The organism is Streptomyces sp. NPDC055287, assembly GCF_053646035.1.
This window is the reverse complement of sequence record NZ_JBSHNE010000001.1, coordinates 177,334-235,004: the sequence shown is the minus strand read 5'-3', so window position 1 is coordinate 235,004 and position 57,671 is coordinate 177,334. Positions and strand designations below refer to the sequence as shown.

The window sequence follows — 57,671 nt, the reverse complement described above, 5'->3', positions numbered from 1 at the left end:
GGCACGTACTTCGGCGCGCTGTACGCGACCCTCTTCCCGTCGCACGTGCGCCGCATGGTCTTCGACTCGGCGGTCAACCCCGATCCCGAGCAGATCTGGTACCGCAACAACCTCGACCAGTCGCTCGCCTTCGAGGGCCGCTGGAAGGACTTCCGCACCTGGGTCGCCAAGCACGACAAGACGTACCGCCTGGGCACCACGCCCGACGGGGTCCTCGCCAGCTACGAGAAGGTGCGCGCCGGGCTCTCCCGGAAACCGGCGGGCGGCAAGGTCGGTCCCGGCCAGCTCCAGTCGGCGCTGCTGAGCGCCGGTTACTACGACGACTACTGGGCGATGCGCGCCACGGCGCTCTCGGAGTACCTGAAGGGCAACCCGAAGCCGCTGATCGAGCAGGCGTCGCCGCGGCCCCAGTCGGCGCGGGCCGACGAGAACAGCAAGGCCGTCTACACCGCCGTCGAGTGCAACGACGCGCCCTGGCCGACCGAGTGGTGGGTGTGGGACCACGACAACAGCCTGCTCGCGGCTCGCGCGCCCTTCGAGACATGGGACAACGCGTGGATGAACCTGCCCTGCGCGTACTGGAGCGCTCCGCGCCAGGAGCCCCTGGACGTCGGCACGGAGCCCGGTGAGCTGCCCCCGACGCTGATCCTGGCCGCCGAGCGGGACGCGGCGACGCCGTACCCGGGCGCGCTGGAGCTGCAGCGGCGGCTGGCCGGGGCCGCGCTGGTCACGGAGCGGGACGCGGGCACGCACGGTATCGGCGGTGGCGGGAACGCGTGCGTCAACGGTCATCTGGAGAGGTATCTCCTGACCGGTCGGACGCCGGTGCGGCGCGCGGAGTGCGCGCCGCACCGGGAGCCGAACCCGGTGTCGCTGGACGAGCGGGCAGTGGCGAAGGAGCCGGCGCCCGCCGTCTGATCTTCCGGGTCGGGGGTGGTGGGCCGCCGCTCAGGGCGAGGCCCGCCACCAGGTCTGCGACCGGCTCGCGCCGGCCGGTGCCGTGTCTCCCGGGGATTCGCACCCCCGGGACCCCCGGCCGGGGGTGTCAGGCGAGGCCGGCGACCAGGTCGGCGACCGACTTGCGCCGGCCGGTGTAGAACGGCACCTCTTCGCGCACGTGCATGCGGGCCTCGGAGGCGCGCAGGTGACGCATGAGGTCGACGATGCGGTAGAGCTCGTCGGCCTCGAAGGCCAGCAGCCACTCGTAGTCGCCGAGCGAGAACGAGGCGACCGTGTTGGCGCGCACGTCCGGGTAGCCACGCGCCATCTTGCCGTGGTCGGCGAGCATGCGGCGACGGTCCTCGTCGGGCAGCAGGTACCAGTCGTACGAGCGCACGAAGGGGTAGACGGAGACGTAGTTGCGCGGCGTCTCGTCGGCCAGGAAGGCCGGGATGTGCGACTTGTTGAACTCGGCGGGGCGATGCAGCGCCATGTTCGACCAGACCGGCTCCAGCGCGCGGCCCAGCTTGGTGCGACGGAAGAGGTTGTACGCCTCCTGGAGCTGGTCCGCGGTCTCCGCGTGCCACCAGATCATGACGTCAGCGTCGGCGCGCAGTCCCGACACGTCGTACGTGCCGCGCACGGTGACGTCCTTGGCGGCGAGCTGGTCGAACAGCTCCTGGACCTCGTCGGCGAAGCCGGCACGGTCCTCGGGGAGGACGTCCCGCAGCTTGAAGACGGACCACAGGGTGTAGCGGATGACGTCGTTGAGGTCCTTGGCCTTCTTGCCGGCGTTCGGGCCTCTGGGGGATGTCACAGTCTCCGGAGCATCAGTCATGTCCCTATTCTCCCGCGCCCGGATCCGTGCCCCGCGCCGGGTCGGGGGTGAGCATGATCTCGTCGGCGGCGCGGTGTCCGCTCGCGACGCAGGCCGGAATGCCGACCCCGTCGTACGCCGCCCCGCAGACCCGCAGCCCGGGCAGCTTCGCGACCTCGTCCCGCACCCGCGCGACCCGGCCGGGGTGACCGACCGGGTACTGCGGCAGGCCGCCGATCCAACGGGTGACCTCGGTGGCGACCGGCCGGGCGGCGAGGCCGGTGGCCGCCCCCAGGTCGCGCAGGGACACCTCCACCAGCTCGTCGTCCTCGCGGTGCAGGTGCTCCTCCTCGCCGTAGCGCCCGATGGAGGTCCGCAGGACGAACAGGTCGGGGGCGGCGGCGTCCACCCACCCCCACTTGCGCGTCGAGAAGGTCGACGCCTTGATGGTGCGCCCGTCGACGGGCGGCACCAGGAACCCCGAGCCCTCCGGCAGCGCCGCCACGTCCCGGCGCCGGAAGGCCATGGTCACCAGGGCCATCGACGCGTACTCGACGGCGGCCAGCTCGGCGGCCGCGGCCGGTGACTCGGCGGCGAGCAGCGCGGAGGCGGCCCAGGCAGGGGCCGCGAGGACAACGGCGTCCGCGGCGATCACCCGATCGTCCGTACGCACCTGCCAGCCGCCGGCGCCGCGCGTCAGGCCGATCACCGGCGTGCGGAGCAGGATCTCGCCGCCCCCGGCGCGCACGGCGCCGGCGACGGCGTCGGGGAGCGTGCCGATGCCGCCTTCGATCCCCATGAAGACGGGGCCGGTCTGCTGGTTCGCGGCGGCCCTGCGCTGGATTTCCCGCACGCCGTCGAGGAGCGAGTCGTACGTCCGCGCCGCCTCGAAGAGCTGCGGTACGGCGGCGCGCATCGACGTCCGGTACACATCGCCGGCGTACACGCCTCCCAGCAGCGGTTCCACCAGCCGGTCGACGACCTCGCGGCCGAGACGGGCCGCGACGTACTCGCCGAGCGCGATGTCCTCGCCGACCTCGGTGCGCGCCAGCTCGTGGTCGCGGCGCATCCGCGCGAGGCCGTCGGCGGACAGGACTCCGCCGAGCACCGCCGGGTCACCGGGTACGCCCATCACGTGCCCCTTGGGCATCGGGGTGAGCGCGCCCCGGTTCCACAGCGACGCGGCGGCGGTGGCAGGCGGCTGGAGCCGGTCGCCGAGCCCCACCTCGCGCGCCAGGGCGACCGCCTCGGGCCGCCGGGCCAGCATCGACTCGGCGCCGAGGTCGACGGGCACGCCCGCGATCTCGCCCGCCAGGAGCTTGCCGCCGAGCGTGTCCGTCGCCTCCAGCAGGGTCACGCGCGCACCGGCGCCGACCAGCCGGTGAGCGGCGGCGAGCCCGGAGATTCCGCCGCCGATGACCACGACACGGCCCGTACGAGATTCCACGTTCATGGGGTCCACTCTCTCAAACCCGGAACGAGTCCTGACCGTGACCGCTTCGGGACCGGAAAAGGGCAACCCCCTCCCCCGCCCCGTACGTCGAACCGGCAACACTCACAACGACGTTCGGGGGGAACCGACATGCGTGCAGTACGTAGGTCCGGGCACCGGTCTCTCAAGGTCCTCGCGGCCGCTCTGCTCACCGCCTCGCTGGTGGTCACCGGCTGCGGGGCCAATGACGACAGCGGGGCCGACAGCCAGAAGGGCGTCAGCGCGGCCGACGCCAAGGGCGGGCAGGCGGAGCGGGCGGCCGGCAGCGGCGCGGACGCCGATGCCGGGGCCGGTGCGCAGAAACCTGCGGATGCCGCCGGGGCGAAGAAGCCACCGCTCGCGAAGACGCACGTCATCCGTACCGCGACACTCTCCGTCGAGGTCGAGAGCGCCACGAAGGCGCTCGCCACGGCCCGTACTGCGGCCGAGAACGCCGGGGGCATCGTCGGCAACGAGACCACCGAGCGGATCGACGACAGCCATGTCTACTCCCGCATCGTGCTGCGCGTCCCGCAGGAGGAGTACGACGGCGTGCTGAAGGAGCTCGCCGGCACCGGAAAGCTCCTCAGCCGCAAGGCCGGCGCCAAGGACGTCACCGAGCAGGTGGTGGACGTCGAGAGCCGCATCAAGTCGCAGCGGACCAGCGTCGCCCGGGTGCGGGACATGATGGACCGGGCCACCAAGATCAGTGATGTGGTCATGCTGGAGGGCGAGCTGAACACGCGTCAGACGGAGCTGGAGGCGCTGCTCGCCCAGCAGGCGTCGCTGAAGGACCGTACGACCATGGCGACGATCACCCTCGAACTCTCCGAGCCCGAGGCGCAGGAGGCCGCCAAGGAGGACGACGACCCCGGCTTCCTGGACGCGCTCGGGGGCGGCTGGGACGCGTTCGTCACGACTCTGAAGTGGGTGGCGATGGCGCTCGGCGCGGTGGCCCCGTTCGCTGCCGCGTTCGCCCTGCTGTACGTCCTGTGGCGGCTGCTGCGGGGCCGCCTGCCGCAGCGGCGGACGCCGGAGGCCGCGCCCGCCACCGGTATGGGCGCCACGTCCGCGCCGTTCCCGTCCGCCAGGCCCGCGGCGCCGTCCGGGGAGCCGCGGGAGAAGTCCCAGCCGCAGGAGTGACCCGTAACGCTTAGCGTGTCCCCTCGGAAGTACGGACCGACCGAGGGGACACGCATGACAGCGGCGGAGCGACTGGTGGTCATCGGCGGCGATGCGGCGGGCATGTCCGCGGCGTCGCAGGCGCGCAGGCTCAAGGGTCCGGACGAGCTGGAGATCATCGCTTTCGAACGCGGCCACTTCTCGTCGTACTCGGCCTGCGGCATCCCGTACTGGGTCGGGGGAGCCGTCGCCGACCGGGACGACCTCATCGCCCGTACGCCCGAGGAGCACCGGGCGCGCGACATCGGCCTGCGCGTCCGCACCGAGGTCATCGGCATCGACGTGGCGGGGGGCCGGGTCCGGTCCCGCGACCTCGAATCGGGCGCCGAGTCGTGGACCGGCTACGACAAGCTGGTCGTGGCGACCGGCGCCCGGCCCGTACGCCCGCGTCTGCCCGGGATCGACGCGCCGGGCGTGCACGGCGTGCAGACCCTCGACGACGGCCAGGCGCTGATCGAGACGCTGGAGCGGACGAAGGGGCGGCGCGCGGTCGTCGTCGGGGCGGGGTACATCGGCGTCGAGATGGCGGAGGCGCTGGTCGCCCGCGGGTACGAGGTGACCGTCCTGAACCGGGGCGAGCAGCCGATGTCCACCCTGGACCCGGACATGGGTCGGCTCGTCCACGACGCGATGAACGCCATGGGCATCACGACCGTCTCCGGCGCCGAGGTCACCAAGGTCCTCACCGGCGACGACGGCCGCGTCCGGGCGGTCGCCACGGTCGAGGAGACCTACCCGGCGGACGTCGTCGTGCTGGGCATCGGTGTCGAACCGGAGACGGCACTCGCGCGGGACGCGGGGCTGCCGGTCGGTTCGTACGGCGGGCTGGTCACCGACCTGTCGATGCGGGTGGCCGGGCACGAGAACATCTGGGCGGGCGGCGACTGCGTCGAGGTGCTCGACCTCGTCTCGGGCCGCCGCCGGCACATCGCGCTGGGCACGCACGCGAACAAGCACGGCCAGGTGATCGGTTCGAACGTGGGGGGCGGCTACGCGACGTTCCCGGGGGTCGTCGGTACGGCGGTCAGCAAGGTGTGCGACCTGGAGATCGCGCGGACGGGGCTGCGGGAGAAGGACGCGCGGGCGGAGGGCCTGCGGTACGTGACGGCGACGATCGAGTCGACGAGCCGTGCGGGTTACTACCCCGGGGCGTCGCCGATGACGGTGAAGATGACGGCCGAGCGACGGACGGGGCGGCTGCTCGGGGTGCAGATCGTCGGGCGGGAGGGGGCGGGGAAGCGGGTCGACATCGCGGCGGTGGCGCTGACGGCGCGCATGACGGTGGAGCAGATGACGGCGCTGGACCTGGGCTACGCCCCGCCGTTCTCCCCGGTGTGGGATCCGGTCCTGGTGGCGGCGCGGAAGGCGGTGGCGGCCGTACGGGAGGGGGGTGCGTAGAGCGCGCCCTGCGGGGGCTCCCCTACCCGCCCCCTCCCGGACCGGGGCTCCGCTCCGGTTCCCGCTCCGCCGGCCCTTACCGCGCCGCCGTGCGCGTGTGCACGTACTCCGTGAGGCGGGTCAGCGCGTCGGGGTCGGTCGTCGGCAGGACACCGTGACCCAGGTTGAAGATGTGCCCCTCGAGGCCCGCCGCGGCGTCCAGCACCTCGTCCGTCTTCGCCATGACCGCGTCCGGCGTCGAGAAGAGAACGGCGGGGTCGAGGTTGCCCTGGAGCGCCTTGCCGGGGCCGACGCGCCGGGCCGCCTCGTCCATCGGCACACGCCAGTCGACGCCGACGACATCCGCGCCGGCCTCGCCCATCAGCCCGAGCAGCTCGCCCGTGCCGACCCCGAAGTGGATGCGCGGTACGCCGTACGACGCCACCGCGTCGAAGACCTTCGCGGAAGCGGGCATCACCGAGCGGGTGTAGTCGGCGGGGGCGATCGCGCCGACCCAGGAGTCGAAGAGCTGCACGGCGGACGCGCCGGCTTCGATCTGGACCTTCAGGAACGCGCCGGTGATCTCGGCGAGCCGGTCGAGGAGGTCGGCCCACAGCTGCGGGTCGCCGTACATGAGCGCCTTGGTGTGCTCGTGGTTGCGGGAGGGGCCGCCCTCCACGAGGTAACTCGCGAGAGTGAAAGGCGCGCCCGCGAATCCGATGAGCGGAGTGGACCCGAGTTCGCCCGTGAGCATCCCGATCGCCTCGGTGACGTAGGTGACGTCCTCCGGCGTGAGGTCCCGCAGCCGGGCGAGATCCGCCCGCGTACGGATCGGCTCGGCGATGACGGGGCCGACGCCGGGCTTGATGTCGAGGTCGATTCCGATCGCCTTCAGCGGCACCACGATGTCGCTGAAGAAGATCGCCGCGTCCACGCCGTGACGCCGCACGGGCTGCAGCGTGATCTCGGTGACCAGCTCGGGCCGCATGCACGACTCGAGCATCGGGATGCCCTCGCGCACCTTCAGGTACTCCGGAAGCGAGCGCCCCGCCTGCCGCATGAACCAGACCGGCGTGTGCGGCACCGGCTCGCGCCTGCACGCCTTGAGGAAGGCCGAGTCGTACGTCTGGCTCTGCGGGCTGCCCACGGGGCGGCGGTCATTGGCACTCACGCCCAAATCTTCGCACGCGGGCCGAAGCGGTTGTCGCGGGGCGGGTGTCCTTCCCTGCGCGAGGCGCACGTTCCGCCTACTCTTCCCCGCATGGCTCCGGCTCAGGGACGACTTTCGAATGATGCTGACGACAGGAGCGGCGCGGAGGAGAACTCCGCCCCGCCCGCGTTCCGTCAGGCGGTCGAGGCCCTGTGCTCGGCGCGCCTGCGTCCCGAGGTGGAGGTGGACCCGACCCGCCCGCCGCAGAGACTGGCGCCGTACGCGTACGCGCTGGAGGCGGCCGTCGTGCACGGCGACGAGGACCTGGCGGACGGGCGGCTGGTGCTGCTGCACGACCCGGCGGGGCACGACGCCTGGCACGGCACCTTCCGGATGGTCACGCTCGTACGGGCGGAACTGGAGCCGGAGATGGCGGCCGATCCGCTGCTTCCCGAGGTGAGCTGGTCCTGGCTGACCGGCGCGCTGGAGGCACGCGGTCTGTCGTACGCGGAGGCGAGCGGCACGGTGACGCGGGCCGGGTCGTACTACTTCGGCGGTCTGGCCGAGCGCAGGCCCGCCACGCAGATCGAGATCAGAGCGTCCTGGACGCCCCGCGAGGGACGCGACGGAGTCCCGGACACGGCGGCGCATCTGGCGGCCTGGTGCGACCTGCTGGCGCAGATCGCCGGGCTGCCCCCGGCGACCTCCCACGGAACGGGTCCGGTGGACGCCGGCGTGGTGTCACTGCCGCAGCGGCGGGGTCCGCAGGCGCCGTAGCAGGCGACACGGGGGCGCGCCTGCGGGGCGCGCCCCCTTTCGTGTTCCCCGGCCCACCGAGTGCCGCGAATTTCTTCACATGATCGATCACGCGTCCGAATTGCCCGAATTGTTACTCACCAAATCGTGATCTTTCCCTAAAGGCGAGCGCCACTGCTGCCGAAGAGGTTGATGACCCTTCAGCACGGTTCCCCCCGGCTTCACCCCGAGCCGGCGAGTCCCGCCACTCCCCAGGAGGCCTGGTGTCCGTTCTCCTCGAGCAGCCCGCAAGCCTGGTCGCCTACCGCCCTAACAAGCCGACGGCCATGGTCGTCGTGGCCGACCCACGCGTCCGCTCCACCGTTACCCGCCACCTGTGGGCCCTTGGAGTACGTGACGTCATCGAGGCGTCGTCCATCGCGGAGGCACGCCCCCGCGTCGGCAGCCCGCGCGACATCTGCGTTGCCGACGTCCATCTGCCCGACGGTTCCGGGCTGACCCTGCTGTCCGAAACCCGCGCTGCGGGCTGGCCCAACGGGCTCGCCCTCTCCGCCGCCGACGACATCGGCGCCGTACGCAATGCCCTCGCGGGCGGCGTCAAGGGCTACGTCGTCACCGGTACGCGCAACAACGTCGGGCACCCCACCCGCCCCGGCGCCGCCCCCATCGGCGCCGCGGCAGCACGAATGCACCGCCGCCCCCCGGGTGCCCCGAGTCACCCGGGCGGCTACCGAGAGCTCTCCGGCCGCGAGGTCGAGGTGCTCAGACTGGTCGCCGAAGGCCAGTCGAACAAGGCGATCGGTGTCTCGATGGGCCTCTCCGCCCTGACGGTCAAGAGCCACCTCGCCCGCATCGCGCGCAAGCTCGGCACGGGCGACCGTGCCGGAATGGTCGCGGTCGCCCTGCGGACCGGAATCATCCACTGACCGGTTCGCAACCCTCGTGCGCCCGCCGACGGAACGTTCCGTCGGCGGGCGCCCTCCATTGCCGCCCGGAAAAGGCACATTCGGGCGGCATCGCGCCGCGACTGGTTTTCGCAGGTCACCCACGCCTTCGAGGACGAGTGCAGGTCAGGCGTTCGCTCGTACAGATACCCTTTACACGTGACCGACGCCCAAGAGACCGCAGCAGAGCCAGACCTGCGAAGCCCCGGGGGCGCTCCCCCGGACGATGACGTCGAGACGGCGCCGATTCCCTTGTTGGAGCCTCGCGAGGGCATTCCGCCGGTGGTGGCGACGCAAGAAGCCCTCGACGAGGTCGTCGCGGCTTTCGCCCGTGGCACCGGCCCCGTGGCCGTCGACGCCGAGCGCGCGTCGGGCTACCGGTACGGGCAGCGGGCCTACCTCGTACAGCTGCGCCGCGAAGGCGCGGGCAGCGCGCTGATCGACCCGGTCGGCTGCCCCGACCTCTCCGGCCTGGGCGAAGCCCTCGCCGGCAGCGAGTGGATCCTCCACGCCGCGACGCAGGATCTTCCGTGCCTGCGCGAAATAGGCATGGTGCCCACGCGGCTCTTCGACACCGAGCTGGCGGGCCGGCTCGCGGGCTTCCCGCGCGTCGGCCTCGGCGCGATGGTCGAGTCCGTCCTCGGCTACGCCCTGGAGAAGGGCCACTCCGCGGTCGACTGGTCCACCCGCCCGCTCCCCGAGCCCTGGCTGCGTTACGCCGCGCTCGACGTGGAGCTGCTCGTCGACCTGCGGGACGCGCTGGAGAAGGAGCTCGACCGGCAGGGGAAGCTCGAGTGGGCCCGTCAGGAGTTCGACGCGATCGCGTCGGCCCCGCCCGCGCCGCCCCGCAAGGACCCGTGGCGCCGTACGTCGGGGATGCACAAGGTGCGCCGCCGGCGGCAGATGGCGATCGTGCGGGAGCTGTGGAACGCCCGGGACCGGATCGCCCAGCGGCGTGACGTGTCGCCCGGCAAGGTGCTGAGCGACACCGCGATCGTCGAAGCGGCGCTGGCCGTGCCGCTGGACGTTCAGGCGCTGTCCGTGCTGCCCGGCTTCGGCCACCGCATGGGGCGCCGGCAGCTGGAGCAGTGGCAGGCGACGGTCGACCGCGCCAAGGCGCTGCCGGACTCGGAGCTTCCGCAGCCCGGAGCGGCCGTGACCGGCCCGCCTCCGCCACGTTCCTGGGCGGACAAGGACCCGGCGGCGGCGGCTCGCCTGTCGGCCGCGCGGGCGGCTGTCTCCGCGCTCGCGGAGGAGCTGAACATGCCCCAGGAGAACCTGATCACGCCGGACACCGTGCGCCGGGTCTGCTGGGAGCCGCCGAAGGACGCGACGCAGGAGGCGGTGGCGGCCGCGCTGGCGTCGTACGGCGCACGTCAGTGGCAGGTGGAGCTGGTCTCGCCGCTGCTGACCAAGGCGCTGACGGTCACCGCCGCGACCTGACCGCGGCCGCCCGGTCCCCTCGGACACAAGCCCCCGGCCGTCTTCGGCCGGGGGCTTCGACGTGTGACGTTCGCCGCTCCCGCCGTGGGGGGTGGGCAGCTTGGTTACCCGCAAGTAGCATGGCAGTACGCAGCACGCCCCCGCGTCGTGCCGCAGGGTGTGTCCGGCCTGTCTCCGCGGACACCGCGGAGGCGAACCGGACACACCCCAAGTGCAGCAGTGCCACCCCGCACCCTGGAGGAGAGCCAATCGTGCCTCGTACCGTCAGGGATGTCGTCTTCGTCGACGGCGTCCGCACCCCGTTCGGCAAGGCGGGCCCGAAGGGCATCTACCACGAGACCCGCGCCGACGATCTCGTCGTGAAGGCCATCCGGGAGCTGCTGCGCCGCAACCCCGGCCTCGACCCCGCGAAGATCGACGAGGTCGCCATCGCCGCGACCACGCAGATCGGTGACCAGGGCCTGACTCTCGGCCGTACGGCCGGCATCCTCGCCGGTCTGCCGCAGTCCGTCCCGGGCTACTCCATCGACCGCATGTGCGCCGGCGCGCTGACCTCCGTCACCTCGCTGGCCGGTTCGATCGCCTTCGGCGCGTACGACGCCGTCATCGCCGGTGGCGTCGAGCACATGGGCCGCCACCCCATGGGCGAGGGCGTCGACCCGAACCCGCGCTTCGTGTCGGAGAAGCTCGTCGACGAGTCCGCCCTGTTCATGGGCATGACCGCCGAGAACCTGCACGACCGCTACCCCAGCATCACCAAGCAGCGCACCGACGAGTACGCCGTGCGCTCGCAGGAGAAGGCCGCCAAGGCGTACGCCGACGGCAAGATCCAGCGCGACCTGGTGCCGGTCTCGGTGCGCCGCACCAACGCCGACGTCGGCGAGACGGGCTGGGGCCTGGTCACGGCGGACGAGCCGATGCGTCCGGGCACCACGCTGGAGTCGCTGGCGAACCTGAAGACGCCGTTCCGCGTCCACGGCAACGTCACCGCCGGTAACGCGGCCGGTCTCAACGACGGCGCCACCGCATCGATCCTCGCCTCCGAGGAGTTCGCCCGCGAGAACGACCTCCCGGTGAAGATGCGCCTCGTCTCGTACGCCTTCGCCGGCGTGGAGCCCGAGGTCATGGGTTACGGCCCGATCCCGGCGACCGAGAAGGCCCTCGCCAAGGCCGGTCTGTCGATCGAGGACATCAACCTCTTCGAGATCAACGAGGCGTTCGCCGTCCAGGTCCTCGCGTTCCTGGAGCACTACGGCATCGCCGACGACGACGCCCGCGTCAACCAGTACGGCGGCGCGATCGCCTACGGTCACCCGCTGGCCTCCTCCGGTGTGCGTCTGATGACGCAGCTGGCCCGCCAGTTCGAGGAGCAGCCGGAGGTCCGCTACGGCCTCACCACGATGTGCGTCGGCTTCGGCATGGGCGCCACCGTGATCTGGGAGAACCCGAACCACAAGGACGCCGGAGGCAGCAAGTGAGCACCACCGAAGAGCTTTTGAAGGGTGCGGCCGAGCTGTTCCCCGACGAGGTCGTCACCAGCGCCCACGTACGGCACTTCGACCTGCCCGCGGCCGCGGGCCGGTTCGCGCTGATCACGCTGGACAACGGCTTCGACCACACCAAGCCGACCACCTTCGGCCCGCAGTCCCTGGCGAACCTGAACACCGCCATCGACCAGGTCGAGAAGGAGGCCGCCGAGGGCTCCATCGTCGGTGTCGGCCTCACCGGCAAGCCGTTCATCTTCGCGGTCGGCGCCGACCTCAAGGGCGTCGAGCTGCTGAAGCGGCACGAGGACGCGCTGGCGATCGGCAAGGGCGGCCACGACGTCTTCCGCCGTCTGTCCGGGCTCGCTGTCCCGACCTTCGCCTACTACAACGGCGCGGCGATGGGCGGCGGCGTGGAGGCCGGCCTGCACTGCACGTACCGCACGGTCTCGGCCGCGCTCCCCGCGTTCTCGCTGCCCGAGGTCTTCCTCGGCCTGGTTCCGGGCTGGGGCGGCTGCGCACTGCTGCCGAACCTGATCGGCGCCGACCGAGCGGTTTCGGTCATCATCGAGAACTCGCTCAACCAGAACAAGCAGCTCAAGGGCAAGCAGGTCTACGAGCTCGGGATCGCCGACGCGATCTTCGAGGGCGCGGACTTCCTGGAGCAGTCGCTGATCTGGACCGCTTCCGTGCTGCGCGGCGAGCTTCAGGTCGTACGGCCGGAGATCGACCGCGGCGAGGCCTGGGACCAGGCCGTCGCGCGCGGCAAGGCTGTCGCGGACTCCAAGGTGCACGGCGCGGCCCCGGCGGCGTACCGCGCGCTGGAGATCATCGCGGCGGCGAAGGACGGCGACCTGAGCGCCGGCTTCGACGCCGAGGACACCGCGCTGGCGGACCTGATCATGGGCGGCGAGCTGCGCAGCGGCATCTACGCCTTCAACCTGGTCCAGAAGCGCGCCAAGCGCCCGGCCGGTGCGCCGGACAAGTCGCTGGCGCGTCCGGTCACCAAGGTGGGCGTCGTCGGCGCCGGCCTGATGGCCTCGCAGCTGGCGCTGCTCTTCCTGCGCCGCCTCGAGGTGCCGGTCGTCCTGACCGACATCGACCAGGAGCGCGTCGACAAGGGTGTGGGCTACGTCCACGCCGAGATCGACAAGCTGCTCGGCAAGCGCCGCATCAACCAGGACAAGGCCAACCGTCTCAAGGGCCTGGTCTCCGGTGTGCTGGACAAGGCCGAGGGCTTCTCCGACGCCGACTTCATCATCGAGGCCGTCTTCGAGGAGATGGGCGTCAAGCAGCAGGTGTTCGCGGAGGTCGAGGCGGTCGCCCCGGCGCACGCGATCCTCGCCACCAACACCTCCTCGCTGTCGGTCTCCGAGATGGCGTCGAAGCTGAAGCACCCCGAGCGGGTCGTCGGCTTCCACTTCTTCAATCCGGTCGCGATCCTCCCGCTCCTGGAGATCGTGCGTGGCGAGCAGACCGACGACGCCTCGCTGGCCACGGCCTTCGGTGTCGCGCGCAAGCTCAAGAAGACCGCTGTGCTCTGCAAGGACGCCCCGGCGTTCGTGGTGAACCGCATCCTCACCCGCTTCATGGGCGAGATCCAGAACACCATCGACGAGGGCACCCCGGTCGAGGTCGCCGAGAAGGCCGTCGAGCCCCTCGGTCTGCCGATGTCCCCGCTGGTGCTGCTCGAGCTGGTCGGCCCGGCCATCGGTCTGCACGTCTCGGAGACCCTGAACCGCGCCTTCCCGGAGCGCTTCACGGTGTCGCCGAACCTGGCGGCCGTGGTGAAGGCCGGCAAGCGCGGCTTCTACGTGTACGACTCGGGCAAGCCCGAGCTGGACCCCGAGGTCGCCGCTCTCCTCAAGCAGGGCGACACCGTCCTGACGGAGGAGCAGGTCCGTACCCGCGTCATGGAGGCCGTGGCGCAGGAGATCGGCCTGATGCTGCAGGAGGGTGTCGTCGCCGAGGCGCAGGACGTCGACCTCTGCCTGATCACCGGCGCCGGCTGGCCCTTCCACCTCGGCGGCATCACGCCGTACCTGGACCGTGAGGGCTACTCGGAGCGCGTGAACGGCAAGAAGTTCCTGGAGCAGGGCGTGGCGAGCGTCCCCGCGTAACCCACTGCCGTACGCAGCCGAGCCCGGTGCACCGAAAGGTGCGCCGGGCTCGGCTCGTCGTGGGGCCGCGGGTCAGGCGCGGGCCCAGGCCGCCAGGGCCAGGCCCTCCTCCTCCGGCTTCTGACGGGCCACGTACAGCGCGCCGTCGCGGCCGATGACCGCGAGGACCACGCGGCCCGTCGCGTCGACCGCCAGGGCCGGTGCGCCCACGCATTCCTCACCCGTCGCGGTCCACCACACACCGTCGCCCTCGGCGTGCGTCACGCAGGCCGCCAGCACGGGCCTGCCGTCGCTGCCGCGGTGGGCGAGGACCGTGCAGTCGTGGCCACCGATCCCGCTGCGCAGGGCGGCGACAGGGCTGTCCGCGGGCGTACCGGACAGGGGGATGGTGTCCCCGCCGGGGCGGTGGGCGGTGATGCCCTTGGAGTCGGGCTCGGTCCAGTAGTACGTGACGTCGTCGTCGGCGGTCTCCAGGCCGGTGACGGTGCGGACCGCCGGGGTCAGCGGGATGTCCTCGGCCTGCGTCAGGTCGCCGCCCGGCTTCTCCTGGGTCCAGCGCAGCGTCCTGCCCTCGGCCGGGACCAGCAGCTCCACCGTGCCGGACGACCTGGCCACCGCCGTGGGGCTGTCGTGGGCCTTGCTGCCCTTCAGGTCCTTCCAGCCCTCCCACTTGCCGTTGGCGGCCTGACGGCGCATCTGGATGCCGCGACCCGCGTTGCGTACGAAGACGTGCACCGAGCCCGCCGTGTTGACGGTGGCGGCCGGGATACCGGCCTTGAGGCCGCGCTCGGCCGTCTTGTACGGGTTGCCGAGGGAGTGCCAGGCGGTCAGCGGGCGGCCGCTCTGGTACTGGATCGCGTGCACGTAGTCGACGGCCTCGCCCTTCCTGCGCCGGCCGATGAAGTGGACGTAGCCGTCGGGTCCCTGGGCGAGTGCGAGGTGCTCGATCCCGGGGGCCGGGAAGAACTGCGGGCCCGTCCATCCCGGGCCGCCCGGGGCGGTCTCCGTCCAGCGCAGCAGCCCGCCGTCGGTGGGGGCGTAGGCCGTGAGCCGGTCGTCCTTGCCGCGCAGCAGCCAGCGGCTGGTCGCCGGGCCGGTCGCGGGCGGGGGGCCCGACGGGGACGGGGAAATCCGCTCGGTATTACGCGCGCTCCGCGGCCTCATGGCGTCAGGCCAACCTTCTGTACATCGGCTTTTCAAGTCTCCGGGATATCGAACAAGCATAGCGTTTTGCCTGGTGGCGACTGCCCCGCCGGGTCACGCTCATGCTATGAGGATGGTATGAGAACTCTGGTCGTCGTGGACGCTGCCAATGTCGTCGGATCCGTGCCCGACGGCTGGTGGCGCGACCGTCGCGCTGCCGCGGAACGCCTGCGCGACCACCTCAAGGTGTACGCCGAGAACGGCCTCCCTGGCCACCCCGGTCCCCTCACTGTGGTCCTCGTCGTCGAGGGCGCCGCCCGTGACCTCCCTTCCGTGCCCGGCGTACGGGTCGAGTCCGCGCCCGGCAGCGGCGACGACCGCATCGTCGAGGTGGTCGTCGAGGAGACCGCCGAGGTCGGGAGCATCCTCGTCGTCACCGCCGACCGGGAGCTCAGGCGGCGCGTGGAGGCGTACGGCGCCCGGTGCGCGGGGCCGCGGACGGTCCGGCCTCAGCCGGGCGGCCCGGACGGCGCGGCAGGGGAACGTACGTAGAGCACCGCTCCGTCGACCGTCGTCAGCTCCTCGTACTCGCCGGCCAGCAGTCTGCGCAGCGTAGGCACCCGCTCGGGCGCGAAGGGCTTCCCGCGTGAGTCGTCGACGATCAGGGCTGGGGGGCTTGCCGCCACTTCGGTGCGGAAGACGGGCCAGGCGCCCGCCATCGCGTACTTCTCGCCGACCTGGGGGCCGTTGCGGCCGCCGCTGTAGTTGGTGAGGAGGCCGGCCGTGAGGTAGCGGCTGGCGGGCGCGCGGTCCGCCAGCCAGTACGCCTCGGGGTGTATCCCCCAGACCAGAACGCGGTCCTGAGGTTCCGTCCGTACCTTCACCGCCTTCGCGACCTTCTGCACGTGCGCCAGTTCGGGCCGGGGCGCCAGCAGCCCCCACGACAGGAAAAGCGCGCACGTGCCCGCCGAGGCGAGGAAGGCCCTGGTCGTCCAGCGCGCCGGGAGGATCTGGAGCGCGCCCGTGGCCAGCAGGGCGATGGGCGGCATGAGCTGGAGGTAGTAGTGGCCGAAGAAGTGGAATCCCAGGATCACCGCGACCGCCGCCGTGAGGAGCCACAGCCACAGGTCGGCCGCGCCGGTCCTGGCGACGCGCAGGGCCCGCAGGACTGGGGGAATGAGCCCGGCGCAGGCGAAGGCCAGGATCAGCGTGTTCGCCAAGGCCCGGAAGAGAACGTGCAGTTCGGAGCCGGTGAATGAGGCGTACGCCCCCGAGCCGGTGACCGTCCAGAAGAGGAAGCGGTGCGGCCCGGTGAGCAGCGCGGCGTACAGAACGGGCAGGCAGAAGCCGAAGGCCGTACGGAACAGGGCACTTCGGACCGGGGCGTTCTGCCACAGCAGCCACAGGACCGGGGCGAGGACGGCGCCGCCCGTCTGCTTCGTCAGGAACGCCGCCGCGACCGCCACGCCCGCGCCGCACCACCGGCCACGGTCCGCGCACCAGACCGCCGCCACCGTGAACGGCAGTATGAAGACCTCGAAGGTCGCCGCCTGCGCGTCCTCGGGGTTGAGCCCGATGGAGACGAGCAGGTAGAGCGCTCCCGCCGTGCGGCCCGCCGCGTCGCCCCAGCGACGGCGGGCGACGGAGGCGAGCAGGGCCGCGGTGAGCAGCTGGGCGGCGGCCGCGCAGAGCTGGAGGGGCAGCAGCGATTCGTCGCCGAAGAGCGCGAAGGCGCTCTCGTAGAGCCAGGGCAGCAGCGGCGGTTTGCGGTCCACGACCGTGTCGTAGAGCACTCCCCCGTCGGCCAGCATCCTTGCCTGGACGGCGAGATAGCCCTCGTCCGGGTTCCACAGGGGGTGGCGGAAGGAGGGCAGGCGGGTGAGGAGCGCCAGCAGCGCCAGGGCGGGCAGCAGGCTTCGCCAGTACGGGGGCGCGGCGGGCCGGGCGCCGGTGGCAGGCCTCGGACGGGGCAGCACCGGCGCGGACACGGACGGTGGCAGGATCGGCGGCCGCGTGAGCATGCGTGCCAAGCTATCCGGCTCCGCAGTCCGCACCGAAGCGGGACATACGGAGCCGGGGCCGGGCCTGAGAAACCGGGTTGGCCGAAAGTGGCCGCACCGTTCTCGGTCCGGGGTTCCTAGTACTTGGCGGCGTCGCCGAGGCGGCCGAGGCGGCTGTGGCGGCGGCCGTACACGAAGTACACGACGAAGCCCACCGCCATCCAGATGCCGAACCGCAGCCACGTCTCGGCCGGCAGATTGAGCATCAGCCAGAGCGAGGCGGCCACGGAGAGGATCGGGACCAGCGGCACCCACGGGGTGCGGAAGGCGCGGTGCAGGTCGGGCCGGGTCCGGCGCAGGACGATCACGCCGAGGGCTACGACGACGAACGCGAAGAGCGTGCCGATGTTCACCAGCGTCGCGAGCTCTTCGAGGCTGGTGAACCCTGCGATGATCGCGATGACCACGCCGAGCAGGATGGTCGGGCGGTACGGCGTGCGGAACTTCGGGTGCGTGACGGAGAAGAACCGCGGGAGCAGTCCGTCGCGGCTCATGGCGAAGAACACCCGGGTCTGCCCGAGGAGCAGGATCATGCACACCGTGGTCAGGCCGACCGCGGCGCCGAAGCTGATGGTGCCCGCGTAGAAGGGATGCCCGGTGGCCTTGAAGGCGTCGGCGAGCGGGGCGCTCACCGACAGCTCGCTGTAGTGCTGCATGCCGGTCACCACGAGCGACACGGCGACGTACAGCACGGTGCAGATCAGGAGCGAGCCGAGGATGCCGCGCGGCATGTCCCGCTGCGGGAGTTTGGTCTCCTCGGCCGCGGTGGCCACGACGTCGAAGCCGATGAAGGCGAAGAAGACGACCGAGGCTGCGGTGAAGATGCCCATGACGCCGAAGTTGGTGGGCTCGTAACCGAACAGCAGCTGGACCATCGGCGCGTCCCAGCCCGAGCCGGCGGGCTGCTCCACGGCGTCGGGGATGAAGGGCGAGTAGTTGTCGGCCTTGATGAAGAACGAGCCCGCGATGATCACGATCAGGACCACGGTCACCTTGATGGCGACGACGACCGCGGTGACCCGCGCGGACAGCTTCACGCCGATCACCAGGATGGCCGTGAGCAGCAGCACCAGGACGAAGGCAAGCAGGTCGAAGCCGAAGCCGTCCGTCGCGTCGGGGCCGGAGAGCGCTCCGGGCATGTCCCAGCCGATGTTGCTCATCAGCGAGCGGACGTAGCCGGACCAGCCGACCGCCACCACCGCCGTGCCCAGCGCGAATTCCAGGACCAGGTCCCACCCGATGGTCCAGGCGACCAGCTCGCCGAGGGAGGCGTACGAGAAGGTGTACGCCGAGCCGGCCACCGGGACGGTGGAGGCGAACTCGGCGTAACAGAGGGCCGCCAGGGCGCAGACGACGCCTGCGGCGACGAAGGCGAGGGCGGTGGCGGGGCCCGCCGTCTCCTTGGCCACCTTGCCCGTGAGGACGAAGATGCCGGTGCCGATGATGACACCGACTCCGAAGACCGTCAGATCCAGCGCGGAGAGGGATTTCTTGAGCTCGTGCTCCGGCTCCTCCGTGTCGCGGATCGACTGTTCGACCGTCTTCGTCCGGAACATGCCCTCTTTGACTGGTCCTGGGTCGTGCTGCGTACTCACCGGCGTACCTCCGACTGTCGGCTGTCGCCCAACCTTGAAGTGAGCGAGTTTCAGTCATGATCGTGAGTGAACCGGTCAGTCCCCACGAGGACCGCCGCCCGGTTTCACTCGATGGGAGGCACGGACCGGTATGCGTACTGGCCCTGCGAGTTGACCCTTTTGGCGGAACGAAACGAGGAAGCCCGCCCGGAGCGTGTGCTCCGGGCGGGCTTCCTCTCCGTACGTGGCGGGGCGTCAGTCGCGCGCGGCCTCGGCCGGCGCGTCCTCCAGACGGCCGTCCAGCTTGGCGACCAGACCCGTCACCTGGCGGGCGATGTCCGGGGCCGTCAGACCGATCTCGGCCATGACCTCCTTGCGGGAGGCGTGGTCGAGGAAGCGCGACGGGATGCCGAAGTCGCGCAGCGGTACGTCGACCCCCGCGTCCCGCAGCGCCTGGGCGATCGCGGAGCCGACACCGCCGGCGCGGCTGTTGTCCTCGACCGTGACGACGACGCGGTGCTGCTCGGCGAGCGGGGCGAGCGCCTCGTCGACCGGCTTGACCCAGCGGGGGTCGACGACGGTCGTGGTGATGCCCTGCTTGTCGAGGAGACCGGCGATCTCCAGGCACATCGGCGCGAGGGCGCCGACGGAGACGAGGAGTACGTCCGGCCGGTCCGCGCCCGCGTCGGCGTTGCGCAGGACGTCCATGCCGCCGACCTTGCCGACGGCCTTGACCGCCGGGCCGACCGCGCCCTTGGAGAAGCGGACGACGGTGGGCGCGTCGTCGACCTGGACTGCCTCGCGCAGCTGCGCGCGGACCTGGTCGGCGTCGCGCGGGGCGGCGATCCGCAGCGTCGGTACGCACTGCAGGATCGACATGTCCCACATGCCGTTGTGCGAGGCGCCGTCGGTGCCGGTGACGCCCGCGCGGTCCAGGACGAAGGTGACGCCGCACTTGTGCAGGGCGACGTCCATCAGGACCTGGTCGAAGGCCCGGTTGAGGAAGGTCGCGTACACGGCGAACACGGGGTGCAGGCCGCCGGTGGCCAGGCCGGCCGCGGAGACAGCACCGTGCTGCTCGGCGATCCCGACGTCGTACACCCGGTCGGGGAAGGCCTTCGCGAAGCGGTCGAGACCGACCGGCTGGAGCATGGCGGCGGTGATCGCGACGATGTCCTCGCGCTCCTTGCCGAGCTTGACCATCTCCTCACCGAACACCGAGGTCCAGTCGACGCCCGAGGAGGCGATCGGCAGGCCGGTGTCGGGGTGGATCTTGCCGACGGCGTGGAAGCGGTCCGCCTCGTCGGCGAGGGCCGGCTGGTAGCCGCGGCCCTTCTCGGTGAGGCAGTGCACGATGACGGGGCCGCCGAAGCGCTTGGCGCGCTGGAGGGCGGACTCCAGGGCCTCGATGTCGTGGCCGTCGATCGGGCCGACGTACTTCAGGCCGAGGTCCTCGAACATGCCCTGCGGGGCGATGAAGTCCTTGAGGCCCTTCTTCGCGCCGTGCAGCGTCTCGTAGAGCGGCTTCCCGACGACGGGTGTGCGCTCCAGGATGTCCTTGCCGCGGGCGAGGAATCGCTCGTACCCGTCGGTGGTGCGCAGGGTGGCGAGGTGGTTCGCGAGGCCGCCGATGGTCGGGGCGTACGAGCGCTCGTTGTCGTTGACGACGATGACGAGCGGGCGGTCCTTGGCGACGGCGATGTTGTTCAGCGCCTCCCAGGCCATGCCGCCGGTGAGCGCGCCGTCACCGATGACGGCGACGACGTGGTGGTCCTCCTTCTTGAGGACCTCGTTGGCCTTGGCGAGGCCGTCCGCCCAGCCGAGGACGGTCGAGGCGTGCGAGTTCTCGATGACGTCGTGCTCGGACTCGGCGCGCGAGGGGTAGCCGGACAGGCCGCCCTTCATCTTCAGCTTCGTGAAGTCCTGGCGGCCGGTGAGCAGCTTGTGCACGTAGCTCTGGTGGCCGGTGTCGAAGAGGACCTTGTCCTTCGGCGACTCGAAGACACGGTGCAGAGCGATCGTCAGCTCGACCACACCGAGATTGGGCCCCAGGTGTCCGCCGGTCTTGGAGACCTCGTCCACGAGAAATGTCCGGATCTCGGCGGCCAGCCGGTCCAGCTGCTCCGGGGTGAGCCCGTCCAGATCGCGCGGTCCCGTAATGCGGGTCAGCAGCGCCACCCGTGCCTCCTTGCAGTTGAACTGTCTGCTTGCCGGTCTGTCGAGTCTAATGTTCCGCTCGCGACTGTAGACATCGGGCGGCCATTGCGCCGTGCGTCCTGCGTCACGCGCGGGCATGCGGAAGCGCGCCGGGCGTGCGCACAGCCGTGCCCGGCACCGGATTTCCGGTGCCGGGCACGACGGGGCTGTGCGGTCAGGCGCGGCCCGCGGTCTTCTGCGTCTTTCGGGTGACGGAGTCGATCACGACCGTCGCCAGGAGGACACCACCGGTGATCATGTACTGGATCGGGGTGGCGATGCCTTCGAGGGCCAGACCGTACTGGATCGAGACGATCACCATGACGCCGAGCAGCGCGTTCCAGGTCCGGCCACGGCCGCCGAAGAGGCTGGTGCCACCGATGACGGCCGCGGCGATGACGTTCATCAGCAGGTCGCCGGCGCCGGCGCTCTGGTTGGCCGCGGCGATCTTGGAGGCCCAGAACAGGCCACCGACGGCCGCGAACGTACCGGCGATCGCGAAGACCGAGATGCGGATCGCGGTGACGTTGATACCGGCCCGGCGGGACGCCTCGACGCTGCCGCCGAGGGCGAAGATCTTGCGGCCGTACGCGGTGCGCCGGAGCACGAAGTCCGTGACGACCAGCACGACCAGGAAGAGGACCAGTGCCAGCGGCAGGCCCTTGTACTGGTTGAACATGATCGCGGCGGCGAAGGCGATCACGGCGAGCAGCGCCGTGCGCAGCACGGTGTCGACGAGCGGCCGGGACGGGATGCCTGCGGCCTCACGGCGACGGTTGTCGAAGAAGGACGAGAGGAAGAATCCGGCCACCGCGAGGGCGGCCAGGCCGTAGGCGGCGGCCACGTCGGAGAAGTAGTAGGTGGTCAGCTGGCCGACCACACCGTCACTGTCCAGGTTGATGGTGCCCTGGTCGCCGAGGAGCTGGAGCATGAAGCCGAGCCAGAAGAGCAGGCCGGCCAGAGTGACGGCGAACGCCGGGGCGCCGACCCGTGCGAAGAAGAAGCCGTGCAGCGCGCCCATGGCCGCGCCGCTGACGATCGCGACGAGCACGGCGAGCCACTCGTTCATGCCGTGCGTGACGCTCAGTACGGCGACGATGGCGCCGGACACACCGCTGACCGAGCCGACCGACAGGTCGATCTCGCCGAGCAGCAGCACGAAGATGATGCCGACGGCCATCATGCCGGTGGCGACCATCGTCACGGCGATGTTGCTGAGGTTCTGCGCCGACAGGAAGTTCGAGTTCAGACCCTGGAAGATCGCGCAGATGAGGATCAGACCGATGACCACGGGGATGGAGCCCAGGTCACCGGCGTGCAGCTTGCGCTTGAACTCGGAGATGTAACCGCCGAAGCCGCGCTCGCGGACGAGCAGCCGGGGGTCGACGACGGTGACCGCGTCGTGGGCCGCCTCGGGGTTCTCGACGACGGAGCCGTCGCCGGGGGTGGAGGACTTGTCGATGCTCACTTCTGAGCCTCCCCGTTGCGCGCCGCACGGCGGGTCACGGCGTTGTCCGTGGCACCGGTGATGGCGGAGATGATCTCTTCCTGCGAGGTGGTCTTGACGTCGAAGACGCCGTTGTTCCGGCCCAGCCGGAGCACTGCCACCTTGTCCGCGACGGCCTTGACGTCCGCCATGTTGTGGCTGATGAGGATCACCGCGTGACCGCGCTCACGGAGCCGCTCGACGAGGTCGAGGACCTGAGCGGTCTGCTCGACGCCGAGGGCCGCGGTGGGCTCGTCGAGGATGACGAGCTTCGGCTCGCCGAGCATCGAGCGGGCGATGGCCACGGTCTGGCGCTGACCGCCGGAGAGCGAGGCGATCGGGATGCGCACGCTCGGGATGCGGATCGACAGCGTGGTGAGCAGTTCGAGGGCGCGGCGCTCCATCTCGACCTCGTTGAGGATGCCGCGCTTGCGGATCTCCCGGCCGAGGTAGAGGTTGCCGACGACATCGATGTTGTCGCACAGCGCGAGGTCCTGATAGACGGTCGCGATGCCCAGGTTCTGGGCGTCGTGCGGCCGGTTGATCCGGACGGTGCTGCCTTCCCACTCGATGACGCCGTCATCGATGGGGTGCACGCCGGCGATCGTCTTGACCAGCGTGGACTTTCCGGCGCCGTTGTCTCCCACCAGGGCGACCACTTCACCGGCGTGGACCTCAAGCTCTACGTCGGTGAGCGCCTGAACGGCACCGAATCGCTTGGAGACCCCGCGCAACGCCAGCACGGGCGTAGCGGACACGTAAACCATCTCCTTCGCCGCCTGACCGGCGGGATGCCGCGCCCGGGAGGAGGGCGCGACGGTTGAGCAGAAGCGAACAGAGGGGGAGAAGCGTTTCTGTCCGGCGCCTCGCCCGATAGCGGGGGCTGAGAGGGGGCGGGGCGCCGGACAGGCTTCAGGGGAGGTAAGACCTGGGGCCTTACTTCAGACCGATCTTGTCGCAAGCAGCCTTGTACTTCGGCGTGCAGATCTCGGCGACCGTGTAGACGCCGTCCTTGACGACGGTGTCCTTGATGTTGTCCTTGGTCAGCGAGACGACCGGGACCAGGACGGACGGGATGCCCTTGTTGGTCGGGCTGTCCGCCTTCTCCTTGGCGATGGAGTCGAGCTTCTCTCCACGGGCGAGGGCCACTGCCATCTCGGCCGCGGCGGCGGCCTCCGGGGCGTAGGGCTTGTAGACGCTCATGAACTGCTCACCCGCGACGATCCGCTGCACGCCGGCGAGCTCGGCGTCCTGACCGGTGACCGGCGGGAGCTTGCTGAAGCCACCGGACTTGAGGGCGGTGATGATGCCGCCCGCCATGCCGTCGTTGGCCGAGTAGACGCCGATGATCTTGTCCTTGCCAAGGGCCGAGATCGCGGCCTCCATGTTGGCGTTGGCGTTCTCCGGCTTCCACTCCTTGGTGTCGTACGACTTGCCGATGTTCACGTTGCCCTTGAGCTCGGCGAGCGCGCCCTTCTTGAACAGCGCGGCGTTCGGGTCGGTGATCGCGCCGTTCATCATGACGATCTGGCCGTCCTTGGCCTTGTCGCCAAGGGCCTCGACGAGGGCCTTGCCCTGGACGTGACCGACCTCTTCGTTGTCGAAGGAGGTGTACGCGTCGATCGGGCCCTCGGCGAGACGGTCGAAGGCGACGACCGGGATGCCCTCGTCCTTGGCCTTCTTCACGCCGCCCGCGATGGCCTTGGAGTCCACCGCGTCCACGATGAGCGCGTCCACCTTGTTGGTGATCATCGTGTCGATCTGCTGCGTCTGGGTGGTGGCGTCCTGCTTGGCGTTGGCGTAGACGAGCTCCGCCTTGCCGTTGGTGAGCTCGCTGATCTTCTTCTCGATCAGCGGCTTGTCGAACTTCTCGTAACGCGCGGTCTGGTTCTCCGGCAGGAGAAGGCCGATCTTGAGGTTGTCGCCCTTCTTGGCGCCGGTCTCCTCCGCGGAGTCACCCGACTCTTCGGCGCTGCCACAGGCGGCGAGTGAGACAGCCATCGCGGTGGCGGCCACGGCCACGGCGGCACGACGCATACGCGTGTTCATTTCTTGGAACCTCCCTGACGAGGCCGCGTCGTTGCGGCCGAGGTGGCTGGAAGTCAACTCGGCCCCGCTGCCAGCGTCAAGGAGTAAATCCTTAACGAGATGACAACGGTGCCATTCGTTATCTAAGTGAAGACGGTGCGCTCTCGGGCACCGCACTGTCGAGAAGGGTCGAATCGCCCATTTCGCTGAGCGCGAGGGCCAGGGCGCCCAGCACTTCGGCCCTTCCGCCGAGCGCGCCCGGAGCCACCGAGAGCTGTCTGGCGGCGCTGGGGATGGCGTACCGGGAGACGGACTCGCGGATGGGTCCGAGTACTAGTTCTCCAGCCTCCGCCAGGTCGCCTCCAAGCACCACCCGACTGGGGTTGAGCAGGTTGCAGAGGCTCGCCACACCGCTTCCGATGTGGCGGCCCACGTCGCCGATCACGCGTCGGCAGCCCGGGTCCCCCTCGCGCGCCAGCTGCACCACGCGCTCCATGGTCAGATCGGCGCCGTGACTGGACTGGAGCAGGGGCAGGACGTACCGGGCGGCCGTGAAGGTCTCCAGGCAGCCGCGGTTGCCGCAGCGGCAGACCGGACCCGATTCGTCGAGCGTGATGTGCCCGATCTCGCCGGCCGTACCGCCCGGGCCCCGGTAGATCTGGCCGCTGATCACCAGGCCGGCGCCGACACCGCTCGCGACCTTGATGTACGCCAGGTCCTTGACCCCGCGTCCGCTGCCCCAGACCAGCTCGCCGAGCGCACCCAGGTTGGCGTCGTTGTCGACGTACACCGGCACGCCGAGGCGCCCGGACAGCTCCTCGCTGGGGTTGATGCCCTTCCAGCCCGGCAGGATGGACGTCGAGCCGAGCGTGCCGGACTCCACGTCGATCGGGCCGGGGACACCGAGTCCAATGCCGATCACCTTGTCCTGGCTGATGCCGCTCGCCGCGACCAGCCGCTTGACCAGCTGTTCCGCCCGGTCGAAGCCCTCGGCGGCCGAGCCGTCCACATCCAGCGGTTCGGCCTCTTCGGCGAGCACCTGGTGCGCCAGGTTGCCGACGGCGACGCGCAGGTGCGTATGACCGAAATCGACGCCGATGACGATGCCGGCGTCGCCGCTGAGTGCGACGCTGCGCGCCCTGCGGCCGCCCGCGGAGGTCGGGGTGACCTCGACCGTCCCGCCGTCCTTCAGCTCGCGCACGATATTGGAGACCGTGGCTGCCGAGAGCCCAGTGGCCCTGGCGATCTCTGCCTGGGTGAGCGAGCCCGCCATCCGTACGGCTCGTACGACTCGCTCAAGATTGGCCCGGTGCAGTGACGTCTGCGACCCCGGAGTCTCCATTGACTCTCCTCTTTCTCCAACATGTGAACTCTAAGATGAGCCTTTCGCCTTGCTCCCCGTCAAGACCTTGAGCCGGGCCAGAGGGCCCGCGGCACGCGAAACCGCCCGTCGGCAGGACGCCGGCGGGCGGTTCGGACGGCAGGCGGGCAGGCCGCCCGTGGCGCTACTTCACGGCGCCCGCGGTCAGGCCCGAGACGACCTGGCGCTGGAAGATGATGTACGCCGCGAGGACGGGCAGCATGGCCATCACCAGGCCGGCGAAGAGCCCCGACCAGTCGCCCTTGTAGCCCTGGCTGGTCGCGAGCTCGACCAGCCCCTGCGAGAGCACCCGGTTGTCGGGGTCGTTGTTGAGCACCGTCGGCAGCATGTACTGGTTCCACTGCCCCAGGAAGTTGAAGATGCCGACGCTGATGAGGCCGGGCTTGGCCATCGGCAGCATCACCTGGAAGAAGGTCCGGGTGTGCGAGGCGCCGTCGATCATCGCCGCTTCCGCCACGGAGCTCGGCAGCGTACGGAAGAAGGAGGTGAGGAAGAAGACGGTGAAGGGCAGCGAGTACGCGATGTAGACGAGGATCAGGCCCGGAAGCGTCTCCAGCATCCCCATGTTCTTCAGCACGTAGAACAGCGGCACCAGGGCCAGCATGATCGGGAAGCTCATGCCTCCGACGAAGAGGAAGTAGATGAAGCGGTTGCCGGGGAAATCGAAGCGCGCGAGGACGTACGCCGCCATGGAGCCGAGCAGCAGCGTGCCGACGAGCGAGCCGCCCACCACGATGACCGTGTTGAGGAAGTAGTCGCTCATGTGCGCTTCGGACCAGGCGCGCGACCAGTTCTCGAAGTGCAGCCGGTCCGGAAGTGAGAACGGCGACTCGAAGATCGACGCGTCGTCCTTGAAGGACGTCATCACCGCCCAGAGCAGTGGCATGACCACCATGAAGGCCCAGAGGACGAGGACGCCGTGCGAGAAGACATTGAGCGTACTGCCGGTCACGTCCTTCTTCGGCTTCGCCGGGGACGGGGCGCCGGGCGTCTTCGAAACGGGCGGGCGGTCCTCGGTGACGCCCGCGGGCGGGGTGTCAGTGGTCTTCATCAGAACTCCAGCCGCTCACGCCGGCCCACGCGCATCACCAGGGCCGCGAGGGCCAGGGTGATGACGAGCAGGGCCACACCGATCGTTGTCGCATAGCCTGCCTGGCCGTCCCGGAACGCCGTCTGGTAGACGTACAGGACCAGGACGGTCGTCGAGTAGTCGGGTCCGCCGGGGCCCACCGTCATGATCTGGACGACGGCGAAGGACTCCGCGCCGAGCGCGAGGATTCCCATGTAGACCCAGCCCGACTGCACGGTGTCCCAGAGCAGCGGGATGGTGATCCTGAAGAACGTGGTGAACCGGCTCGCGCCGTCCAGCAGGGCGGCCTCGTAGAAGTCCTTGGGAATGGACGCCATGCCCGCCGAGAAGAGCACCACGAAGAATCCCACGGTGCTCCAGACGAGCACCGCCATGACCGCCCACAGGGCGGTGTCCGGGTCGCCCAGCCACTGCGGCTGGACGCTGTCGAGGCCGATCGCCCGCAGCAGCCCGTTGACCGCGCCCTCGTTCGGGTTGTACGCGAAGGTGAAGAGAACCGCGACAATGGCGATCGAGAGCACCTGCGGGAAGAAATACGCGATCTTGTAGAAGCCCGAGCCCCGGACTCCCGAGATAGCGGCGCCCTTCCGGCGCCGGCCGCCGACATTGAGCATGAAGGCGAAGAAGAGTGCGAGGCCGAGCGTCACCAGCGGGAGCAACAGCGCGAACAGCAGGCTGTGGCCCAGGGAATCCCAGAAGATCTGGTCTTCCAGCATTCTGCTGTAGTTGTCGAAGCCGACCATCTTGAAGTCCGGGCTCAGGCCGGTCCAGTCCGTGAACGAGTAGTAGATGGACTGGATGAACGGCCAGATGACGAAGATTGCGTACAACGCCAATGGGGCCGCCAAAAACCCCACGATGAACCGGTACTTGCCGTGTTGCATGGTTACCGACCCCGATCTTCCGGCGTGTGCCGCCGCTGGTGACGCTTGCTCACTGGTGCTTGTAGTGCTTGATGGACTGGTCCTTGGCCGCCGCGTCGGCGAAGCCCTGGATCTTCTTGATGGTCTCCGCCGGGGTCGCTCGGCCGGCCATCATCTCGCCCAGACCGGCGACACCGATCTGCTCCTTCTGGAGCTTCACGTACCAGTCCTGCAGGCGCGGGTTCACCACGTTCTCGCCGGCCTTCTCCAGGGCCGCGCTGGCGGACTTCAGACCCGGGGTCAGCTCGATGCCCTCGGTGCCGCCGTTGAGGGCGGTGAGGGACTTCACGCTCTGGGTGAAGTTCTTCGACGAGGCCTCGCTGAGCATGATGCGCAGCTGCTCCATGCCACCGTCAGGGTTCTTCGCCGACTTGGGGACGACGAACGGCTCGCCGCCGGAGGCCCAGATGGTGCCGAAGGGCATCGCGTCCGAGCTGTCGAGGCCGGACGGCGCGCCCACGGCGAGCTTGAAGTCGGCCGGCATCGTCTTGGACGCCTCGTTCTCCACCCATGAACCGTTAGGGATGAAGAGCGCCTTGCCCTTGGTCCAGGCGGTCTGCGACTGGATGTGGTCGATGCCAGGGGTGCCCTTGAGGATGTAGCCCTTCTTGTAGAGCTCGTAGTACGCCTCGAACGCGGCCTTCACGGCCGGGTCGGACCAGGCGTTCGGCTCCAGGTTGTCGATCTTGTCGAGGACCTCGCGGCCACCGATCTTGGCGATGAACGGGTAGAGCGAGAACGGCAGGTAGTACGGGTGCTTGCCCGCGTACGTCCAGCCGGCGATGCCCTTCTTCTTCGCCTTCGCGCACAGCGCGAGCATGTCGTCCCAGTTCTCCGGGTACGTCGCGTCGAGCTTCTCCAGCGCGGTCTCGGAGTACCAGACGCCGTAGACCGTGTACGCGTAGTACATGATCCAGACGGGGTCGCCGTCGAACTGGCCCATCTCGACGATGCCGGGCCGCAGTGTGTCGCGGACCTTCTTGCTCGGGTCGTCGACGGACGCGGCGTCCAGCAGCGGGGTGAGGTCGGTGAGCTGCTTCTTGCCGACCAGGACACCCATGTCCATCTGCTCGGCGCCCGAGTTGTCGATGAGGTCCGGGGGCGTGCCGCCGTTGAACCTCGGCTGCAGCTGCGACCTGATCTTCTGCGTGGAAGAGAACTTGATCTTCGCCTTGGGGTACGTCTTCTGATAGACGGCCTTGGCGTCCTCTGCGTACTTCGTACCGAACCCGCCGTCGAAAATAACGATTTCGAGCGGCGCGCTCTCATTGACGCCCAGCGGGTTCTTCTCGGTCTTCTTGCCCTTGTCGACCTTGTCGTCGCCGCCGCTGTCGCCGCTCGCGCAGGCCGACAGGAAGCTCATCGTCGGAACAGCGATCAGGCCGAGTGCGGCCGACCGCTTGATCAGATCGCGACGGCCAAGGCCCTCATTGTTGTGGGCGGAGGTGGATCCCATGCTCAAGTCCTCGCCTTCTCCAGGACTCAGGCGGTGTACCGGTCGCCCGTACTTATCGCCTAGGCGAAGGGCCCCGCCACCGCAGTCAAATGACGCTGGGTCGTGCTGAGTTGCAGAAGATACGGACACAGCGTCCGGCAACCGTCACGCGGCCTCCCGCACTGTTCCCCGTCCCCCTGGTCCACTGCCGCAAAGCGGTGTTGCGGACGCCGACAGGTATAGTCCACTTCCGGTCGAGTGAGCAAGATCGAAAGCAAGTTTGGACGGCAAGCTTTCCCGAGTTGAGACCTCGCAGATATCTGGAACGCGCACGTAGTCGTCCATGCGGCTCCGCAAACACGGCGCGTCCGCTTCGCCTCCCCCTCCCCATACAACACCCTTGACACCATCGGTGACTTGGCTCCCTACTGGACCCCGTTGCACCGCTCATGACAACGTTGTCCAAGGGGAGGAACAGCCCGGGATGCAGTACAGACCTCGGTACGCGCAAGGCCCCACCGCGGCCGCCGTCGCGGCGACCGCCCTCCTGCTCGTCGTCACGGCCCCCTCGGCGGCCGTCGCGCAGCCCCATCGGCCGGCGCCGGCGGGACAGACCTTCAGCTCCTCCTTCGAGGCGGACGAACCCCAGCCGGACTGGCGCAATACGGTGGAAGTCGCACCCGGCGGCGAGAAGCGCGCCTCGGGGGTCGACGGCGGGTACAGCTCCGGAATTCCGGGCAATGTGACCGACCGGGTCGTCGACCTGCGCGCCGGCGGCGAGAACACCGGCGGCGGCGAGACCAAGGAGAACCTCGTCGATGTCCAGCCCGCCACCAAGTGGCTGACCTTCGAGCCGGCTTCCTGGATCGAGTTCGATCTGGACGAAGCAGTCAAGGTCGTGACATACGCCCTCACTTCCGCCAATGACCACGCCGAGCGCGACCCGAAGGAATGGACGCTCAAGGCTTCCACGGACGGCAAGGAGTGGAAGGTCCTGGACTCGCGCGAGGGTCAGACCTTCGCCAAACGGTTCGAGACCAGGAGTTACTCCTTCGAGAACACGACGGCGTACGCGCACTACCGGCTCGAGATCACCCGCAACAACGGCGCCTCGGACGCCACCCAGCTCGCGGACGTTCAGTTCTCGAACGGTGACACGTCCACGCCCGCGCCGGACGACATGCGCAGCCAGGTCGACCGCGGGCCCTCGGGGTCCCCCACCGCCAAGGCGGGCGCGGGCTTCACCGGCAAGCGCGCGCTGCGGTACGCCGGCACGCACAAGCCGCAGGGCCGGGCGTACTCGTACAACAAGGTCTTCGACGTCGACACGCTCGTCACGCGGAACACCGAGCTGTCGTACCGGATCTTCCCGGCGCTGCCGGAGACCGACCTCAACTACCCGGCCACCAACGTGTCGGTCGACCTGGCCTTCACCGACGGCACCTATCTGAGTGACCTGCGCGCCGTCGACCAGCACGGCGCGGCCCTGTCCCCGCAGGGCCAGGGCGCGTCCAAGACGCTGTACGTCAACCAGTGGAACCACAAGGCGTCGCGGATCGGCGCGGTCGCGGCCGACAAGACCGTCGACCGCGTCCTGGTGGCGTACGACTCCCCCAAGGGCCCCGCGAAGTTCGGCGGCTGGGTCGACGACATCACCATCGCCCCGAAGGCCCCTGAGAAGCGTCTCGCGCACTTCTCCGACTACGTGTCGACCACACGCGGCACCCACTCCAGCGGCGCCTTCTCGCGTGGTAACAACATCCCCGCCACGGCCGTCCCGCACGGGTTCAACTTCTGGACGCCGGTGACCAACGCGGCCTCCACCAGCTGGCTGTACGACTACGCCCGCGCCAACAACAGCGACAACCTCCCCACCATCCAGGCGTTCAGCGCGAGCCACGAGCCGAGCCCGTGGATGGGCGACCGGCAGACGTTCCAGCTGATGCCGTCCGCCGTGGCGGGCACCCCGGACGCCGGACGCAAGACGCGCGCCCTGCCGTTCCGCCACGAGAAGGAGACGGCGAAGCCGCACGAGTACGGCGTCACCTTCGAGAACGGCCTCAGGGCCGAGCTGACCCCGACCGACCACGCGGCGATGATGCGGTTCACCTATCCCGGTGACGACGCGAGCGTGATATTCGACAACGTGTCGAACGACGGCGGCCTCACCCTCGACCCGGCCACCCGCTCCTTCACCGGCTTCTCCGACGTCAAGAGCGGCCTGTCCACGGGCGCCACCAGGCTCTTCGTGCACGGCGTCTTCGACGCGCCGGTCACCGAGGGCGGCAAGCTCAGCGGCGGCGGGGGCGACGACGTGACCGGCTATCTGCGCTTCCGGCCGGGCGCCGACCGCCAGGTGACCCTGCGGCTGGCGACCTCACTCATCAGTGTGGACCAGGCGAAGAAGAACCTCGCCGACGAGATCCCGGCCGGCACGCCCTTCGAGGGGATCAAGGACCGGGCCCGGGACGCGTGGGACGACATCCTCGGCCGGGTGGAGGTCGAGGGCGCGAGCCGCGACCAGCTGACGACGCTCTACTCGAGCCTCTACCGGCTGTACCTGTATCCCAACTCCGGCTTCGAGAACACCGGCACCAAGGCCCGCCCCAAGCAGCAGTACGCGAGCCCCTTCTCCAAGCAGCCGGGCCCCGACACCCCCACCCACACCGGCGCGAAGATCGTCGACGGCGAGGTGTACGTCAACAACGGGTTCTGGGACACCTACCGGACGACCTGGCCGGCGTACTCCTTCCTCACCCCCAAGAAGGCCGGCAAGCTCGTCGACGGCTTCGTCCAGCAGTACAAGGACGGCGGCTGGATCTCCCGCTGGTCCTCTCCCGGTTACGCCGACCTGATGACCGGCACCAGCTCCGACGTCGCGTTCGCCGACGCGTACGTCAAGGGCGTCGGCTTCGACGCGGAGGCGGCGTACGAGGCGGCCGTCAAGAACGCCACCGTCGTGCCGCCCTTCTCGGGCGTGGGCCGCAAGGGCATGAAGACCTCCCCGTTCCTCGGGTACGCCTCCACCGAGACCCACGAGGGCCTCTCCTGGTCCCTGGAGGGTTACCTGAACGACTACGGCCTCGCGAAGATGGGCGACGCCCTCTACGCGAAGACGAAGAAGGCGCGTTACAAGGAGGAGTCGGCGTACTTCCTCAACCGCGCCCGCAACTACGTCAAGCTCTTCGACGAGAAGGCCGGCTTCTTCCAGGGCCGCGACCTCAAGGGCGACTGGCGCGTCCCGTCCGACACCTTCGACCCGCGCGTGTGGGGCTACGACTACACCGAGACCAACGGCTGGGGCTACGCCTTCACCGCGCCCCAGGACTCCCGCGGCCTCGCCAACCTCTACGGCGGCCGCACCGGCCTCGGCGACAAGCTCGACCGGTACTTCTCCACCCCGGAGACGGCGGACCCCGAGTTCGCCGGCTCGTACGGCGGCGTCATCCACGAGATGACGGAGGCGCGTGACGTACGGATGGGCATGTACGGGCACAGCAACCAGGTCGCCCATCACGCGACGTACATGTACAACGCGGCCGGCCGGCCCTGGAAGACGCAGGAGAAGGTCCGCGAGGTCCTCTCCCGCCTCTACACCGGCAGCGAGATCGGTCAGGGCTACCACGGCGACGAGGACAACGGCGAGCAGTCCGCCTGGTACCTCTTCTCCTCGCTCGGCTTCTATCCGCTGGTCATGGGCAGCGGCGAGTACGCGATCGGCTCGCCGCTCTTCACGAAGACGACCGTCCATCTGGAGAACGGCCGCGACCTGGTGGTCAGGGCCCCGAAGAACAGCGCGAAGAACATCTACGTCCAGGGCCTCAAGGTCAACGGCAAGCCCTGGAAGTCCACCGCGCTCCCGCACAGCGTGCTCGCGCGCGGCGGAACGCTGGAGTTCGACATGGGTCCCGAGCCCTCGTCGTGGGGTACGGGCAAGAACGCCGCACCCGTCTCCATCACCCGGGACGACAAGGTGCCGGCGCCACGCGGCGACGCGATCACCGGCTCGGGCCCGCTCTTCGACAACTCCTCCGAGACGGCGGGCGGCTTCACCTCGGCCGAGCTTCCGGTGGGCGCGCCGGTGCGGGCGCTCCAGTACACCCTCACCTCGGCGGACCGCACGAAGGCACCCGCCGACTGGGTGCTCCAGGGCTCCGGCGACGGCGAGAAGTGGACGGACGTGGACAAGCGGTCGGGTGAGTCCTTTACCTGGGACCACCAGACCAGGGCCTTCACCGCGGCCGATCCGGGGACGTACCGCCGCTACCGGCTGGTGAGCGGCGGCGGAGAGGCGACGCTGGCGGAGGTGGAGCTGCTGTCCTGACGCGCGCGTCAAGCGGTACACGGCAAGCGTGAAGGGCCGCACCCCGGCGGGGGTGCGGCCCTTCGGCGTTCAGGCAGTGACGACTAGTTGCGGATCAGCGACCGCAGCACGTACTGCAGGATTCCGCCGTTGCGGTAGTAGTCCGCCTCGCCCGGCGTGTCGATGCGCAGCTTCGCGTCGAACTCGACGCTCTCGCCGGCGGGGCTGACGGCCTTGACCGCCAGGGTCTCCGGGATACCGCCGTCGTTCAGGCCGGTGACGCCGGTGATCTCGAAGGTCTCCTCGCCGGTCAGACCCAGCGCGGCCGCCGAGGCGCCCTCCGGGTACTGGAGCGGAAGGACGCCCATGCCGATGAGGTTGGAGCGGTGGATGCGCTCGTACGACTCGGCGATGACGGCCTTGACGCCGAGCAGCGCGGTGCCCTTGGCCGCCCAGTCGCGGGACGAGCCCGAGCCGTACTCCTTGCCCGCCAGGATGACCAGCGGGGTGCCGGCGGCCTGGTAGTTCTGCGAGGCGTCGTAGATGTACGACACCGGAGCCCCGTCCTGGGTGAAGTCGCGGGTGAAGCCGCCCTCCGTACCCGGCGCGATCTGGTTGCGCAGACGGATGTTGGCGAACGTGCCGCGGATCATGACCTCGTGGTTGCCTCGGCGCGAGCCGTAGGAGTTGAAGTCACGGCGCTCGACCCCGTGCTCCGTGAGGTACTGGCCGGCCGGGGTGTCGGCCTTGATGGCGCCGGCCGGGGAGATGTGGTCGGTGGTGACCGAGTCGCCCAGCTTGGCGAGCACACGCGCACCGGCGATGTCGGCGACCGGGGTCGTCTCCATCGTCATGCCCTCGAAGTACGGGGGCTTGCGGACGTACGTCGACTCGTTGTCCCACTCGAAGGTGTTGCCGGTGGGGATCTCCAGCGCCTGCCACTGCGCGTCGCCCGCGAAGACGTCGGCGTAGGACTTGTTGAACATGTCCTCGCCGATGGAGTTCGCCACGACGTCGTTGACCTCGGCCTCGGTGGGCCAGATGTCCGCGAGGTAGACCGGCTTGCCGTCCTGGTCGATGCCCAGGGCGTCCTTGGTGATGTCCACCTTCATGGAGCCCGCGATGGCGTACGCGACGACCAGCGGCGGGGAGGCCAGGTAGTTCATCTTGACGTCGGGGTTGATGCGGCCCTCGAAGTTACGGTTGCCCGAGAGGACGGACGTAACAGCGAGGTCGTTGTCGTTGACGGCCTTGGAGACCTCCTCGGGCAGCGGGCCCGAGTTGCCGATGCAGGTGGTGCAGCCGTAGCCGACGAGGTTGAAGCCGACCTTGTCGAGGTAGGGGGTCAGGCCCGCCTTGTCGAAGTAGTCGGTGACGACCTTCGAGCCCGGGGCGAGCGTGGTCTTGACCCACGGCTTGCGGGTCAGGCCCTTCTCGACCGCCTTCTTGGCCACGAGCGCGGCGGCGACCATGACGTACGGGTTCGAGGTGTTCGTGCAGGAGGTGATCGCGGCGACGGTGACGGCGCCGTGGTCGATCTCGTACGTCGAACCGTCGGCGGCGGTGACCAGGGTCGGCCGGGTCGGTACGCCGTTGTGCTCGGCCGGGGAGTCGGAGGCCGGGAAGGACTCCTTGCCCGCCTCCTCGTCGTCCGAGACGTAGTTGCGGACGTCCAGGGCGAACTGCTGGGCGGCGTTGGCGAGGACGATACGGTCCTGCGGGCGCTTCGGGCCGGCGATCGAGGGGACGACCGTCGACAGGTCCAGCTCGAGCTTCTCGGAGAAGTCCGGCTCGGCGGCCGGGTCGAGCCAGAGGCCCTGCTCCTTGGCGTACGCCTCGACAAGCGCGACCTGCTGCTCGTCGCGACCGGTCAGGCGCAGGTACTTCAGCGTCTCGTCGTCGATCGGGAAGATCGCGGCGGTGGAGCCGAACTCCGGCGACATGTTGCCGATGGTGGCGCGGTTCGCCAGCGAGGTGGCGGCGACACCCTCACCGTAGAACTCGACGAACTTGCCGACGACGCCGTGCTTGCGCAGCATCTCGGTGATCGTGAGCACGAGGTCCGTGGCGGTGGTGCCGGCCGGGAGCTCGCCGGTCAGCTTGAAGCCGACGACGCGCGGGATGAGCATGGAGACCGGCTGGCCGAGCATCGCGGCCTCGGCCTCGATGCCACCGACGCCCCAGCCCAGCACGCCGAGGCCGTTGACCATGGTGGTGTGCGAGTCGGTGCCGACGAGGGTGTCGGGGTACGCCTGGCCGTTACGGACCATGACCGTGCGGGCCAGGTGCTCGATGTTGACCTGGTGGACGATGCCGGTGCCCGGGGGGACGACCTTGAACTCGTCGAAGGCGGTCTGGCCCCAGCGCAGGAACTGGTAGCGCTCCTTGTTGCGGCCGTACTCCAGCTCGACGTTCTGCTGGAACGCGCCGGCGGTGCCGAACTTGTCGGCGATGACGGAGTGGTCGATGACCAGCTCGGCCGGGGCCAGCGGGTTGATCTTCGCCGGGTCGCCGCCGAGCTCCTTGACGGCCTCACGCATGGTGGCGAGGTCGACGACGCAGGGCACGCCGGTGAAGTCCTGCATGATCACGCGGGCGGGCGTGAACTGGATCTCCTGGCTCGGCTGGGCCTGGGAGTCCCAGCCGCCGATCGCCCGGATGTGGTCGGCGGTGATGTTCGCGCCGTCCTCGGTGCGGAGGAGGTTCTCCAGCAGCACCTTCAGGCTGTAAGGGAGGCGCGCGGAGCCCTCGACCTTGTCCAGCTTGAAGATCTCGTACGACTCGTCGCCCACGCGCAGCGTGCTGCGGGCGTCGAAGCTGTTCGCCGACACGACAGTCTCCTTCTTCAATGTGCGCGTTTCTACCGCATCCTGCCGCCACGACCCCCTGGCCATCCGCTAAGGTAAGACTTAGTTAGGTCACCCTTACCGGTCGGCGGCTGCGGAACGCCTTCGGCAGATATCTCGATGTCGAGATAACTCTAGTACATGACCGCGATTCGGTCATGCCCGGACCGCCGCCGCCGACGGCGCGGCCGTCCCCGTATCGGAGAACAGACCCAGCGCGACGCGACCACTGAACCACCTCGACACCGGAGCGGGTCGACCGGCACGGCACTTCCCGGAGCACACCTTCCGCGCCGCGCAGCCCGGACGAGCGGCGGAACTGAGGGCCCGTCCGACCCCTTACCGCCTTTTCCTCTTCAACCGGACATTTCGCCTGACGCCTCGGCAACTCCCCCAACAACCGCCCCTGGAGCACGTCATCTCATATCTGAGATAACCTGCCGCCATGGCAGACGACTACCTCGTACGCATCGGCAAGCTCATCCGTGACGCCCGTCAGCACCGTGGCTGGACACAGACACAGCTAGCCGAAGCGCTGGGCACCAGCCAGAGTGCCGTGAACCGCATCGAACGCGGCAACCAGAACATCAGCCTTGAGATGATCGCGCGCATCGGCGAGGCTCTCGACAGTGAAATCGTCTCGCTGGGGTACGCGGGACCCATGCATCTGCGGGTGGTCGGCGGACGGCGTCTTTCCGGCTCGATCGACGTGAAGACGAGCAAGAACGCCTGTGTGGCGCTGCTTTGCGCCTCGCTGCTCAACAAGGGCCGCACCGTACTCCGGCGCGTCGCGCGCATCGAGGAGGTCTACCGCCTGCTGGAGGTGCTCAACTCCATTGGCGTACGCACCCGTTGGATCAACGACGGGAAGGACCTGGAGATCGTCCCGCCCGCCGAGCTCGACATGGACTCCATGGACGCGGAGGCGGCACGCCGTACGCGCAGCATCATCATGTTCCTCGGCCCGCTGCTCCACCGCATGGACCGCTTCAAACTCCCGTACGCGGGCGGCTGCGACCTCGGCACCCGCACCATCGAGCCGCACATGATCGCGCTGCGCCGCTTCGGGCTGGACATCACGGCGACCGAGGGGATCTACCACGCCGTGGTGGAGCCCTCGGCCGGGCCCGGGCGTCCGATCGTGCTGACCGAGCGCGGCGACACGGTGACCGAGAACGCGCTGCTCGCGGCGGCCCGCCACGACGGCGTGAGTGTCATCCGCAACGCCTCGTCCAACTACATGGTCCAGGACCTCTGCTTCTTCCTGGAGCTGCTCGGCGTACGGGTCGACGGGGTGGGAACGACCACGCTGACCGTGCACGGCGTACCGAACATCGACGTGGACGTCGACTACTCCCCGTCCGAGGACCCGGTCGAGGCGATGAGCCTGCTCGCGGCCGCCGTCGTGACGGGCTCCGAACTGACGATCCGCCGGGTCCCCATCGAGTTCCTCGAGATCGAGCTCGCGGTGCTGGAGGAGATGGGCCTCGACCACGACCGCACCGGCGAGTACGAGGCGGACAACGGGCGTACGCGGCTGGTGGACCTGACCGTACGGCCCTCCAAGCTGGAAGCGCCGATCGACAAGATCCACCCGATGCCGTTCCCCGGGCTCAACATCGACAACGTGCCGTTCTTCGCGGCGATCGCGGCGGTCGCCCAGGGCCAGACCCTGATCCACGACTGGGTGTACGACAACCGCGCGATCTACCTGACGGACCTCAACCGCCTCGGCGGCCGCCTCCAGCTCCTGGATCCGCACCGCGTCCTGGTGGAGGGCCCGACCCGCTGGCGCGCCGCCGAGATGATGTGCCCGCCGGCGCTGCGTCCGGCGGTGGTCGTCCTGCTGGCGATGATGGCGGCCGAGGGCACGTCCGTGCTGCGCAACGTCTATGTCATCAACCGGGGTTACGAGGACCTGGCGGAGCGCCTCAACTCGGTGGGCGCGCAGATCGAGATCTTCCGGGACATCTGACCGTCCGCCAGGAACGGCGACGCCGGGGGCCGCGCCCGGGCCCCCGGCGTCGCCGTGCGTGTCAGGCGGTGTCGTAGACCCGCAGGCGGGTGCGGGCGCTCTCGAGGCCGCCCGTGCCGGAGCGGATGTGCTGGGCCCGGTCCATGGCGGACCAGCCCGTGCCCGCGTCGGCGTTGACCTGCTCCCGCACCTCCCTGATCCCGTAGTGCGCGAACAGCGTCTGCTCGTCGGCCACCGAGAGGACCTCGTCCCCGCCGACGCCGACGGCGGGGGCCGCGTCGATCACGGCTCGCGTGAACGCGACCTCGACGTGGTCTTCGGCCAGCACGGCTTCCCGCAGGGGGATGAAGACGCCGGGACCGGACGGGCCGCTGCGCAGCCGCGCCCACTCGGGCCGGCCGGTGGTGTCGTCGAGCAGGAGGCGGTCCACGTGGCCGACACCCTGCCCGTCGGCGTCATGGACGGGACGGCCGGTCAGCGTGCCGAGCTGCTCCTGGGTGATCACTGCTGCTCCTCAATGTCCTGCCGCGGCCTGTCCCTGCCCGTCTTGCCTGTCCTTCCCCCGGCAAACCGGGCCGTCCCGGCAGGGGAGGTCAGGGGCCCGGGACGCCTCCGCCCTGGAGGCGTTCGAGGTCGGAGGGCCGGACCTGGATGGCGAACAGCGCGACGATCGCGGCCACCACGGAGAAGGCCGCGGCGACGATGAAGGCCGAGGAGACTCCCGAGGTGAGGACCTCGTCGCCCCAGGGAGCTGGCAGTTGACCGGTGCGTTCGAAACTGAGCCGTTCTGACGGGGTGGCCCGTGCCATGAAGCCCGCGATCTGGTCCTCGGCCTCATGACGGCTGGCCGTACCGAACACCGTGACCAGGATGGACAGGCCCAGTGAGCCGCCCACCTGCTGTGTGACGTTGAGCAGGCCCGAGGCCGCGCCCGTCTCGTGCGCGGGCACGCCGGAGACCGCCATCAGCGTCAGGGAGACGAAGTTCATGCCCATGCCGAGGCTGAAGACCAGCATCGGTCCCAGGATGCTGCCCAGATACGTCGAATCGATGTCCGTCAGGGTCAGCCAGGACAGCCCGACCGCCGACAGGACGGAGCCCGTGACCATGAAGGGTTTCGGCCCGTACTTGGGCAGGAGCTGCGATGCCATCGCCGCGCCCACCGCGATGACCGCGCTGACCGGCAGGAAGGCGAGGCCGGCCTCCAGGGGGCTGAAGTCCAGCACGTTCTGGACGAACAGCGTGAGGAAGAAGAACATGCCGAACATCGCGGCGGCGAGGCTGAGCATGATGCCGTACGTGCCCGCCCGGTTGCGGTCGGCGAACATGTGCAGCGGCGTGATCGGCTGCCTCGAGCGCCGCTCCACCAGGAAGAAGACCAGCAGCAGCACGATCGCGGCGCCGAACGACGCCAGCGTGAGGCCGTCGGTCCACCCGTCCTGTGCCGCGCGGATGAAGCCGTAGACCAGACACACCATGCCGAGCGTCGAGGTCAGCGCTCCGGTGACGTCGAAGCGCCCGGGATGGCGCTCGGACTCCTTGATGACGCGGGGAGTGGCGAAGGCGATGAGCAGCCCTATCGGCACGTTGACGAAGAGCACCCAGCGCCAGTCGAGCCATTCGACGAGCACGCCGCCCGCCAGCAGGCCGATCGCGCCGCCGCCGGCGGAGACCGCGGCGAAGACGCCGAAGGCGCGGTTGCGGGCCGGGCCTTCGGTGAAAGTGGTGGTGATCAGCGCGAGCGCGGTCGGCGAGGCGATGGCGCCACCGACGCCCTGGAGGGCGCGCGCGGCGAGCAGTTGGCCTGAGTTCTGCGCGAGGCCACCGAGCAGGGAGGCCAGGACAAAGAGGAGTACGCCGAAGATGAAGACTCTTCGGCGGCCGAGGATGTCACCGGCGCGGCCTCCGAGGAGCAGTAGCCCGCCGAAGGTGAGCGTGTAGGCGTTGACCACCCACGAGAGGCTGGTCGTGGAAAAGTCGAGATCACTCTGAATGTCGGGCAGAGCGATGTTCACGATGGTGATGTCGAGCACCACCATCAGCTGGCACGAGGCGATGACCAGCAGGGCGAGACCGTTCTTGCCGCCCAGACCCGCGGCCTTCGCTTGCGCTGGGCTCGGTTGTGAGGTCGTCATGGCGCCAGGCCCTCACGGCAGGGGCAGTGGGCGGTTTTACCCACCATTCGACCGTAAGCCCGGCCCCTTAGGGTCACCAGTCGATCAGGCGGGCCCGCTCACGGCCGCAGGAGGCGGGCGGTCAGTGCCGCGCGGGCCGCCGGCCACTCGTCGGCGAGCATCGAGTAGACGACGGTGTCGCGCACGGTCCCGTCCGGCCTGGTGCGATGGCTGCGCAGTACACCTTCATGCCGGGCGCCAAGGCGCTCGATGGCCCGCTGCGAACGCTCGTTGCGGTGGTCGGTGTGCCAGGTGACGCGGCGTGCGCCGAGGTCGTCGAAGGCCCGGCCGAGGAGCAGCAGCTTGGCCTCGGTGTTGATGCCGGTGCGCTGGAAGCGGCTGCCGAGCCACGTCGAGCCGATGGCGATGCCCCGGTCGGCGGGCTCTATCTCGTAGTACGAGGTGGAGCCCGCGACCTCTCCGGTGGCGATGTCGATCTGCGCGAGCGCGATGCTGTCGCCCTGCTCCTGCTTCGCCAGCAGCGCCTCGACGATCTGGTGCATCCCGGCGGCGTCCGCGGGCTGCTTCTTGGACAGCCACGGCCAGACGGCGGGGTCCTTCAGCGCCTCGAAGAGGCCCCCGGCGTGATCGGTCGTCAACGGCTCCAGGCGCACGAAACGGCCGGTCAGGGTGGGGCGTTCGAACCAGTCAATGCTCATCGGGAGTCCTCATTCCCGGTCATATACATGACCAAATCCGGAGGTAGCGCCCATCGCGCTTGCGTTCGAGGGCGGTTCACATGGTGGGATGATCCGATGCGACCCCCCACACGCATAGCCTCACATCCGCCCAATCCCTACGACGAACTGGCCCTGCTGGCAGAGCCGGAGCCGGACTACGCCGAGCATCCGGAGCCAATCGACACGGACGACCCGCTCGGTCTCGGACTCGCTCCCGACGATGACGGACGCGACGGACGCGACGACAGAGACCATGACGACGACGAGTGGAAGCCACCGAACCACCGTGGCAAGAGCCGGCTCGCCGCTGTCCCCTTCGTACTGAAGCTGGCCGTCACCGGCCTTGTCTGTGCCTCCCTGCTGCTGGCCTGCGACCGCTTCGCCGTGCTGTACGCGCAGGACAAGGCCGAGGAGAAGCTCCAGCAGTCGCTCGGGCTCGCGGCCTCGCCCGAGGTCGAGATCCACGGCTTCCCCTTCCTCACCCAGGTCGCGGCCCGGCGGCTCGACCGCGTCGATGTCACCGTTCCCGACGTGGCCGCCGACCGGGTGTCCCTCGCCGAAGTGCGGGCCACCGCCCAGGACATCCGCGTCGTGGGCAGCCTGCCCACGTCGATCCGGGGCGCGGTCGTCGGCAGTGTGGACGGCGACGTACTGCTGTCCTTCGACGACCTGGGACGCGAACTCGGCGCCTCCCAGGCGAAATTCACCAAGGACGGCGACAACCGGGTGCGGGTGGCGGGTTCCCTGCCCGTCGCCGGCCACGAAGTACGCGTACGGGCCGAGGCGCACATACGCCGCGACGGCGACCGGGCGGTGTCGACGACCGTCGACCACATGCGGCTCGACATCCCCGGCCTCGTCACCTACCGGCCGGGCAAGGACCGCGCGCACTCGGGACTCAGGCTGCATCCCGAGGCCGCCGCACGCATCAGCCGTGAAGCCGCGCAGATCAAGGCGCTGCTGGCGGTCCCCGCTGTGGCCGAGCGGCTCGGCGTACGCCAGGAGTGGGTCGAACGGGCGCTGCGCAGCGAGAAGGAGCTGCACGAACTCACCGGTTCTCCCCGTTTCGTACGGCAGTTGATGCAGCTCAACCTCGTCGACGTGGTCATGGACCACCCCTGGCTCCTGGAGAAGGCCGGCATCGACCCCAAGCTGGTCGGCGCACTGCTCAGCCTGCGGCCGCCGGAACTGTCCGAGCGGCTCTCGCTGTCCTTCCGGCTGCCGAAGACGCCGGGCGAACTCCGGCTGCGCGGCATCGGCGTGGAGCGCGAGGGCATCAGGGCCGACCTGGCCGGGACGGGCCTGACCTTCGGGAATCTGACGAGCGGTAAGGAGTAGGCGGCTCTGCCCTCCGCCGGCACAGACCGGGCGCCGGCCCGGACCCGAACGGGATGGCCGGGCCGGCCCCGGCGGAGGGCAGGTCTCAGCGCGTTTCGGCGATGAAGTGCCGCAGTGTCGCGGAAAACGCCTCGGGCTGGTCCTCGGCGATCAGCGTGCAGCTGTCCTCGATCTCGACGAGCCGCCCCTGCGGCAGCACGTCGGCCAGCCTGCGCCCGTGGGCGAGCGGCATCATCCGGTCCTCCGTCGCCCACACCACGAGCGCCGGCTTGTCGAACTTCCGCATGCCGTCCACCGCTTCGAGCAGTTCCGTCCTGCGTACGCCCTGGTTGTAGCGGCGGAAGTCGGCGCGGATGGCGGGGTCGGTCAGGAGCGGCCGCAGCCAGCCGTCGAGGATCTCGTCGGGTACGGGCCGCTTGGTGAGCGCGCCGAGCCCCACGGGCAGCCGCCGCAGCGGGCGCAGGGCGAGCGTACGGGCGAGGAGGGTGATGCCGCCGGGAACCTTGCAGGCCAGCGAGATCAACTTGCCGGGCACGCCGGGCGGGTAGTTGTCGAAGGCCTCGCAGGACGTGAGGACGAGCCTGGCGAGCCGTTGCGGATACTTGGCCGCGACGGTCTGCGCCCGCCCGCAGTCGTTCTCCACGAGCGTCACGTCAGTCAGGTCCAGCCGTTCCAGGAACTCGACGATCAGTTCCACCACGGAGTCGGGGTTCAGCGGCACGTCCGGACGCATCGGCGTGCGGTGCGAGCCGTACGGAAGCGTCGGAACCACGCAGCGGTGACCGTCCCGCAGAAGCGCGACGACCTTCCGCCACACGGTGGCGTCGTGCACCAGGCCGTGCAGCAGGACGACGACGGGCCCCGGACCCCCGGTGTCCTCGTACTGCACGGTTCCCGCGGTGAGTTGGATCTCTGGCATGGAAGCCCCCTGCTTCATTGGCCGATGCGGCCCACCCTGCCACGCCGGGTGCTCAGGGCAGTACGGCGACACCGTCCAGCTCGACCAGGGCCTGCTCGTCCCAGAGGCGGACCACGCCGATCACCGCCATGGCCGGGTAGTCGCGGCCCGCCAGCCTGCCCCAGATGCGGCCGAGTTCGGGGGCGTGGGCGCGGTAGTCGGCGACATCGGAGGCGTAGACGGTGACGCGGGCCAGGTCGGTGGGGGCGCCGCCGGCGGCGTGCAGCGCCGTGAGGAGGTTGCTGAGCGCCTTCTCGAACTGGGCGGGGAGTGTGTCCCCGACGAGTTTGCCGTCCGTGTCGAGCGCGGTCTGCCCCGCCAGGAAGACCAGCTGCGAGCCGGTGGCGGTGACGGCATGCGAGAAGCCGGAGGGCGGGGAGAGTTCGGCGGGGTTGAGGCGCTCGACGCGGTGCGGCCGGTGCGTGCTGTGGGGGCCGTGCGGGCTGTGCGGGCTCATCGGTACAGCTCCTTCGCGATGATCGTGCGCTGGACCTCGGTTGCGCCTTCGTAGATACGGGGTGCGCGCACCTCGCGGTAGAGGTGTTCGAGCAGGTGGCCGCGCTGGAGGGCGCGGGCGCCGTGCAGCTGGACGGCCGCGTCGACGACGTACTGGGCGGTCTCGGTGGCGAAGAGCTTGGCCATCGCGGCGCGCCGGGGGACGCCGGGTGCGCCGGCGTCGTAGGCGGAGGCGGCGGCGTACACGAGCAGGCGCGCGGCCTCCGTACGGGTCGCCATCTCGGCGACCCGGTGGGCCACCGACTGGAGGTCCTTGAGCAGCCCGCCGAAAGCGGCGCGGCTCGCGGTGTGCGCGAGGGTCGCGTCGAGGGCGGCCTGCGCCATGCCGACGGCGAAGGCGCCGACGCTGGGGCGGAAGAGGTTGAGGGTGTCCATCGCGACGCGGAAGCCTCGGTCCACCTCGCCGATCACGTCCGCGCGGGTGACGGGTACGCCGTCGAAGGCGAGGGCACCGATGGGGTGCGGCGAGAGCATGTCGAGCGCCGTGCCGGTCAGGCCCGGGCGGCCGGCGGGGACGAGGAACGCGGTGACGCCGCGGGCGCCCGCGCCCTCGGTGGTCAGGGCGAACACGGTGTAGAAGTCGGCCTCCGGCGCGTTGGAGATCCAGAGCTTCTCACCGGACAGGCGCCATCCGTCACCCTCCGGTACGGTCGACAGCGACAGCGCCGCGGCGTCCGATCCCGCGCCCGGCTCGCTGAGCGCGAAAGCCGCGATCGCGCGCCCCGCGGTCACTTCGGGCAGCCAGCGCGCCCGCTGTTCGTCCGTGCCCGCCCTGGCCACGGGGCTGGCTCCGAGCCCCTGGAGGGCTAGGGCGGTCTCGGCCTCGGTGCAGGCGCGGGCCAGGGATTCGCGCATCAGGCAGAGGTCGAGCGCTCCGGAATCGAACAGCCTCGCGAGCAGGCCGTGTTCGCCGAGCGCGGCCACCAACGGGCGGTTCACCCGGCCAGGTTCCCCCTTCTCGGCGAGAGGGCGCAGATGGTTCGCAGCCAGGGCGCGAAGCCGCTCGCACCACTCCTGCTGCTGAGGTTCCAGAGCGAATCCCGCCATGTCCTCGCCTCACTCTTATCGCGAACCGTTGACTGTCGTCACCCAAACGATACGCTCAAGAGGCGACAAGGGGGCGATCCCGTCATGGAGCTGAAGACCTCAGCGCACATCGATACCTTTCCCCGCGACCAGCTTCCGCCCGCCCATCAGTGGCCGCAGCTGATCTTCGACCGTCCGGAGCTGTGCTATCCCGACCGGCTCAACTGCGGGGCGGAGCTCCTGGACCGTACGGTCGCGCGCTTCGGCCCTGGCCGGCCGGTCTTCCGTACCGCTTCCGGCGAGGTCTGGACGTACGGCGATCTGCTCGGCCACGTCGACCGGATCGCGCACGTCCTCACCACCGACCTGGGCATCGTGCCCGGAAACCGCGTCCTGCTGCGCGGACCCACCACGCCGTGGCTCGCGGCCTGCTGGCTCGCGGTGATGAAGGCGGGCGCGGTGGCGGTGACGGTGCTGGCGCAGCAGCGGGCGTCCGAGCTGGCGACCATGTGCGAGATCGCGCGGGTCGGCCACGCCCTGTGCGACGTACGGGCGGTCGACGACCTGGTGAAGGCCGAGGTGCCCGGGTTGCGCATCACGGCGTACGGCGGCGACGCGCCCGACGATCTGCTGCGGTCGGCGGCCGGCAAGCCGGCGCGGTACGCCGCCGTGGAGACGTCCGCCGACGATGTCGCGCTGATCGCCTTCACGTCGGGGACGACGGGCCGCCCCAAGGGGTGCATGCACTTCCACCGCGACGTGCTGGCCGTGGCCGACACCTTCTCGCGCCATGTGCTCAAGCCCGGGCCCGACGACGTCTTCACGGGCAGTCCGCCACTCGGTTTCACCTTCGGGCTCGGCGGTCTGGTGATCTTCCCGATGCGGGCGGGCGCGTCGGCGCTGCTGCTCGAACAGGCGGGCCCGAAGCAGTTGCTGCCCGCCCTGGCCGAGCACCGGGTGTCGGTGCTGTTCACGGCGCCGACGGCGTACCGCGCGATGCTCGACGGTCTCGACGGCCACGACCTGAGCTCCCTGCGCCGCTGCGTATCGGCCGGTGAGAACCTGCCCGCCGCGACCTGGCAGGCCTGGTACGAGCGGACCGGGGTGCGCATCATCAACGGCATCGGCGCGACCGAGCTGCTGCACATCTTCATCTCGGCGGCGGACGAGGCGGCCAGACCGGGGACGACGGGCGTGCCCGTGCCGGGCTGGGAGGCGCGGGTGGTCGACGCGGCGGGCGCTCCCGTACCCGACGGCGAGCCCGGACTGCTCGCGGTGCGCGGTCCGGTGGGCTGCCGCTACCTCGCGGACGACCGCCAGACGCAGTACGCGCGGGGCGGCTGGAACCTGACCGGCGACACGTACGTCCGCGACGCCGACGGATACTTCCGGTACGTGGCCCGCGCGGACGACATGATCATTTCGGCCGGGTACAACATCGCGAGCCCCGAGGTCGAGGAGGCGCTGCTGCGCCATCCGGACGTCGTGGAGGCGGCGGTCGTCGGCCGGACCGACGAGCGGCGCGGGCAGGTCGTGGTCGCCTGCGCCGTGCTGCGCGACGGCGTACCGCGCGGCGAGGAGACCGTGGCGCTGCTGCGCGACTTCGTCAAGGGCGAGCTGGCCCCGTACAAGTGTCCGCGCGACATCGTCTTCCTGGACGCCCTCCCCCGTACGCCGACCGGCAAGCTCCAGCGCTTCCGGCTGCGGGCGGCCGTAGAGTGATCACGTGGCCGAGCAGCACACCCCCCGTTCCCTGATCGTCTCCCTCTACGGCGCGTACGGGCGCACACCCGGCGGAGGCGGGGAGCCCATGCCGGTGGCCGAGCTCATCCGGCTGCTGGCCGCCGTCGGAGTCGACGCGCCGTCGGTGCGCTCGTCGGTCTCCCGGCTCAAGCGCCGCGGCCTGCTCGTCGCCGCCCGTACGCCGCAGGGCGCCGCCGGGTACGCGCTGTCGCCCGACGCGCACCAGCTCCTCGACGACGGCGACCGGCGCATCTACGAGCGCCCCGCGCCGCGGCTGTCCGACGGCTGGGTGCTCGCGGTCTTCTCGGTCCCCGAGTCGGAGCGCGCCAAGCGGCACGTACTGCGCTCCCGCCTCGCCCGCCTCGGCTTCGGGTCGGCGGCGCCCGGTGTGTGGATCGCGCCGGCGCGGCTGTACGAGGAGACCCGCCACACCATGGAACGCCTCCAGCTCTCCCCGTACGTCGACCTCTTCCGCGGGGAGCACCTCGGTTTCGCGGCGACGGAGGAGGCTGTGGCGCGCTGGTGGGACCTGGCGGCGATCGCCAAGCAGCACGAGCAGTTCCTGGACCTGCACGAGCCGGTGCTGCGGTCCTGGGTGGCGCGGGACAAGCCGGGGCAGGGGTCCGCCGGCGCACCGGACCCGGAGCACGCCTACCGGGACTATCTCCTGGCGCTCGACTCCTGGCGCCGCCTCCCGTACGCCGATCCCGGCCTGCCTGCCGAGCTGCTGCCCGCGGACTGGCCGGGGGCGCGCTCGGCGGCGGTCTTCGCCGGGCTGCACGCGCGGCTGCGGGACGCGGGGGCGGAGTTCGTGCGCGGCGGCGGTTCGAAAATGGTGTGACGGGGCCGGGGGCCGCCGGACAGCATGTGGCATGACCTGGACTTTCACTGAGGACCTGGACGAGTACCTGGCCGTGGCGGGCCCCGCCGTCGCCGCCCGGCCCGCGGAGAACACCCTGCTGCTGACCGTCGCCGAGACGCTGCGGCGGCGCGGCAGCGACGCGTACGGCGAAGGCACCCCTCGGTACGGCTGGTGGCGCGGCGCGGACGGGCGTGTGGACGGTGCGCTGCTGTGGACACCGCCGCACGCGGTGCTGGTGGGGACCGTGCCGGCGGAGGCGGTGGCGCCGCTGGCACAGGCGTGCGCGGAGCTGGGCGGCCCGGCGGTCGGCGCGGAGCGGGGCACGGCCCGGGCGCTGGCGGAGCAGTGGCGGCGTATGGGCGCGGAAGTCACGACGGTGATCGAGCAACGCCTGTACCGGCTCGCGGAGTTGACCCCGCCGGACCCGGCGCCGCCGGGCCGCGCCCGGGTGGCGACCGCCGCCGACCGGGAGCTGCTGGTGGAGTGGGTGAACGCCTTCCGCCGGGAGGCCGGCCATCCCGGCCCGGGCGCGGAGCGGGCGGTGGACGACCGTATCGCGTACGGCGGCCTGACCCTGTGGGAGCACGACGGCACCCCGGTTTCGATGGCGGGCGCCTTGCGGCCCGCCGCGGGGACGGTGCGCGTGGCGCCGGTGTACACGCCGCCCCGGTGGCGGGGGCGGGGGTACGCGGCGGCGGTCACGGCGGCGGTGAGCGGGGCGGCCCGGGATGCCGGTGCGGGTGAGGTGCTCCTCTTCACGGACCTCGCGAACCCGACGAGCAACGGCGTGTATCAGCGCATCGGCTACCGCGCGGTGGAGGACCGGGTGGAGATCGCACCGGCGGGGTAACGTGACGAGGCACCTGCGGCGGGCCTTCCCCCGCGGGGGTCGCCCGCCCTCACCTCAGGCTCAGCCTCGGCTTCGGCGCGTCCGTCCGCCCCGTCGGCGGCGTGCGGCTTCCGGCCCGGTACGGCAGGGGCCAGGGCGCCGCCGGTCCCGTGTAGCCCTGCTCCGCCGCCGCGTGCAGCGTCCAGTGCGGGTCGTAGAGGTGCGGGCGCGCCAGGGCGCACAGGTCGGCGCGGCCCGCGAGCAGCAGCGAGTTCACGTCGTCCCAGGACGAGATCGCGCCGACCGCGACGACCGGCACCCCGAGTGCGTTGCGGATGCGGTCCGCGTACGGCGCCTGGTATGAGCGCCCGTATTCCGGCGTCTCGTCGGCGACGACCTGCCCGGTCGACACGTCGATCGCGTCGGCCCCGCGCGCGGTGAACGCGCGCGCGATCTCCACCGCGTCCTCCGCCGTCGTACCTCCCTGCGCCCAGTCCGTGGCGGAGATCCGGACGGTCATCGGCCTGTCGTCCGGCCAGACACCGCGCACGGCGTCGAAGACCTCCAGGGGGAAGCGGAGGCGGCCGGCGAGGGAACCGCCGTAGGCGTCCGTCCGCTGGTTGGTGAGAGGGGACAGGAAGCCGGACAGCAAGTAGCCGTGCGCGCAGTGCAGTTCGAGGAGGTCGAATCCGCAGTCGGCCGCCCGCCTCGCCGCCGCGGTGAACTGTTCGCGGATGCGGGCGAGCCCGTCCGCGTCGAGCTCGCGCGGGATCTGGTTGACGCCTGGCCGGTAGGGCAGCGCGGACGCTGCCGCGACGGGCCAGTTGCCGTCGTCCAGCGGCTGGTCGATGCCCTCCCACATAAGCCGCGTCGAGCCCTTGCGCCCCGAGTGGCCGAGTTGCACGCCGACAGCCGTGCCCGGTGACTGGTCGTGGACGAAGTCGGTGATCCGGCGCCACGCGGCGGCCTGTTCGGGGGTGTACAGGCCGGCGCAGCCCGGGGTGATGCGCCCCTCCGGGCTGACGCACACCATCTCGGTCATGACCAGGCCCGCTCCCCCGAGGGCCCGTGCGCCGAGGTGGACGAGGTGGAAGTCGCCGGGTACGCCGTCGGCCGCCGAGTACATGTCCATGGGTGATACGACGACCCGGTTGCGCAGGGTCAGGCCGCGCAGCCGGAAGGGGGTGAACATCGGCGGCGTACCTGACGGGCAGCCGAAGTCCTCTTCCACGGCGCCGGTGAAGCCGGGGTCGCGCAGCCGCAGATTGTCGTGCGTGACGCGGCGGCTCCGGGTGAGCAGGTTGAAGGCGAACTGCCGTGGCGGCTGGTCGAGATACGTCGCGAGATCCTCGAACCAGCGCAGGCTGGCGGCGGCGGCGCGCTGCGTGGACGCGACGACCGGGCGGCGCTCGCTCTCGTACGCGGCGAGGGCGGCCGGCAGGCCGGGCTGCTCCTCGATGCACGCGGCCAGCGCCAGGGCGTCCTCGACAGCGAGCTTGGTTCCCGAACCGATGGAGAAGTGGGCGGTGTGGGCGGCGTCGCCGAGCAGGACCGTGTTGCCGTAACTCCAGCGGTCGTTGACGACGGTACGGAAGGCGGTCCAGGACGAGTTGTTGCCACGCAGTCGGCGGCCGCCGAGCGCGTCGGCGAAGACCTTGGCGCAGCGCTCGGTGGATTCCGCCTCGTCGCAGCGGTCGAGTCCGGCGGCCCGCCAGACCTCCTCGCGCATCTCGACAATGACGGTCGACGCGTTCTTCGCATAGGGGTAGCCATGCAGCTGCATGACGCCGTGTTCGGTTTCCGCGATCTCGAATCGGAAGGCGTCGAAGGCGAAGTCGGCCGCGAGCCAGATGTAGCGGCAGCGATGGGTGGTGACGCGGGGGCCGAAGACATCGGCGTTCGCCGCACGGGTCAGGCTGTGCACCCCGTCCGCGGCGATGACCAGGTCGTACGCCGCGGAGAGCTCGGCGGCGGGCGGTGCCTCCTCACGGACGCGCAGGCCGACGCCGAGCGAGCGGCACCGCTCGTGCAGGATCTCCAGCAGCCGGCGTCGGCCGAGGGCCGCGAAGCCGTGGCCGCCGGAGGTCAGGGTCCGGCCGCGGTGGACGATGTCGATGTCGTCCCAGCGCACGAACTCCTCCTGGAGCGCCCGGTAGACGACCGGATCGGCGTGCTGAATGCCGCCGAGGGTCTCGTCGGAGAGGACGACTCCGAAGCCGAAGGTGTCGTCGGGGGCACCCCGCTCCCAGACGGTGACCTCGCGCGCGGGGCCGAGTCGTTTGAGGAGAGCGGCGGCATAGAGCCCGCCGGGGCCGCCGCCGATCACCGCGACGCGCAGCGGCCCGCTCGCGTGCTGCGCCCGGTCTTCCGGTGCCCGGCTGCCGGCCGGCGGCCGCGACGGGGCGGTGACGCTCTCGTCGTGGGCGCGGCTCACCGCTACCGCCCCCGCCACTTCGGGGGCCGCTTCTCGGTGAAGGACGCGTGGAATTCGGCGTAGTCGTCGCCGTTCATCAGCAACGCCTGCGTCGCTGCGTCCAGTTCGACCGCGGCGGCGAGCGGCATGTCCAGCTCGGCGGTGAGCAGCGCCTTCGTCTGCGCGTACGCCAGGGCCGGGCCGTCGGCGAGGCGTCGGGCCAGCTCGGCGGCGCGGGCGTCGGCCTGTCCCTCGTCGGTCAGTTCGCTGATCAGGCCGATGCGCTCCGCCTCGGGCGCGCGCACCGGATCGCCGAGCATCAGCAGCCTGGTCGCGTGCCCGAGCCCGACGACACGCGGCAGCAGATACGCCGCCCCCATGTCGCCGCCCGAGAGGCCGACCCTGGTGAAGAGGAAGGCGAAGCGGGCGGAGGGGTCCGCGACCCGGAAGTCGGCGGCGAGGGCGAGGACGGCGCCCGCGCCGGCGGCCACGCCGTGCACGGCGGCGATCACTGGGAAGGGGCATTCGCGCAGCGCCCGTACGACCTGCCCGGTCATCCGGTTGAAGTCGAGGAGCTGTGCGGTGTCCATGCCGAGGGTGGCGCCGATGATCTCGTCGACGTCGCCGCCCGAGCAGAAGCCGCGCCCCTCGCCCGCGAGGACCAGCGCGCGCACGGAGCGCTCGCGGGCCAGCTCGGCGAGGAGGTCGCGCAGATCGGCGTACGCGCCGAAGGTGAGCGCGTTGAGTTTCTCCGGTTGGGCCAGGGTGACGGTGGCGACGCCGTCCTCGACGGTCAGCCGCAGGTGGTGCCAGTGCTGGGTGCGCGGTGCTGAGCTGGGAAAGGGGCTCATCGGGGCGGGGCCTCCTTCAGCCGTGCGGCTGGTGCCTGCCCGTCGAAGGTATCACCGATGCGTGACTGTCGTCACGACAGCGCGATACCTGACGATGGTCCCGCGCTTCCGTGACCGACGTCCCGAGCCGTGCGGCCGGGCGCCCCTGCGCGCAATGTCGTCGCACTTCGTATGGTTGAACGAATGACCGCTTGCTCCCAGAAAGGAGCAGTACGCCGTGCTGGAATCGGAAGCCGCACATCCCGGCCCGTGGCGCGCCCTGCTGCCGCACTCCACCGCGGCAGTGCCGATCGCCCGTGCCCTGATCCGTGCGGTACTCGCGCACATCCCGGCAGCCGGGTTCCGCGCGGACCCCGACACGGCCGAGCTGCTCACCGCTGAGCTGGTGGCGAACGCCGTGGAGCACACGAACGGCGGGCATCCCATCGAACTCGTGGTCGAGCTGCGGCCGACCGGCTGCCAGGTGGAGGTGCACGATCCCGACCCGGCGCCGCCGGGCGACCTGGACTCTGCGGGCGACCACCAGCCGCCCGATCCCTGGCAGGAGCACGGCCGGGGGCTGCTCCTCATCCGTGCGCTCAGCTCCGCCTGCGGGCACCGCCGTACCGAGCGCGGCAAGGCGGTCTGGTTCACGCTGCCCGCTCCGCCCGCCGCCCCGTGCTGAGGGGGACGGCAGCGCGGGGGCGGGGGCGGCAGCAGGAACGGCAGCGGGACGCCTGCCAGGCCGACTAGGCGGCGCCCGCCATGGTCGCGACGAGCACGGCCTTGATCGTGTGCATGCGGTTCTCGGCCTCGTCGAAGACGATCGAGTGCGCCGATTCGAAGACCTCGTCGGTGACCTCCAGCTCGGTGAGGCCGTACTGCTCATGGATCTCGCGGCCGACCTCGGTGCCGAGGTCGTGGAAGGCCGGCAGGCAGTGCAGGAACTTCACGTCCGCGTTCCCGGTCGCGCGCAGTACGTCCATGGTCACGGCGTACGGACGGAGGGCCTCGATGCGCTCGGCCCACACCTCCTTCGACTCCCCCATGGACACCCAGACGTCGGTGGCGACGAAGTCGGCGCCCAGGACGCCCTCGGCGACGTCCTCGGTGAGGGTGACGCGCGCGCCGCTCAGCTCGGCGGCCTTTCGGGCCTGCGCGACGATCTCTTCGGCCGGCCAGTAGGCCCTGGGCGCGACGATGCGTACGTCCATGCCGAGCAGGGCGCCGGTGACCAGGTAGGAGTTGCCCATGTTGAACCGTGCGTCGCCGAGGTAGGCGAAGGCGATCTGCTCCAGGGGCTTGGCGCAGTGCTCGGTCATGGTGAGTACGTCCGCGAGCATCTGCGTGGGGTGCCAGTCGTCGGTGAGCCCGTTGAAGACGGGCACGCCGGCGTACGCCGCCAGCTCCTCGACGGCGGCCTGACTGTCTCCCCGGTACTCGATGCCGTCGAACATCCGGCCCAGCACCCGCGCCGTGTCCTTCACCGACTCCTTGTGCCCCATCTGCGAACCGGAGGGGTCGAGGTACGTCGTCGAGGCGCCCTGGTCGGCGGCGGCGACCTCGAAGGAGCAGCGCGTACGGGTGGAGGTCTTCTCGAAGATCAGCGCGATGTTCCTGCCGCGCAGCCGCTGGACCTCGGCGCCGGCCTTCTTGGCCGCCTTGAGCTCGGCGGCGAGGTCGATCAGGCCGCGGAACTCCTCGGCGGTGAAGTCCAGCTCCTTGAGGAGGTGGCGGCCTGCGAGGTCTGTCGCCATGGTGGCTGCTCCTGGGTCGGTCGCGGAAGCGAGGGCATTGGAAGTATATACAGAAGAGCGCATCACTATACAGCGTCGCGTTCGACCGGGCAGCTCATACAGCGGGGGCCTCCCCGTCCCCGGCCCAGTTCGCTGCCCCGGATCTCGATGACCTCGATGCCCAGCTTGCGCAGGTGGGTGTTGGTCGTGACATTGCGCTCGTAGGCCACGACGACGCCGGGCTCGACCGCCAGCACGTTGCAGCCGTCATCCCACTGCTCCCGCTGCGCCGCGTGCACGTCCTGGGTGGGCGTCAGAACCCGGATGCTGTCCAGGCCCAGTGCGGCGGCGATGGCCCGGTGCATGTGCTCCGGCGGATGGTCGGTGACCTTCAACACGCGGTCGCCGACGCCCGGTTCGATGGTGTAGGAGCGGAGCATGCCAAGCCCGGCGTACTGCGTGAAGGTGTCGCCGTCGACCATGGTCATCACCGTGTCGAGGTGCATGAACGCCCGGTGCTTCGGCATGTCCAGCGCCACGATCGTGGTCGCCGAGCCCGCTTCGAAGAGCCCGCGGGCAAGCATTTCCACGGCCTGCGGGGTGGTGCGCTCGCTCATCCCGATCAGGACGGCGCCGTTGCCGATGACCAGGACGTCGCCGCCCTCGATGGTGGAGGGGTAGTCGTGCTGACCCTCCGACCAGTGGTGGAACGCACCGGCCTCCGGGCTCTTGAAGAGCGGATGGTGCTTGTAGATCGCCTCGAAGTGGACGGTCTCGCGCTGCCGGGCCGGCCAGCGCATCGCGTTGATGGACACGCCGTCGTAGATCCAGGCCGAGGTGTCCCGGGTGAACAGATGGTTCGGCAGCGGCTCGATCAGGAAGTCGTCCAGGTCCATGACGTGGAAGCGGACGGAGGTCGGCTCGGGGTGCCGGCCCAGGAACTCGCGCTTCGTCACGCCGCCGACGAGCGCCTCGACCAGGTCGGCCACGGGCAGGTCGTCGAAGGCCTGGCGCAGATGTCCGGTGGCGAGCGGCCCGTACTCCTTCTCGTCGAAGACCCGGTCCAGGACGAGGTTCCTGGCCTCCGGGATCTCCAGCGACTCGCGCAGCAGATCGCCGAAGAGGTGCACCTCGACGCCCCGGTCGCGCAGGACGTCGGCGAATCCGTCGTGCTCCTGGCGCGCGCGGCGCACCCACAGCACGTCGTCGAAGAGCAGCGCGTCCTTGTTGCCGGGTGTGAGGCGCTTCAGCTCCAGGTCCGGTCGGTGGAGGATGACGCGGCGCAGCCGCCCGGTCTCGGAATCGACATGGAATCCCATTACTCCATCCTGGCCGAGCGCGGCCGCACGCGCGTGCGTATGGCGCCCCCGGTGCGAAGGGATCACCTTTCGCACCGGGGGCGGCGACGGCGGACGGGGTCACCGCCGGGGTCACCGGCGAGCGCCGACGGGGTCGGAGCCGAGGCCGGCGGCGTCGGAGCGAGGCGCCGACGGCGTCAGGGCCGGGGGCGACGCCTCAGAGCGGGGGCCGACTTCAGAGCCGCGGGTAGGACGCCTGAGAGCCGCGGGTCAGAGGCATCAGAACCGCGGGCCGGAGGCCTCTGAACCGCGTTCGAAGCGCTCAGAGCCGTGGGTCGACCGGCTCCGACTCCAGCGCCAGGACCGCGAACACCGCCTCGTGGATCCGCCACAGCGGCTCCCCCTCGGCCAGCCGGTCCAGCGCCTCGAGCCCCAGCGCGTACTCGCGCAGGGCGAGCGAACGCTTGTGGCCGAGGAAGCGGTTGCGCAGCTTCTCGAGCTGCTCCGGGCGCGTGTACTCGGGACCGTAGATGATCCGCAGGTACTCGCGGCCGCGCACCTTGATGCCCGGCTGCACGAGCCGGTTCTTCCCGTCCCGTACGAGCGCCTCGACCGGCTTGACGACCATGCCCTCGCCGCCGCGGCTGGTCATCTCCAGCCACCAGTCGATTCCGGACTGGACGGACGCCGGGTCGCCGGTGTCCACGATCAGCCTGCGGGTGGTCTGGAGAAGCGCGGTCGGGTCGTGCTCGACCAGGCGGTCCAGCCAGGCCAGCTGCTCGTCGTGCGGTACGCCCGCGAGCGAACGCCCCTGGACGGCGAGCAGCTGGAACGGTGCCAGCCGCACTCCCTCCAGCCCTTCGGTCGGCCAGCAGTAGCGGCGGTACGCGTCCGTGAACGCGGCCGCGTCGGCGGCCCGTTCGCGCTGCGTCGCCAGCAGCCCCCGCACCTCGACGCCACGGGCGGCCGCTCCTTCGAGCGCCGCGACGGCGCCGGGGAAGACCGCGCGCGCCGCGGCGCCCACGGCGGCGTACTGATGACGCAGCAGCCCCGATGCCTTGAGCGACCAGGGCATCAGCTCGGCGTCGAGCAGCAGCCAGTCGGTCCCGAGCTCGTCCCAGAGGCCCGCCTCGGTGACGGCGGTGCGCAGCCGGTGGAGGATCAGTTCGGTGATCGTCTCGTCGTCGAAGAAGGGCCGGCCGGTGCGGGTGTGGATCACGCCGGTCGGGCCGTCCACACCGAAGCGCTCGCGCGCCACGTCCGCGTCGCGGCAGACCAGCGCCACGGCCCGCGAACCCATGTGCTTCTCCTCGCACACGACCCTCGCGACACCGTCCGCCTTGTACGTCGCGAAGGCCTCGGCGGGGTGCTCCAGGTAGCCGTCGATGTGCGACGTGCCGGTCGGGGACATCGTCGGCGGCAGGTAGGCGAGCAGACGCGGGTCGACGGCGAAGCGGCTCATCACTTCGAGCGCCGCGGCCGCGTTCTCCTCGCGTACGGCGACCCGGCCCATGTGCCGCGTCTCGACGACCCTTCGTCCGTGCACGTCGGCCAGGTCCAGTGGGCGCCCGTCGTGACCGCCGGGCGCCTCGGTGGTGAGCGGCTTGGCGGGCTCGTACCAGACCTTCTCGGCCGGTACGTCGACGAGCTCGCGCTCCGGCCAGCGCAGCGCCGTCATCTTTCCGCCGAAGACCGCGCCGGTGTCCAGGCAGATGGTGTTGTTGATCCAGGAGGTGTTGGGCACGGGCGTGTGGCCGTAGACGACGGCGGCGCGGCCGCGGTAGTCCTCGGCCCAGGGGTAGCGCACGGGCAGGCCGAACTCGTCGGTCTCGCCGGTCGTGTCGCCGTACAGCGCGTGCGAGCGGACCCGGCCGGAGGTGCGGCCGTGGTACTTCTCGGGCAGCCCCGCGTGGCACACCACGAGGTTGCCGCCGTCGAGGACGTAGTGGCTGACGAGGCCGTCGATGAACTCGCGCACCTGCTGCTTGAAGGTGTCGTCCTCCTTCTCCAGCTGCTCGATGGTCTCGGCGAGGCCGTGCGTGTGCTGGACGTTGCGGCCCTTGAGGTAACGGCCGAGCTTGTTCTCGTGGTTCCCGGGAACGCACAGCGCGTCGCCGGACGCGACCATGCCCATCACCCGGCGCAGCACGCCGGGGCTGTCGGGACCACGGTCCACGAGGTCGCCGACGAAGACGGCCGTACGCCCCTCGGGGTGCTTCCCGTCGACGTAACCGAGCTTGCCGAGCAGGGTCTCCAGCTCGGAACGGCAGCCGTGGATGTCACCGATGATGTCGAAGGGACCGGTGAGGTGAGTGAGGTCGTTGTAGCGGCGCTCCAGCACGACTTCGGCCGCGTCGACCTCCTCCACGCTGCGCAGGATGTGCACCTTGCGGAAGCCCTCGCGCTCCAGGCTCCGCAGCGAACGGCGCAGTTCGCGCCGGTGGCGCTGGATGACGTGGCGGGGCATCCCGGCCCGGTCGGGACGTACGGCGTTGCGCTCCGCGCACACCTCTTCCGGGAGGTCGAGGACGATCGCGATCGGCAGTACGTCGTACTTCCTGGCCAGCTGGACGAGCTGCTTCCTGCTCTCCGGCTGCACATTGGTCGCGTCGACGACGGTGAGCCGGCCGGCCTCCAGCCGCTTGCCGGCGATGTAGTGCAGGACGTCGAAGGCGTCACGGCTCGCGCTCTGGTCGTTCTCGTCGTCGGCGACCAGGCCGCGGCAGAAGTCGGAGGAGATGACCTCGGTGGGCCTGAAGTGCCGGTGGGCGAAAGTGGACTTGCCGGATCCGGTGGCACCGACCAGGACCACGAGGGACAGGTCGGTGACGGGAAGCGTGCGGGTGGTGGTGCTCATGCGGCTTTCGCCTCCTTCTTGTCCTGCGCGGTCCTGGTGAACACAGCCATCTGGGTGGGCGGGCCCACTTCCGGGTCCTCGGGCCCGACGGCCACGAACGTGACGCCGTAACCGTGCCGTTCCGCCACGCGCCCGGCCCAGTCGCGGAACTCCGCGCGCGTCCACTCGAAGCGGTGGTCGCCGTGCCGTACGTGCCCGGCGGGCAGGGACTCCCAGCGCACGTTGTACTCGACGTTCGGCGTCGTCACGAGGACGGTCCGCGGCCGCGCCGAGCCGAACACGGCGTAC

The 57,671-nt window shown here is 70.4% G+C and carries 43 protein-coding genes (2 of these 43 only partly in view); 16 read left to right on the top strand and 27 right to left on the bottom strand.

Annotation, left to right across the window (positions count from 1 at the left end; all coding sequences use genetic code 11):
- On the top strand, positions 1-918 hold the 3' portion of the coding sequence (locus tag ACWIHY_RS00990) for an alpha/beta hydrolase (protein WP_454373417.1). Its footprint begins 687 nt before the window's first position; the window shows 918 of its 1,605 coding nt (coding positions 688-1,605); its start codon lies off the left edge, out of view; the stop codon is at positions 916-918.
- A gap of 127 nt (positions 919-1,045) precedes the next feature.
- On the opposite strand, the gene hemQ is transcribed toward ACWIHY_RS00990, so the two are convergent.
- Together hemQ and hemG are read right to left on the bottom strand one after the other, a co-directional pair.
- Positions 1,046-1,777: a hydrogen peroxide-dependent heme synthase gene (gene hemQ, locus ACWIHY_RS00985; protein WP_454373416.1), complete on the bottom strand. Its 732-nt coding sequence runs from the start codon at positions 1,775-1,777 to the stop codon at positions 1,046-1,048.
- A 4-nt stretch (positions 1,778-1,781) separates the two neighbouring features.
- Positions 1,782-3,209: a protoporphyrinogen oxidase gene (gene hemG / locus ACWIHY_RS00980; protein ID WP_454373415.1), complete on the bottom strand. Its 1,428-nt coding sequence runs from the start codon at positions 3,207-3,209 to the stop codon at positions 1,782-1,784.
- A 129-nt stretch (positions 3,210-3,338) separates the two neighbouring features.
- Between hemG and ACWIHY_RS00975 the strand changes: the two genes are divergently transcribed.
- Together ACWIHY_RS00975 and ACWIHY_RS00970 are read left to right on the top strand one after the other, a co-directional pair.
- Entirely contained in the window at positions 3,339-4,370 is a 1,032-nt protein-coding gene (locus tag ACWIHY_RS00975) for a DUF4349 domain-containing protein (protein ID WP_454373414.1), read from the top strand.
- A gap of 54 nt (positions 4,371-4,424) precedes the next feature.
- Positions 4,425-5,807, top strand: a complete 1,383-nt coding sequence (locus ACWIHY_RS00970) for an FAD-dependent oxidoreductase (RefSeq protein WP_454373413.1) — start codon at positions 4,425-4,427, stop codon at positions 5,805-5,807.
- A 76-nt stretch (positions 5,808-5,883) separates the two neighbouring features.
- Here ACWIHY_RS00970 and hemE read toward each other — a convergent pair whose 3' ends face one another.
- Entirely contained in the window at positions 5,884-6,957 is a 1,074-nt protein-coding gene (gene hemE, locus ACWIHY_RS00965; protein WP_454373412.1) for a uroporphyrinogen decarboxylase, read from the bottom strand.
- Between the two features lie 90 nt (positions 6,958-7,047).
- Here hemE and ACWIHY_RS00960 point away from each other — a divergent pair, with 90 nt between their 5' ends.
- The 5 genes from ACWIHY_RS00960 to ACWIHY_RS00940 all read left to right on the top strand — a co-directional run bounded on the left by ACWIHY_RS00960 (position 7,048) and on the right by ACWIHY_RS00940 (position 13,683).
- On the top strand, positions 7,048-7,713 hold the full coding sequence (locus tag ACWIHY_RS00960; RefSeq protein WP_454373411.1) for a DUF3000 domain-containing protein: 666 nt from the start codon (positions 7,048-7,050) through the stop codon (positions 7,711-7,713).
- A gap of 242 nt (positions 7,714-7,955) precedes the next feature.
- Entirely contained in the window at positions 7,956-8,618 is a 663-nt protein-coding gene (locus ACWIHY_RS00955) for a LuxR C-terminal-related transcriptional regulator (RefSeq protein ID WP_454373410.1), read from the top strand.
- 177 nt (positions 8,619-8,795) lie between these two features.
- The gene (locus tag ACWIHY_RS00950) at positions 8,796-10,079 is read left to right on the top strand and encodes an HRDC domain-containing protein (protein WP_454373409.1); all 1,284 of its coding nucleotides are present in this window, start codon (positions 8,796-8,798) and stop codon (positions 10,077-10,079) included.
- A 251-nt stretch (positions 10,080-10,330) separates the two neighbouring features.
- A complete protein-coding gene (locus ACWIHY_RS00945) occupies positions 10,331-11,557 on the top strand; it encodes a thiolase family protein (protein WP_454373408.1) in 1,227 nt (408 codons plus the stop codon).
- Complete coding sequence (locus tag ACWIHY_RS00940; RefSeq protein ID WP_454373407.1) at positions 11,554-13,683, top strand: 3-hydroxyacyl-CoA dehydrogenase NAD-binding domain-containing protein; 2,130 nt, start codon at positions 11,554-11,556, stop codon at positions 13,681-13,683. The genes ACWIHY_RS00945 and ACWIHY_RS00940 overlap by 4 nt, the downstream gene beginning before the upstream one ends.
- A gap of 72 nt (positions 13,684-13,755) precedes the next feature.
- On the opposite strand, the gene ACWIHY_RS00935 is transcribed toward ACWIHY_RS00940, so the two are convergent.
- Positions 13,756-14,847 carry a hypothetical protein gene (locus tag ACWIHY_RS00935; RefSeq protein ID WP_454373406.1) on the bottom strand — a complete coding sequence of 364 codons (1,092 nt, stop codon included), beginning with the start codon at positions 14,845-14,847 and terminating at the stop codon, positions 13,756-13,758.
- 117 nt (positions 14,848-14,964) lie between these two features.
- Here ACWIHY_RS00935 and ACWIHY_RS00930 point away from each other — a divergent pair, with 117 nt between their 5' ends.
- Entirely contained in the window at positions 14,965-15,378 is a 414-nt protein-coding gene (locus ACWIHY_RS00930; protein ID WP_454373405.1) for an NTP pyrophosphohydrolase, read from the top strand.
- Here the strand turns inward: ACWIHY_RS00930 and ACWIHY_RS00925 are convergent.
- From ACWIHY_RS00925 to ngcE, 10 genes are all read right to left on the bottom strand, one after another.
- Complete coding sequence (locus ACWIHY_RS00925) at positions 15,336-16,847, bottom strand: ArnT family glycosyltransferase (RefSeq protein ID WP_454373404.1); 1,512 nt, start codon at positions 16,845-16,847, stop codon at positions 15,336-15,338. The genes ACWIHY_RS00930 and ACWIHY_RS00925 overlap by 43 nt on opposite strands.
- Positions 16,848-16,963: 116 nt before the next feature.
- Positions 16,964-18,442: an amino acid permease gene (locus ACWIHY_RS00920; protein WP_454373403.1), complete on the bottom strand. Its 1,479-nt coding sequence runs from the start codon at positions 18,440-18,442 to the stop codon at positions 16,964-16,966.
- Between the two features lie 273 nt (positions 18,443-18,715).
- A complete protein-coding gene (gene dxs / locus ACWIHY_RS00915) occupies positions 18,716-20,638 on the bottom strand; it encodes a 1-deoxy-D-xylulose-5-phosphate synthase (RefSeq protein ID WP_454373402.1) in 1,923 nt (640 codons plus the stop codon).
- 193 nt (positions 20,639-20,831) lie between these two features.
- A complete protein-coding gene (locus ACWIHY_RS00910; RefSeq protein WP_454373401.1) occupies positions 20,832-22,124 on the bottom strand; it encodes a sugar ABC transporter permease in 1,293 nt (430 codons plus the stop codon).
- Positions 22,121-22,909 carry an ATP-binding cassette domain-containing protein gene (locus ACWIHY_RS00905; RefSeq protein ID WP_454373400.1) on the bottom strand — a complete coding sequence of 263 codons (789 nt, stop codon included), beginning with the start codon at positions 22,907-22,909 and terminating at the stop codon, positions 22,121-22,123. Before ACWIHY_RS00905 ends, ACWIHY_RS00910 begins: the two co-directional genes overlap by 4 nt.
- Positions 22,910-23,078: 169 nt before the next feature.
- Complete coding sequence (locus ACWIHY_RS00900) at positions 23,079-24,191, bottom strand: substrate-binding domain-containing protein (RefSeq protein ID WP_454373399.1); 1,113 nt, start codon at positions 24,189-24,191, stop codon at positions 23,079-23,081.
- Between the two features lie 118 nt (positions 24,192-24,309).
- The gene (locus tag ACWIHY_RS00895; RefSeq protein ID WP_454373398.1) at positions 24,310-25,512 is read right to left on the bottom strand and encodes an ROK family transcriptional regulator; all 1,203 of its coding nucleotides are present in this window, start codon (positions 25,510-25,512) and stop codon (positions 24,310-24,312) included.
- 163 nt (positions 25,513-25,675) lie between these two features.
- Complete coding sequence (locus ACWIHY_RS00890; protein WP_454373397.1) at positions 25,676-26,602, bottom strand: carbohydrate ABC transporter permease; 927 nt, start codon at positions 26,600-26,602, stop codon at positions 25,676-25,678.
- Positions 26,602-27,525, bottom strand: a complete 924-nt coding sequence (locus ACWIHY_RS00885; RefSeq protein ID WP_454373396.1) for a carbohydrate ABC transporter permease — start codon at positions 27,523-27,525, stop codon at positions 26,602-26,604. The genes ACWIHY_RS00890 and ACWIHY_RS00885 overlap by 1 nt, the downstream gene beginning before the upstream one ends.
- Positions 27,526-27,574: 49 nt before the next feature.
- Positions 27,575-29,020 (bottom strand): N-acetylglucosamine/diacetylchitobiose ABC transporter substrate-binding protein, encoded by a 1,446-nt coding sequence (gene ngcE / locus ACWIHY_RS00880; protein ID WP_454373395.1) that lies wholly within the window; start codon positions 29,018-29,020, stop codon positions 27,575-27,577.
- Between the two features lie 463 nt (positions 29,021-29,483).
- Between ngcE and ACWIHY_RS00875 the strand changes: the two genes are divergently transcribed.
- Positions 29,484-33,323 carry a GH92 family glycosyl hydrolase gene (locus ACWIHY_RS00875; protein WP_454373394.1) on the top strand — a complete coding sequence of 1,280 codons (3,840 nt, stop codon included), beginning with the start codon at positions 29,484-29,486 and terminating at the stop codon, positions 33,321-33,323.
- A gap of 83 nt (positions 33,324-33,406) precedes the next feature.
- On the opposite strand, the gene acnA is transcribed toward ACWIHY_RS00875, so the two are convergent.
- On the bottom strand, positions 33,407-36,133 hold the full coding sequence (gene acnA, locus ACWIHY_RS00870) for an aconitate hydratase AcnA (protein WP_454373393.1): 2,727 nt from the start codon (positions 36,131-36,133) through the stop codon (positions 33,407-33,409).
- A gap of 460 nt (positions 36,134-36,593) precedes the next feature.
- Here acnA and ACWIHY_RS00865 point away from each other — a divergent pair, with 460 nt between their 5' ends.
- Positions 36,594-38,123, top strand: a complete 1,530-nt coding sequence (locus ACWIHY_RS00865) for a helix-turn-helix domain-containing protein (RefSeq protein ID WP_454373392.1) — start codon at positions 36,594-36,596, stop codon at positions 38,121-38,123.
- Positions 38,124-38,184: 61 nt separating this feature from the next.
- On the opposite strand, the gene ACWIHY_RS00860 is transcribed toward ACWIHY_RS00865, so the two are convergent.
- The 3 genes from ACWIHY_RS00860 to ACWIHY_RS00850 all read right to left on the bottom strand — a co-directional run bounded on the left by ACWIHY_RS00860 (position 38,185) and on the right by ACWIHY_RS00850 (position 40,956).
- A complete protein-coding gene (locus ACWIHY_RS00860; RefSeq protein ID WP_454373391.1) occupies positions 38,185-38,628 on the bottom strand; it encodes a PRC-barrel domain-containing protein in 444 nt (147 codons plus the stop codon).
- Positions 38,629-38,716: 88 nt separating this feature from the next.
- Positions 38,717-40,258: an MFS transporter gene (locus ACWIHY_RS00855; RefSeq protein ID WP_454373390.1), complete on the bottom strand. Its 1,542-nt coding sequence runs from the start codon at positions 40,256-40,258 to the stop codon at positions 38,717-38,719.
- Positions 40,259-40,356: 98 nt separating this feature from the next.
- Positions 40,357-40,956, bottom strand: a complete 600-nt coding sequence (locus ACWIHY_RS00850) for a GNAT family N-acetyltransferase (RefSeq protein ID WP_454373389.1) — start codon at positions 40,954-40,956, stop codon at positions 40,357-40,359.
- 96 nt (positions 40,957-41,052) lie between these two features.
- Here ACWIHY_RS00850 and ACWIHY_RS00845 point away from each other — a divergent pair, with 96 nt between their 5' ends.
- A complete protein-coding gene (locus ACWIHY_RS00845; RefSeq protein WP_454373388.1) occupies positions 41,053-42,315 on the top strand; it encodes an LmeA family phospholipid-binding protein in 1,263 nt (420 codons plus the stop codon).
- An 85-nt stretch (positions 42,316-42,400) separates the two neighbouring features.
- Here the strand turns inward: ACWIHY_RS00845 and ACWIHY_RS00840 are convergent, their stop codons facing one another.
- Genes ACWIHY_RS00840 through ACWIHY_RS00830 form a run of 3 tightly spaced genes read right to left on the bottom strand, consistent with a single transcriptional unit; the run spans position 42,401 to position 44,836 of the window.
- The gene (locus tag ACWIHY_RS00840) at positions 42,401-43,234 is read right to left on the bottom strand and encodes an alpha/beta fold hydrolase (RefSeq protein ID WP_454373387.1); all 834 of its coding nucleotides are present in this window, start codon (positions 43,232-43,234) and stop codon (positions 42,401-42,403) included.
- A gap of 52 nt (positions 43,235-43,286) precedes the next feature.
- On the bottom strand, positions 43,287-43,730 hold the full coding sequence (locus ACWIHY_RS00835) for a RidA family protein (RefSeq protein ID WP_454373386.1): 444 nt from the start codon (positions 43,728-43,730) through the stop codon (positions 43,287-43,289).
- A complete protein-coding gene (locus ACWIHY_RS00830) occupies positions 43,727-44,836 on the bottom strand; it encodes an acyl-CoA dehydrogenase family protein (RefSeq protein WP_454373385.1) in 1,110 nt (369 codons plus the stop codon). Before ACWIHY_RS00830 ends, ACWIHY_RS00835 begins: the two co-directional genes overlap by 4 nt.
- Before the next feature lie 84 nt (positions 44,837-44,920).
- Between ACWIHY_RS00830 and ACWIHY_RS00825 the strand changes: the two genes are divergently transcribed.
- From ACWIHY_RS00825 to ACWIHY_RS00815, 3 genes are read left to right on the top strand one after another with little or no spacing between them, the layout of a single operon-like run.
- Positions 44,921-46,537, top strand: coding sequence for an AMP-binding protein (locus ACWIHY_RS00825; RefSeq protein WP_454373384.1), 1,617 nt, complete (start codon positions 44,921-44,923; stop codon positions 46,535-46,537).
- Positions 46,538-46,541: 4 nt separating this feature from the next.
- Entirely contained in the window at positions 46,542-47,399 is an 858-nt protein-coding gene (locus ACWIHY_RS00820; RefSeq protein WP_454373383.1) for a PaaX family transcriptional regulator, read from the top strand.
- A 31-nt stretch (positions 47,400-47,430) separates the two neighbouring features.
- On the top strand, positions 47,431-48,270 hold the full coding sequence (locus ACWIHY_RS00815; RefSeq protein ID WP_454373382.1) for a GNAT family N-acetyltransferase: 840 nt from the start codon (positions 47,431-47,433) through the stop codon (positions 48,268-48,270).
- Positions 48,271-48,319: 49 nt separating this feature from the next.
- Here the strand turns inward: ACWIHY_RS00815 and ACWIHY_RS00810 are convergent, their stop codons facing one another.
- Together ACWIHY_RS00810 and ACWIHY_RS00805 are read right to left on the bottom strand one after the other, a co-directional pair.
- Positions 48,320-50,587, bottom strand: a complete 2,268-nt coding sequence (locus ACWIHY_RS00810; protein ID WP_454373846.1) for a bifunctional salicylyl-CoA 5-hydroxylase/oxidoreductase — start codon at positions 50,585-50,587, stop codon at positions 48,320-48,322.
- A 98-nt stretch (positions 50,588-50,685) separates the two neighbouring features.
- Positions 50,686-51,513, bottom strand: a complete 828-nt coding sequence (locus ACWIHY_RS00805) for an enoyl-CoA hydratase family protein (RefSeq protein WP_454373381.1) — start codon at positions 51,511-51,513, stop codon at positions 50,686-50,688.
- A gap of 220 nt (positions 51,514-51,733) precedes the next feature.
- Between ACWIHY_RS00805 and ACWIHY_RS00800 the strand changes: the two genes are divergently transcribed.
- Positions 51,734-52,177: an ATP-binding protein gene (locus tag ACWIHY_RS00800; RefSeq protein ID WP_454373845.1), complete on the top strand. Its 444-nt coding sequence runs from the start codon at positions 51,734-51,736 to the stop codon at positions 52,175-52,177.
- Between the two features lie 64 nt (positions 52,178-52,241).
- Here the strand turns inward: ACWIHY_RS00800 and argF are convergent, their stop codons facing one another.
- The 4 genes from argF to ACWIHY_RS00780 all read right to left on the bottom strand — a co-directional run.
- Positions 52,242-53,249 carry an ornithine carbamoyltransferase gene (gene argF, locus ACWIHY_RS00795; RefSeq protein WP_454373380.1) on the bottom strand — a complete coding sequence of 336 codons (1,008 nt, stop codon included), beginning with the start codon at positions 53,247-53,249 and terminating at the stop codon, positions 52,242-52,244.
- Between the two features lie 65 nt (positions 53,250-53,314).
- Positions 53,315-54,547 carry an arginine deiminase gene (locus ACWIHY_RS00790; RefSeq protein ID WP_454373379.1) on the bottom strand — a complete coding sequence of 411 codons (1,233 nt, stop codon included), beginning with the start codon at positions 54,545-54,547 and terminating at the stop codon, positions 53,315-53,317.
- A gap of 301 nt (positions 54,548-54,848) precedes the next feature.
- Positions 54,849-57,383, bottom strand: coding sequence for a polynucleotide kinase-phosphatase (locus tag ACWIHY_RS00785; protein ID WP_454373378.1), 2,535 nt, complete (start codon positions 57,381-57,383; stop codon positions 54,849-54,851).
- On the bottom strand, positions 57,380-57,671 hold the final stretch of the coding sequence (locus tag ACWIHY_RS00780; RefSeq protein WP_454373377.1) for a 3' terminal RNA ribose 2'-O-methyltransferase Hen1. The gene runs 1,178 nt beyond the window's last position; 292 of the gene's 1,470 nt are visible here — the last part of the coding sequence; the start codon falls outside the window, past its right edge; it ends in the stop codon at positions 57,380-57,382. Before ACWIHY_RS00780 ends, ACWIHY_RS00785 begins: the two co-directional genes overlap by 4 nt.

Excerpts from the sequence above, each read along its gene's own strand:
- ACWIHY_RS00900 (WP_454373399.1), bottom strand. The coding sequence starts at position 24,191 with ATGAACACGCGTATGCGTCGTGCCGCCGTGGCCGTGGCCGCCACCGCG.
- argF (WP_454373380.1), bottom strand. The coding sequence starts at position 53,249 with ATGGCGACAGACCTCGCAGGCCGCCACCTCCTCAAGGAGCTGGACTTC.
- ACWIHY_RS00805 (WP_454373381.1), bottom strand. The coding sequence starts at position 51,513 with ATGAGCCCCTTTCCCAGCTCAGCACCGCGCACCCAGCACTGGCACCAC.
- ACWIHY_RS00975 (WP_454373414.1), top strand. The coding sequence starts at position 3,339 with ATGCGTGCAGTACGTAGGTCCGGGCACCGGTCTCTCAAGGTCCTCGCG.
- ACWIHY_RS00840 (WP_454373387.1), bottom strand. The coding sequence starts at position 43,234 with ATGCCAGAGATCCAACTCACCGCGGGAACCGTGCAGTACGAGGACACC.
- ACWIHY_RS00890 (WP_454373397.1), bottom strand. The coding sequence starts at position 26,602 with ATGAAGACCACTGACACCCCGCCCGCGGGCGTCACCGAGGACCGCCCG.
- ACWIHY_RS00825 (WP_454373384.1), top strand. The coding sequence starts at position 44,921 with ATGGAGCTGAAGACCTCAGCGCACATCGATACCTTTCCCCGCGACCAG.
- ACWIHY_RS00930 (WP_454373405.1), top strand. The coding sequence starts at position 14,965 with ATGAGAACTCTGGTCGTCGTGGACGCTGCCAATGTCGTCGGATCCGTG.
- ACWIHY_RS00835 (WP_454373386.1), bottom strand. The coding sequence starts at position 43,730 with ATGAGCCCGCACAGCCCGCACGGCCCCCACAGCACGCACCGGCCGCAC.
- ngcE (WP_454373395.1), bottom strand. The coding sequence starts at position 29,020 with ATGGGATCCACCTCCGCCCACAACAATGAGGGCCTTGGCCGTCGCGAT.
- ACWIHY_RS00865 (WP_454373392.1), top strand. The coding sequence starts at position 36,594 with ATGGCAGACGACTACCTCGTACGCATCGGCAAGCTCATCCGTGACGCC.
- ACWIHY_RS00935 (WP_454373406.1), bottom strand. The coding sequence starts at position 14,847 with ATGAGGCCGCGGAGCGCGCGTAATACCGAGCGGATTTCCCCGTCCCCG.
- ACWIHY_RS00970 (WP_454373413.1), top strand. The coding sequence starts at position 4,425 with ATGACAGCGGCGGAGCGACTGGTGGTCATCGGCGGCGATGCGGCGGGC.
- ACWIHY_RS00850 (WP_454373389.1), bottom strand. The coding sequence starts at position 40,956 with ATGAGCATTGACTGGTTCGAACGCCCCACCCTGACCGGCCGTTTCGTG.
- ACWIHY_RS00845 (WP_454373388.1), top strand. The coding sequence starts at position 41,053 with ATGCGACCCCCCACACGCATAGCCTCACATCCGCCCAATCCCTACGAC.
- ACWIHY_RS00925 (WP_454373404.1), bottom strand. The coding sequence starts at position 16,847 with ATGCTCACGCGGCCGCCGATCCTGCCACCGTCCGTGTCCGCGCCGGTG.
- hemG (WP_454373415.1), bottom strand. The coding sequence starts at position 3,209 with ATGAACGTGGAATCTCGTACGGGCCGTGTCGTGGTCATCGGCGGCGGA.
- ACWIHY_RS00885 (WP_454373396.1), bottom strand. The coding sequence starts at position 27,525 with ATGCAACACGGCAAGTACCGGTTCATCGTGGGGTTTTTGGCGGCCCCA.
- ACWIHY_RS00785 (WP_454373378.1), bottom strand. The coding sequence starts at position 57,383 with ATGAGCACCACCACCCGCACGCTTCCCGTCACCGACCTGTCCCTCGTG.
- hemQ (WP_454373416.1), bottom strand. The coding sequence starts at position 1,777 with ATGACTGATGCTCCGGAGACTGTGACATCCCCCAGAGGCCCGAACGCC.
- ACWIHY_RS00815 (WP_454373382.1), top strand. The coding sequence starts at position 47,431 with ATGACCTGGACTTTCACTGAGGACCTGGACGAGTACCTGGCCGTGGCG.
- ACWIHY_RS00895 (WP_454373398.1), bottom strand. The coding sequence starts at position 25,512 with ATGGAGACTCCGGGGTCGCAGACGTCACTGCACCGGGCCAATCTTGAG.
- ACWIHY_RS00875 (WP_454373394.1), top strand. The coding sequence starts at position 29,484 with ATGCAGTACAGACCTCGGTACGCGCAAGGCCCCACCGCGGCCGCCGTC.
- ACWIHY_RS00790 (WP_454373379.1), bottom strand. The coding sequence starts at position 54,547 with ATGGGATTCCATGTCGATTCCGAGACCGGGCGGCTGCGCCGCGTCATC.
- ACWIHY_RS00830 (WP_454373385.1), bottom strand. The coding sequence starts at position 44,836 with ATGGCGGGATTCGCTCTGGAACCTCAGCAGCAGGAGTGGTGCGAGCGG.
- ACWIHY_RS00960 (WP_454373411.1), top strand. The coding sequence starts at position 7,048 with ATGGCTCCGGCTCAGGGACGACTTTCGAATGATGCTGACGACAGGAGC.
- ACWIHY_RS00855 (WP_454373390.1), bottom strand. The coding sequence starts at position 40,258 with ATGACGACCTCACAACCGAGCCCAGCGCAAGCGAAGGCCGCGGGTCTG.
- ACWIHY_RS00905 (WP_454373400.1), bottom strand. The coding sequence starts at position 22,909 with ATGGTTTACGTGTCCGCTACGCCCGTGCTGGCGTTGCGCGGGGTCTCC.
- ACWIHY_RS00920 (WP_454373403.1), bottom strand. The coding sequence starts at position 18,442 with ATGTTCCGGACGAAGACGGTCGAACAGTCGATCCGCGACACGGAGGAG.